Source organism: Streptosporangium sp. NPDC023963 (assembly GCF_040639135.1).
Lineage (GTDB): Bacteria > Actinomycetota > Actinomycetes > Streptosporangiales > Streptosporangiaceae > Streptosporangium.
On sequence record NZ_JBEZZK010000022.1, the window covers coordinates 1 to 49908 of the forward strand.

83 protein-coding genes and 1 tRNA gene (1 of these 84 only partly in view) are annotated in these 49908 nt (G+C 67.4%); 68 read left to right on the top strand and 16 right to left on the bottom strand.

The window, feature by feature from the left end; genetic code table 11:
- Positions 1-592 precede the first annotated feature (592 nt).
- Positions 593-925, top strand: coding sequence for a hypothetical protein (locus AB0F88_RS39585; protein ID WP_362696385.1), 333 nt, complete (start codon positions 593-595; stop codon positions 923-925).
- Positions 922-1374 (top strand): MerR family transcriptional regulator, encoded by a 453-nt coding sequence (locus tag AB0F88_RS39590; protein WP_362696387.1) that lies wholly within the window; start codon positions 922-924, stop codon positions 1372-1374. Before AB0F88_RS39585 ends, AB0F88_RS39590 begins: the two co-directional genes overlap by 4 nt.
- A gap of 167 nt (positions 1375-1541) precedes the next feature.
- Here the strand turns inward: AB0F88_RS39590 and AB0F88_RS39595 are convergent, their stop codons facing one another.
- Positions 1542-2714: a DUF418 domain-containing protein gene (locus tag AB0F88_RS39595; RefSeq protein ID WP_362696389.1), complete on the bottom strand. Its 1173-nt coding sequence runs from the start codon at positions 2712-2714 to the stop codon at positions 1542-1544.
- Positions 2715-2797: 83 nt separating this feature from the next.
- On the opposite strand from AB0F88_RS39595, the gene AB0F88_RS39600 reads away from it, so the two are divergent.
- Positions 2798-3421, top strand: coding sequence for a TetR-like C-terminal domain-containing protein (locus tag AB0F88_RS39600; protein ID WP_362696391.1), 624 nt, complete (start codon positions 2798-2800; stop codon positions 3419-3421).
- Between the two features lie 361 nt (positions 3422-3782).
- On the opposite strand, the gene AB0F88_RS39605 is transcribed toward AB0F88_RS39600, so the two are convergent.
- From AB0F88_RS39605 to AB0F88_RS39625, 5 genes are all read right to left on the bottom strand, one after another.
- Positions 3783-4307, bottom strand: coding sequence for a hypothetical protein (locus AB0F88_RS39605; protein ID WP_362696393.1), 525 nt, complete (start codon positions 4305-4307; stop codon positions 3783-3785).
- Between the two features lie 325 nt (positions 4308-4632).
- On the bottom strand, positions 4633-5280 hold the full coding sequence (locus tag AB0F88_RS39610; protein ID WP_362696395.1) for a methyltransferase domain-containing protein: 648 nt from the start codon (positions 5278-5280) through the stop codon (positions 4633-4635).
- A gap of 273 nt (positions 5281-5553) precedes the next feature.
- Positions 5554-6018: a tetratricopeptide repeat protein gene (locus AB0F88_RS39615; protein ID WP_362696397.1), complete on the bottom strand. Its 465-nt coding sequence runs from the start codon at positions 6016-6018 to the stop codon at positions 5554-5556.
- 473 nt (positions 6019-6491) lie between these two features.
- A complete protein-coding gene (locus tag AB0F88_RS39620; protein ID WP_362696399.1) occupies positions 6492-7388 on the bottom strand; it encodes a hypothetical protein in 897 nt (298 codons plus the stop codon).
- Positions 7389-7916: 528 nt separating this feature from the next.
- Positions 7917-8291 (bottom strand): VOC family protein, encoded by a 375-nt coding sequence (locus AB0F88_RS39625; RefSeq protein WP_362696401.1) that lies wholly within the window; start codon positions 8289-8291, stop codon positions 7917-7919.
- Between the two features lie 270 nt (positions 8292-8561).
- Here AB0F88_RS39625 and AB0F88_RS39630 point away from each other — a divergent pair, with 270 nt between their 5' ends.
- The 4 genes from AB0F88_RS39630 to AB0F88_RS39645 all read left to right on the top strand — a co-directional run bounded on the left by AB0F88_RS39630 (position 8562) and on the right by AB0F88_RS39645 (position 11220).
- The gene (locus AB0F88_RS39630) at positions 8562-9191 is read left to right on the top strand and encodes a pyridoxamine 5'-phosphate oxidase family protein (protein ID WP_362696403.1); all 630 of its coding nucleotides are present in this window, start codon (positions 8562-8564) and stop codon (positions 9189-9191) included.
- 41 nt (positions 9192-9232) lie between these two features.
- On the top strand, positions 9233-9403 hold the full coding sequence (locus AB0F88_RS39635; protein ID WP_362696405.1) for a hypothetical protein: 171 nt from the start codon (positions 9233-9235) through the stop codon (positions 9401-9403).
- Complete coding sequence (locus AB0F88_RS39640) at positions 9400-9972, top strand: hypothetical protein (protein ID WP_362696407.1); 573 nt, start codon at positions 9400-9402, stop codon at positions 9970-9972. The genes AB0F88_RS39635 and AB0F88_RS39640 overlap by 4 nt, the downstream gene beginning before the upstream one ends.
- A 189-nt stretch (positions 9973-10161) precedes the next feature.
- Positions 10162-11220: an LLM class flavin-dependent oxidoreductase gene (locus tag AB0F88_RS39645; protein WP_362696409.1), complete on the top strand. Its 1059-nt coding sequence runs from the start codon at positions 10162-10164 to the stop codon at positions 11218-11220.
- 42 nt (positions 11221-11262) lie between these two features.
- Here AB0F88_RS39645 and AB0F88_RS39650 read toward each other — a convergent pair whose 3' ends face one another.
- The 4 genes from AB0F88_RS39650 to AB0F88_RS39665 all read right to left on the bottom strand — a co-directional run bounded on the left by AB0F88_RS39650 (position 11263) and on the right by AB0F88_RS39665 (position 14889).
- Positions 11263-11907 (bottom strand): HAD-IA family hydrolase, encoded by a 645-nt coding sequence (locus AB0F88_RS39650; protein WP_362696411.1) that lies wholly within the window; start codon positions 11905-11907, stop codon positions 11263-11265.
- 449 nt (positions 11908-12356) lie between these two features.
- Entirely contained in the window at positions 12357-13649 is a 1293-nt protein-coding gene (locus AB0F88_RS39655) for a GAF domain-containing SpoIIE family protein phosphatase (protein WP_362696413.1), read from the bottom strand.
- A 345-nt stretch (positions 13650-13994) separates the two neighbouring features.
- Positions 13995-14243: a hypothetical protein gene (locus tag AB0F88_RS39660; RefSeq protein WP_362696414.1), complete on the bottom strand. Its 249-nt coding sequence runs from the start codon at positions 14241-14243 to the stop codon at positions 13995-13997.
- Positions 14244-14577: 334 nt separating this feature from the next.
- Positions 14578-14889 carry a hypothetical protein gene (locus AB0F88_RS39665; RefSeq protein ID WP_362696415.1) on the bottom strand — a complete coding sequence of 104 codons (312 nt, stop codon included), beginning with the start codon at positions 14887-14889 and terminating at the stop codon, positions 14578-14580.
- A 640-nt stretch (positions 14890-15529) separates the two neighbouring features.
- On the opposite strand from AB0F88_RS39665, the gene AB0F88_RS39670 reads away from it, so the two are divergent.
- A tRNA-Thr gene (locus AB0F88_RS39670) sits at positions 15530-15602 on the top strand.
- An 85-nt stretch (positions 15603-15687) separates the two neighbouring features.
- Here the strand turns inward: AB0F88_RS39670 and AB0F88_RS39675 are convergent.
- Positions 15688-17322, bottom strand: a complete 1635-nt coding sequence (locus tag AB0F88_RS39675; protein WP_362696417.1) for a hypothetical protein — start codon at positions 17320-17322, stop codon at positions 15688-15690.
- Between the two features lie 1475 nt (positions 17323-18797).
- The gene (locus tag AB0F88_RS39680) at positions 18798-19298 is read right to left on the bottom strand and encodes a hypothetical protein (protein ID WP_362696419.1); all 501 of its coding nucleotides are present in this window, start codon (positions 19296-19298) and stop codon (positions 18798-18800) included.
- Positions 19299-19464: 166 nt separating this feature from the next.
- Here AB0F88_RS39680 and AB0F88_RS39685 point away from each other — a divergent pair, with 166 nt between their 5' ends.
- The 16 genes from AB0F88_RS39685 to AB0F88_RS39760 all read left to right on the top strand — a co-directional run bounded on the left by AB0F88_RS39685 (position 19465) and on the right by AB0F88_RS39760 (position 26146).
- Positions 19465-19734 (top strand): helix-turn-helix transcriptional regulator, encoded by a 270-nt coding sequence (locus AB0F88_RS39685; RefSeq protein ID WP_362696421.1) that lies wholly within the window; start codon positions 19465-19467, stop codon positions 19732-19734.
- On the top strand, positions 19731-20078 hold the full coding sequence (locus AB0F88_RS39690; RefSeq protein WP_362696423.1) for a hypothetical protein: 348 nt from the start codon (positions 19731-19733) through the stop codon (positions 20076-20078). Before AB0F88_RS39685 ends, AB0F88_RS39690 begins: the two co-directional genes overlap by 4 nt.
- Positions 20075-20203, top strand: a complete 129-nt coding sequence (locus AB0F88_RS39695; protein ID WP_362696425.1) for a hypothetical protein — start codon at positions 20075-20077, stop codon at positions 20201-20203. Before AB0F88_RS39690 ends, AB0F88_RS39695 begins: the two co-directional genes overlap by 4 nt.
- Before the next feature lie 18 nt (positions 20204-20221).
- Positions 20222-20428, top strand: a complete 207-nt coding sequence (locus AB0F88_RS39700; protein WP_362696427.1) for a hypothetical protein — start codon at positions 20222-20224, stop codon at positions 20426-20428.
- A gap of 87 nt (positions 20429-20515) precedes the next feature.
- Complete coding sequence (locus AB0F88_RS39705; RefSeq protein WP_362696429.1) at positions 20516-20674, top strand: hypothetical protein; 159 nt, start codon at positions 20516-20518, stop codon at positions 20672-20674.
- Complete coding sequence (locus AB0F88_RS39710) at positions 20671-21090, top strand: hypothetical protein (protein WP_362696431.1); 420 nt, start codon at positions 20671-20673, stop codon at positions 21088-21090. The genes AB0F88_RS39705 and AB0F88_RS39710 overlap by 4 nt, the downstream gene beginning before the upstream one ends.
- Positions 21087-21587, top strand: coding sequence for a hypothetical protein (locus AB0F88_RS39715; protein WP_362696433.1), 501 nt, complete (start codon positions 21087-21089; stop codon positions 21585-21587). The genes AB0F88_RS39710 and AB0F88_RS39715 overlap by 4 nt, the downstream gene beginning before the upstream one ends.
- Positions 21584-21787 (top strand): BldC family transcriptional regulator, encoded by a 204-nt coding sequence (locus tag AB0F88_RS39720; RefSeq protein WP_362696435.1) that lies wholly within the window; start codon positions 21584-21586, stop codon positions 21785-21787. The genes AB0F88_RS39715 and AB0F88_RS39720 overlap by 4 nt, the downstream gene beginning before the upstream one ends.
- Positions 21780-21926 (top strand): hypothetical protein, encoded by a 147-nt coding sequence (locus tag AB0F88_RS39725; RefSeq protein ID WP_362696437.1) that lies wholly within the window; start codon positions 21780-21782, stop codon positions 21924-21926. The genes AB0F88_RS39720 and AB0F88_RS39725 overlap by 8 nt, the downstream gene beginning before the upstream one ends.
- Positions 21926-22675 carry a MerR family transcriptional regulator gene (locus tag AB0F88_RS39730; protein ID WP_362696439.1) on the top strand — a complete coding sequence of 250 codons (750 nt, stop codon included), beginning with the start codon at positions 21926-21928 and terminating at the stop codon, positions 22673-22675. The genes AB0F88_RS39725 and AB0F88_RS39730 overlap by 1 nt, the downstream gene beginning before the upstream one ends.
- The gene (locus AB0F88_RS39735; RefSeq protein WP_362696441.1) at positions 22675-23673 is read left to right on the top strand and encodes a Rad52/Rad22 family DNA repair protein; all 999 of its coding nucleotides are present in this window, start codon (positions 22675-22677) and stop codon (positions 23671-23673) included. Before AB0F88_RS39730 ends, AB0F88_RS39735 begins: the two co-directional genes overlap by 1 nt.
- Entirely contained in the window at positions 23657-24271 is a 615-nt protein-coding gene (locus AB0F88_RS39740; RefSeq protein WP_362696443.1) for a hypothetical protein, read from the top strand. Before AB0F88_RS39735 ends, AB0F88_RS39740 begins: the two co-directional genes overlap by 17 nt.
- Positions 24268-24705 carry a hypothetical protein gene (locus AB0F88_RS39745; protein WP_362696445.1) on the top strand — a complete coding sequence of 146 codons (438 nt, stop codon included), beginning with the start codon at positions 24268-24270 and terminating at the stop codon, positions 24703-24705. Before AB0F88_RS39740 ends, AB0F88_RS39745 begins: the two co-directional genes overlap by 4 nt.
- A gap of 107 nt (positions 24706-24812) precedes the next feature.
- A complete protein-coding gene (locus AB0F88_RS39750; RefSeq protein WP_362696732.1) occupies positions 24813-25241 on the top strand; it encodes an HNH endonuclease signature motif containing protein in 429 nt (142 codons plus the stop codon).
- A 115-nt stretch (positions 25242-25356) separates the two neighbouring features.
- A complete protein-coding gene (locus tag AB0F88_RS39755; protein WP_362696447.1) occupies positions 25357-25875 on the top strand; it encodes an XF1762 family protein in 519 nt (172 codons plus the stop codon).
- A gap of 142 nt (positions 25876-26017) precedes the next feature.
- On the top strand, positions 26018-26146 hold the full coding sequence (locus AB0F88_RS39760; protein WP_362696449.1) for a hypothetical protein: 129 nt from the start codon (positions 26018-26020) through the stop codon (positions 26144-26146).
- 106 nt (positions 26147-26252) lie between these two features.
- Here the strand turns inward: AB0F88_RS39760 and AB0F88_RS39765 are convergent, their stop codons facing one another.
- Together AB0F88_RS39765 and AB0F88_RS39770 are read right to left on the bottom strand one after the other, a co-directional pair.
- Complete coding sequence (locus AB0F88_RS39765) at positions 26253-26849, bottom strand: GIY-YIG nuclease family protein (RefSeq protein WP_362696451.1); 597 nt, start codon at positions 26847-26849, stop codon at positions 26253-26255.
- Positions 26842-27042 (bottom strand): hypothetical protein, encoded by a 201-nt coding sequence (locus AB0F88_RS39770; RefSeq protein WP_362696453.1) that lies wholly within the window; start codon positions 27040-27042, stop codon positions 26842-26844. Before AB0F88_RS39770 ends, AB0F88_RS39765 begins: the two co-directional genes overlap by 8 nt.
- 166 nt (positions 27043-27208) lie before the next feature.
- Between AB0F88_RS39770 and AB0F88_RS39775 the strand changes: the two genes are divergently transcribed.
- The 17 genes from AB0F88_RS39775 (at position 27209) to AB0F88_RS39855 (ending at position 35968) form a co-directional block, all read left to right on the top strand.
- The gene (locus AB0F88_RS39775; RefSeq protein ID WP_362696455.1) at positions 27209-27496 is read left to right on the top strand and encodes a hypothetical protein; all 288 of its coding nucleotides are present in this window, start codon (positions 27209-27211) and stop codon (positions 27494-27496) included.
- Positions 27493-27921: a hypothetical protein gene (locus AB0F88_RS39780; RefSeq protein WP_362696457.1), complete on the top strand. Its 429-nt coding sequence runs from the start codon at positions 27493-27495 to the stop codon at positions 27919-27921. Before AB0F88_RS39775 ends, AB0F88_RS39780 begins: the two co-directional genes overlap by 4 nt.
- A 13-nt stretch (positions 27922-27934) precedes the next feature.
- Entirely contained in the window at positions 27935-28330 is a 396-nt protein-coding gene (locus AB0F88_RS39785) for a hypothetical protein (RefSeq protein WP_362696459.1), read from the top strand.
- Positions 28331-28463: 133 nt separating this feature from the next.
- A complete protein-coding gene (locus tag AB0F88_RS39790) occupies positions 28464-28763 on the top strand; it encodes a hypothetical protein (RefSeq protein WP_362696461.1) in 300 nt (99 codons plus the stop codon).
- Positions 28763-29194, top strand: a complete 432-nt coding sequence (locus AB0F88_RS39795) for a hypothetical protein (RefSeq protein ID WP_362696463.1) — start codon at positions 28763-28765, stop codon at positions 29192-29194. The genes AB0F88_RS39790 and AB0F88_RS39795 overlap by 1 nt, the downstream gene beginning before the upstream one ends.
- A 94-nt stretch (positions 29195-29288) precedes the next feature.
- Positions 29289-29789: a hypothetical protein gene (locus AB0F88_RS39800; protein ID WP_362696465.1), complete on the top strand. Its 501-nt coding sequence runs from the start codon at positions 29289-29291 to the stop codon at positions 29787-29789.
- Between the two features lie 163 nt (positions 29790-29952).
- Positions 29953-30705 carry a hypothetical protein gene (locus tag AB0F88_RS39805; protein ID WP_362696467.1) on the top strand — a complete coding sequence of 251 codons (753 nt, stop codon included), beginning with the start codon at positions 29953-29955 and terminating at the stop codon, positions 30703-30705.
- A complete protein-coding gene (locus AB0F88_RS39810) occupies positions 30698-31054 on the top strand; it encodes a hypothetical protein (protein WP_362696468.1) in 357 nt (118 codons plus the stop codon). Before AB0F88_RS39805 ends, AB0F88_RS39810 begins: the two co-directional genes overlap by 8 nt.
- Complete coding sequence (locus AB0F88_RS39815) at positions 31051-31425, top strand: hypothetical protein (protein ID WP_362696470.1); 375 nt, start codon at positions 31051-31053, stop codon at positions 31423-31425. Before AB0F88_RS39810 ends, AB0F88_RS39815 begins: the two co-directional genes overlap by 4 nt.
- A 121-nt stretch (positions 31426-31546) precedes the next feature.
- On the top strand, positions 31547-31906 hold the full coding sequence (locus AB0F88_RS39820; protein WP_362696472.1) for a hypothetical protein: 360 nt from the start codon (positions 31547-31549) through the stop codon (positions 31904-31906).
- A gap of 5 nt (positions 31907-31911) precedes the next feature.
- The gene (locus tag AB0F88_RS39825; RefSeq protein ID WP_362696474.1) at positions 31912-32310 is read left to right on the top strand and encodes a hypothetical protein; all 399 of its coding nucleotides are present in this window, start codon (positions 31912-31914) and stop codon (positions 32308-32310) included.
- 52 nt (positions 32311-32362) lie between these two features.
- Complete coding sequence (locus tag AB0F88_RS39830) at positions 32363-32701, top strand: hypothetical protein (RefSeq protein ID WP_362696476.1); 339 nt, start codon at positions 32363-32365, stop codon at positions 32699-32701.
- A gap of 261 nt (positions 32702-32962) precedes the next feature.
- Positions 32963-33160: a hypothetical protein gene (locus AB0F88_RS39835; protein WP_362696478.1), complete on the top strand. Its 198-nt coding sequence runs from the start codon at positions 32963-32965 to the stop codon at positions 33158-33160.
- Entirely contained in the window at positions 33157-33654 is a 498-nt protein-coding gene (locus AB0F88_RS39840) for a WhiB family transcriptional regulator (protein ID WP_362696480.1), read from the top strand. Before AB0F88_RS39835 ends, AB0F88_RS39840 begins: the two co-directional genes overlap by 4 nt.
- Before the next feature lie 21 nt (positions 33655-33675).
- Positions 33676-34107: a hypothetical protein gene (locus AB0F88_RS39845; protein WP_362696482.1), complete on the top strand. Its 432-nt coding sequence runs from the start codon at positions 33676-33678 to the stop codon at positions 34105-34107.
- Complete coding sequence (locus AB0F88_RS39850; protein ID WP_362696484.1) at positions 34104-34844, top strand: hypothetical protein; 741 nt, start codon at positions 34104-34106, stop codon at positions 34842-34844. Before AB0F88_RS39845 ends, AB0F88_RS39850 begins: the two co-directional genes overlap by 4 nt.
- Positions 34845-35713: 869 nt before the next feature.
- Positions 35714-35968, top strand: coding sequence for a hypothetical protein (locus AB0F88_RS39855; protein WP_362696486.1), 255 nt, complete (start codon positions 35714-35716; stop codon positions 35966-35968).
- A gap of 5 nt (positions 35969-35973) precedes the next feature.
- Here AB0F88_RS39855 and AB0F88_RS39860 read toward each other — a convergent pair whose 3' ends face one another.
- Positions 35974-36171: a hypothetical protein gene (locus tag AB0F88_RS39860; RefSeq protein WP_362696488.1), complete on the bottom strand. Its 198-nt coding sequence runs from the start codon at positions 36169-36171 to the stop codon at positions 35974-35976.
- 225 nt (positions 36172-36396) lie between these two features.
- On the opposite strand from AB0F88_RS39860, the gene AB0F88_RS39865 reads away from it, so the two are divergent.
- The 13 genes from AB0F88_RS39865 (at position 36397) to AB0F88_RS39925 (ending at position 44055) form a co-directional block, all read left to right on the top strand.
- Positions 36397-37368, top strand: coding sequence for a hypothetical protein (locus AB0F88_RS39865; protein ID WP_362696490.1), 972 nt, complete (start codon positions 36397-36399; stop codon positions 37366-37368).
- A 2-nt stretch (positions 37369-37370) separates the two neighbouring features.
- Positions 37371-38072, top strand: a complete 702-nt coding sequence (locus AB0F88_RS39870) for an ATP-binding protein (protein WP_362696492.1) — start codon at positions 37371-37373, stop codon at positions 38070-38072.
- Entirely contained in the window at positions 38069-38845 is a 777-nt protein-coding gene (locus AB0F88_RS39875; protein WP_362696494.1) for a GIY-YIG nuclease family protein, read from the top strand. The genes AB0F88_RS39870 and AB0F88_RS39875 overlap by 4 nt, the downstream gene beginning before the upstream one ends.
- A gap of 28 nt (positions 38846-38873) precedes the next feature.
- The gene (locus AB0F88_RS39880) at positions 38874-39509 is read left to right on the top strand and encodes a hypothetical protein (RefSeq protein ID WP_362696496.1); all 636 of its coding nucleotides are present in this window, start codon (positions 38874-38876) and stop codon (positions 39507-39509) included.
- 227 nt (positions 39510-39736) lie between these two features.
- Positions 39737-40963, top strand: a complete 1227-nt coding sequence (locus AB0F88_RS39885; RefSeq protein WP_362696498.1) for a site-specific DNA-methyltransferase — start codon at positions 39737-39739, stop codon at positions 40961-40963.
- Positions 40960-41289 (top strand): hypothetical protein, encoded by a 330-nt coding sequence (locus AB0F88_RS39890; protein ID WP_362696500.1) that lies wholly within the window; start codon positions 40960-40962, stop codon positions 41287-41289. Before AB0F88_RS39885 ends, AB0F88_RS39890 begins: the two co-directional genes overlap by 4 nt.
- Positions 41290-41430: 141 nt before the next feature.
- Positions 41431-41745 (top strand): hypothetical protein, encoded by a 315-nt coding sequence (locus AB0F88_RS39895; RefSeq protein WP_362696502.1) that lies wholly within the window; start codon positions 41431-41433, stop codon positions 41743-41745.
- A 26-nt stretch (positions 41746-41771) separates the two neighbouring features.
- On the top strand, positions 41772-42131 hold the full coding sequence (locus AB0F88_RS39900; RefSeq protein ID WP_362696504.1) for a hypothetical protein: 360 nt from the start codon (positions 41772-41774) through the stop codon (positions 42129-42131).
- Between the two features lie 60 nt (positions 42132-42191).
- Entirely contained in the window at positions 42192-42596 is a 405-nt protein-coding gene (locus AB0F88_RS39905; RefSeq protein WP_362696506.1) for a hypothetical protein, read from the top strand.
- Positions 42593-42955 (top strand): hypothetical protein, encoded by a 363-nt coding sequence (locus tag AB0F88_RS39910; RefSeq protein WP_362696508.1) that lies wholly within the window; start codon positions 42593-42595, stop codon positions 42953-42955. The genes AB0F88_RS39905 and AB0F88_RS39910 overlap by 4 nt, the downstream gene beginning before the upstream one ends.
- A gap of 215 nt (positions 42956-43170) precedes the next feature.
- Positions 43171-43479, top strand: coding sequence for a hypothetical protein (locus AB0F88_RS39915; protein ID WP_362696510.1), 309 nt, complete (start codon positions 43171-43173; stop codon positions 43477-43479).
- Positions 43472-43825 (top strand): hypothetical protein, encoded by a 354-nt coding sequence (locus tag AB0F88_RS39920; RefSeq protein ID WP_362696512.1) that lies wholly within the window; start codon positions 43472-43474, stop codon positions 43823-43825. Before AB0F88_RS39915 ends, AB0F88_RS39920 begins: the two co-directional genes overlap by 8 nt.
- Positions 43822-44055: a DUF6011 domain-containing protein gene (locus AB0F88_RS39925; protein WP_362696514.1), complete on the top strand. Its 234-nt coding sequence runs from the start codon at positions 43822-43824 to the stop codon at positions 44053-44055. Before AB0F88_RS39920 ends, AB0F88_RS39925 begins: the two co-directional genes overlap by 4 nt.
- A 4-nt stretch (positions 44056-44059) precedes the next feature.
- Here the strand turns inward: AB0F88_RS39925 and AB0F88_RS39930 are convergent, their stop codons facing one another.
- Positions 44060-44338 carry a hypothetical protein gene (locus AB0F88_RS39930; RefSeq protein ID WP_362696516.1) on the bottom strand — a complete coding sequence of 93 codons (279 nt, stop codon included), beginning with the start codon at positions 44336-44338 and terminating at the stop codon, positions 44060-44062.
- 129 nt (positions 44339-44467) lie between these two features.
- On the opposite strand from AB0F88_RS39930, the gene AB0F88_RS39935 reads away from it, so the two are divergent.
- The 14 genes from AB0F88_RS39935 to AB0F88_RS40000 all read left to right on the top strand — a co-directional run.
- Entirely contained in the window at positions 44468-44704 is a 237-nt protein-coding gene (locus AB0F88_RS39935) for a hypothetical protein (RefSeq protein WP_362696517.1), read from the top strand.
- An 84-nt stretch (positions 44705-44788) separates the two neighbouring features.
- Positions 44789-44953, top strand: a complete 165-nt coding sequence (locus AB0F88_RS39940) for a hypothetical protein (protein ID WP_362696519.1) — start codon at positions 44789-44791, stop codon at positions 44951-44953.
- Positions 44954-44999: 46 nt separating this feature from the next.
- Positions 45000-45254 carry a hypothetical protein gene (locus AB0F88_RS39945; RefSeq protein WP_362696521.1) on the top strand — a complete coding sequence of 85 codons (255 nt, stop codon included), beginning with the start codon at positions 45000-45002 and terminating at the stop codon, positions 45252-45254.
- 28 nt (positions 45255-45282) lie between these two features.
- Positions 45283-45498 carry a hypothetical protein gene (locus tag AB0F88_RS39950; RefSeq protein WP_362696523.1) on the top strand — a complete coding sequence of 72 codons (216 nt, stop codon included), beginning with the start codon at positions 45283-45285 and terminating at the stop codon, positions 45496-45498.
- A gap of 26 nt (positions 45499-45524) precedes the next feature.
- A complete protein-coding gene (locus AB0F88_RS39955; RefSeq protein WP_362696525.1) occupies positions 45525-45983 on the top strand; it encodes a hypothetical protein in 459 nt (152 codons plus the stop codon).
- A 110-nt stretch (positions 45984-46093) separates the two neighbouring features.
- A complete protein-coding gene (locus AB0F88_RS39960) occupies positions 46094-46300 on the top strand; it encodes a hypothetical protein (RefSeq protein WP_362696527.1) in 207 nt (68 codons plus the stop codon).
- Positions 46301-46508: 208 nt separating this feature from the next.
- The gene (locus AB0F88_RS39965) at positions 46509-46766 is read left to right on the top strand and encodes a hypothetical protein (RefSeq protein WP_362696529.1); all 258 of its coding nucleotides are present in this window, start codon (positions 46509-46511) and stop codon (positions 46764-46766) included.
- A complete protein-coding gene (locus AB0F88_RS39970; protein WP_362696531.1) occupies positions 46766-46978 on the top strand; it encodes a hypothetical protein in 213 nt (70 codons plus the stop codon). Before AB0F88_RS39965 ends, AB0F88_RS39970 begins: the two co-directional genes overlap by 1 nt.
- A gap of 74 nt (positions 46979-47052) precedes the next feature.
- Positions 47053-47343: a hypothetical protein gene (locus tag AB0F88_RS39975; RefSeq protein ID WP_362696533.1), complete on the top strand. Its 291-nt coding sequence runs from the start codon at positions 47053-47055 to the stop codon at positions 47341-47343.
- A 16-nt stretch (positions 47344-47359) separates the two neighbouring features.
- A complete protein-coding gene (locus AB0F88_RS39980; protein ID WP_362696535.1) occupies positions 47360-47662 on the top strand; it encodes a hypothetical protein in 303 nt (100 codons plus the stop codon).
- Positions 47659-47892, top strand: coding sequence for a hypothetical protein (locus AB0F88_RS39985; RefSeq protein WP_362696537.1), 234 nt, complete (start codon positions 47659-47661; stop codon positions 47890-47892). The genes AB0F88_RS39980 and AB0F88_RS39985 overlap by 4 nt, the downstream gene beginning before the upstream one ends.
- 44 nt (positions 47893-47936) lie before the next feature.
- The gene (locus AB0F88_RS39990) at positions 47937-48251 is read left to right on the top strand and encodes a hypothetical protein (protein WP_362696539.1); all 315 of its coding nucleotides are present in this window, start codon (positions 47937-47939) and stop codon (positions 48249-48251) included.
- A gap of 350 nt (positions 48252-48601) precedes the next feature.
- On the top strand, positions 48602-49387 hold the full coding sequence (locus AB0F88_RS39995; RefSeq protein ID WP_362696541.1) for a hypothetical protein: 786 nt from the start codon (positions 48602-48604) through the stop codon (positions 49385-49387).
- 468 nt (positions 49388-49855) lie between these two features.
- Positions 49856-49908: the 5' end (the start) of an HNH endonuclease gene (locus AB0F88_RS40000; RefSeq protein WP_362696543.1), read on the top strand. 496 nt of this gene lie beyond the right edge of the window; only the first 53 of its 549 coding nucleotides appear in the window; the start codon lies at positions 49856-49858; its stop codon lies beyond the right edge, outside the window.

Genomic DNA, 49908 nt, shown 5'->3' on the forward strand with positions numbered 1-49908 from the left:
CGAACGCCGACACGCGCTCAAGAACGCCCAAGACCTCGACTATGCTGCCGCGTAGTCGCAAGCCCTGATGTGTCTATCGAACCGGGGCAACTCCAGAAGCTCCGCTGCCGCCCTCTTCGTGCAGGTCACTTGGCCAAAGCGATCCTTGTCCTTCAGAGACATGAAGCAGGATGAAAAACGTCTAATATACGTGTAATGATCATGAAATTCCTGTCAGCCAGACATAGTCCTGCCGCAGGTGGAAGGCAGTCCCTCCATCGCAACGGTCATGTCCCGTAAAACCATCGGATCAGCCTGTGCAGGTTCAAGTCCTGCACCTGCCGCACCAGTAGAAAAAGCCCTCTCACCGGCGGAAACACGGTGCGGGGGCTTCTTCGTTTCTGATCTGTGAGTCCCCGTGGCTCCCCGCCGTTTCCCGTGAGAGCCGGCACGCCCGTGGCACGTGATCAAGCTTCGGATCATGCGCGAACGCGCGTATTTCCGCCGGAGGCATGGTGTCAGGGGTTGCATCCTGTACCGGGGTACAGGCTTACCGTCGGACTGCAGGGATCGCTCGCATAAGGGACGGGCGGTCCTGGTACTTGGAGGGCTCATGGAATGGGCACCGGCCGAATGCACGCTTCCGACTGAGGAACGGCCGCTGCGGGTGGCGGAGTTCGATGAACTGTTCGCCTCCGCGCTGCGCGGACTGGAACGAGTAGGACCGACTCACCTGCGGCTCACGCTCGATGATGGAGCACACGTGGAGGAGACCGTGCGTGACCTGACGGCTCGGGAGACGGGCTGCTGCTCGTTCTTCATCTTCACCCTCACCCCCGGTCGTGAAGGGCTGGTCGTGGACATCGAGGTCCCCGCGGTTCATGCGAAGGTGCTCGATGGGCTGGCGGTCCGGGCGATCGAGGCGGTTTCCCAGGCCGCGTCATGAACGGGAAATGGCTACGCACCGGAGAGGTCGCCGAAGCGGCGGGGGTCAACGTTCAAACGCTGCGCTACTACCACCGGCGGGGCCTGCTGGAAGAACCGCAGCGCAGCAATGGGGGACACCGGTTGTATCCACCGGAGACCGTGACGGTCCTGCGTGTGATCAAGGTGGCGCAACGGCTGGGCTTCACGCTGGAGGAGGTGGCCGACCTGGTTGAGACGGCTGCGCATCGTCACGGCAAGTCGGACAGCGGTTTGCAGGCACGGGCGACAGCCAAGCTCGCCGAGGTGGAACAGAAGATCGCCGACCTTCAGACGATCCGTGACACGTTGGTTCAAGCGGTGGATGCCGGGTGTGATGATCTGGTGGCGTGTGCGGCGAGTTCGTGCTGCCCGCTGCCGTTCTCCGGCCTGGTGGACGGGGGCCGGCATGTCGACCCCACCTGGTCCTGACCGACACCGGGATCGAGGCGGTACGACTCCCCGAGGGACTTGCCGACGAGCCGCCCATCCCCGTCGAAGGCCGCTTCCAGGGCGTTGGAAGCGGCCTTCGGCATCGCTGGACGTCCGCCGGCCGGCCGTCGCGACCCGTCGGGCCGTGTACCCCGACGTACGGGGAGTCAGCGGCGCGAGTAGGTGAGGCGTCGCAGTGCGGCCTCGGCCGGTCCTCTTCGCCCACCGGGCGCCAGCAGCGCGGCGAGCACCACGGTGGCCAGCCAGGTCACCACGGCGATGCCGGACGCCGCGGCGTCGCCCACACGCGCGCCGAGCCCTCCGACGTACGGTGCGAACACCGCTACGAAGATCACCGACTGGAGGAGGTAGCAGGTCAGCGACCATTGGCCGCACGCGGCCAGAGCCCTGACGACAAGGCTGGAACGGCCGCGCCGCATCCGGCCGGTGGCGAGTCCGATGATGGCCGCGTACGCGAGCCCGCCGGCGATGCCGGTCACGCTGTGCAGTGCGTACGCCGACACGGCCACCATGTCGGACGGCGTCCAGACGCGGGTGTCGATCAGCATCAGCGGCACCGCGCCGACGACGGCCGGCCCGGTGCCCAGGACGGCGACCCGGGAGAGCAGGTCCCGGTGCGAGACGGGGTCTTCCAGCAGGCGGCGCCTCGCCGCCCAGATCCCGAACAGGAAGGCCGGCACCACGCCGGCGGCGAAGTACGTGGGCGTCATCCCGGCCCATCCGATGAGCCGCATCACGGTCGCCTCGATCGGGTCCGCCATGGCGGCGGGCGTGTCGCCCTTGGGCGCGGAGACGGTGAGCAGCCCGAAGCCGAACAGGATCACGACGTGCAGCACCAGCCCTGCGACGGCGGCCCGTAGCACGACCTTGTCCTCGCGCCGGATGAACCCGGCGAGCACGAGCCCGACCAGCCCGTACGCCCCGAGGATGTCACCGAAGAACAGCAGCAGCGCGTGGCAGAACCCGAACGCCAGCAGCCACAGGCTCCGCCGGCGCAGCACCTTGCGCACCTGTGGCCAGCTCCTGCCCGTGGCGAGTTGCCGGTTGGCGAGCTGTACCAGGCCGTAGCCGAACAGGGCGGCGAACATGGGCAGCGCGCGTCCGTCCACCAGCAGGATCTGCGTCCCGGCGACCAGCCGGTCCAGGGGGCCGCCGTCGAGCGCGTAGCCGCGGAAGCCCGCCTCGTGGCCTGACAGGTACATGTGCGCGTGCGCCAACGCGATGAGCAGCAGCATCAGCCCGCGTGCGAGATCGGGCGCGAGCGCGCGCCGGCTGATCGGGGTGGCCCCGTGAACGGGAGCCGGTGGGGCGATGGACATGGTTGTCCCCTTGAAATTAGATACATAGCTGTAGCTAATGCCTGAGGGTAAGCTACACCCGTGCAGCTAAGCAAGGGGGAGCGATGAGCGATCACAACCCCCGGACGCGCCGGCGCGGAGAAGAACTGCTGAAGGCCATCCATGACGCCGTGCTGGAAGAGGTGGTGGAGGTCGGCGCGGGGCGGCTGACCATGGACGGCATCGCCCGGCGCGCGGCCACGCCCCGCACGACCCTGTACCGCCGCTGGTCGGATCCGCTGGAGGTGCTCCTCGACGCGCTCTACCACCAGCACCCGGTCGAGGAGCCGACGGCGGGGGCCGACGACCTGCGCGGTGACCTCATCCGCGCCCTGCGCCTCATGGTGGACTGGGCCCTCAGCCCGGCGGGCCGCGCTGTCGCGGCCATCCTCACCGACCCGAAAAGCGCCGCACTGATGTCCGAGGCCCTGTTCGAGCGGGTCTTCGCCAACCGGGGCGGCACGTTCACCCGCACCGTGCTGCAGCACTACGCCGACCGGGGCCACTTCCCGGCCGAGCTACTCACCCCGGTCGTGACCGACATCGGCGAGGCCCTCGTCACCAAGCGCCTGATCGACGGGGCACCGCCCAGCGACGAGGACCTCGCGGCGATGGTCGACCAGGCGATCCTGCCCGCGATCGGGAGTCCCCCCGGCAGTCGGTCCGGCCCCGGTGGAGGATCGCGTTGACGATCTCCCGCATCTCGTAGCCGGCCGCGTGACCACAGGCGCGGACGATCACGAACGCCGACGGACGTGTCCGCACCCGAAGGGTTTTGAAGAGGTTGGGCCCGCCGGTCGAAGCTCTCGCCGCTGGGCCTGGTCTCCACGTCGGCTGGAGGTATTCGCTGATCACGGCGATGAGGATCGTGGCTGTCCGAGCGCCCACCTTTTGCTCTCAGCCTTTCGGAGGCCTCTTTAGCGATCTAGAGTGCTTGTCCGTGCTCGAATACCGGACGATCGGCTAGGTGAAGCGATCCTGGTCCGGTGGAGGCTCTGATGTGCGGACGGTGACGTGGGGAGTCGCCTTGGGAACCGCCCGAATGGACGATCACGCACCGAGCCGGACGGATCTGAACGGCCGGGTCCCGCCGAGCGGCAGGACGAACGGCTCCGGATGGTCCTGGACATCGTTCGGGGACCTACGGAGCGTCAGAAGGCAGGGCTGACATCCGCACCGAACGTCCCAGCCTTGACCGTGGCCGCCGTCCTGAAGCTCGACGATCATCGGCTGACGGCCGAAGGTGTCCAGGGACGGTGGCCGGTCAGGGGATGTCCATACGCTGACCTCGAGGATCCCGCGGCCGTCGCCCTCGATGGGAGTGATCTTCGCCTTCTTGTAATAGGCCCGGACCTCGTCTTCTGAGAGCTCCGTCTCCACAGTGAAACGAAGGCGGTAACGGCAGAGGTCCTTGTTCCGACCCTCCACCCCCACAGAACCGTCCACCTCACCGGTGTGGACTTCGGTCTGCGGCGGAGGAGGGTGGTTCAGGAAGCGGTCGGCCAGGCCGTCCAGCCGGTGATCGTGGATCCATCGCGGGATCCACAACACTGCCAGGAACAGCAGGAACGACACCACGATCGCCGTCGGACACCCCCATTTCCGGATCCTGTCGGTCGCCGATCGCGGCCGTACGACGTGGAGGTCATCCGACGGAGTGGTCGACACGGCCACCGACTTCCTGCGCTCTACATCGTTGGATGCTCATCTTTCCGTGCGTGCGGCTCGGTTGTAAGCCCTCCGCACCCCGTGGCCAGGTCCGTCGGCCCCGATTCCCAATCGTCCGGCCGGATCGGAGCTCGAACGGATGTGAGCCCTGATCGCGAGTCGAGGCCTGGAGCCCGAAGGCTTCCCGTACGGCAGGTCGGACGCGGTCATGTGCCCGGCCAGGCGGCCCTGCCTAGGCTTTGCGGGCGAGCAGTTGAACCTCCTGGAACTGCCGTCGGTCGGTGGGCTGAGGTTCGCGGACCATCCGGGCCACCTCGACCAGCCCGGACTCGCGCAGCATCGCGGCGAGATGATCAGGCCACCACCGATAGGCCGGTGCGACTGTGTGATCGAAGACCTGCGTCGGGTGAGACGGACCTTCGCTTGCCGAAAAGCCGATCAGAAGGTGGCCTCCAGGTGCCAGCACGCGATGGAACTCCGCCAGGATGGCGGGGAGTTCCTGAGGCGGAGTGTGGATGACGGACCACCGTGAGAGCACGCCGCCCAGCACGCCGTCGGCGATGTTCAACGCGGCCATCGAGCCCACGTCGAACCGCAGGGCCGGATAGGCCTGTCGAGCCAGCTCGATCATCGCGGGAGAGGCGTCGACGCCGAACGCCGCCAGCCCCAGCTCGTCCAGATGGGCGGTGATGTGGCCAGGCCCACACCCCAGGTCCGCGACCCGACCGTCCCCGCTCGCGCTGACGACCTCGGCGAAGGCACCCAGGATCGCGCGGTCCAGGGGGCTGTCACGCAGGCTGTCGCTGAACAGCTGCGCATAGGTGAGGGCGACAGCGTCGTAAGCCTCGCGGGTGGTACTGAGAACATCGTGTTCGGCCATGTTCGCGACAGTAGTTCCTGGCCCCGGGGCGAGCCGAGAGAATCATGATCTTTCCTCCCGCCCGTTCGACCGGGCCATCGCCGGTTCAGAGGAGTCGTGCGAGGTGAGGGCGTACTCGGCTCACGGTGTTCAGGGGGCTTCGGGCATGTCGGTGCGGCAGCTGACAGCCCGGGAAGCGCCCGAGACCCTGGGACTTTCGACCTGAGGACACCCGGGCGCGAAGCATCCACGAGGAAGATCAGCGGCTGGTGCGGGGAATTCGCCGGGGCACGGTCAGACGGCGTCGTCCAGCTGTTCGGTGAGCCGCTCCAGGCCGCCCTTGATGAGCTGCCCGTACTCGTCGTCGCCAAGCGCGCCGATCCCGGCTCGCGCCTGCTGGAGGTGCTCGCGGGCGCGGTCGAGATCGCCCAGCTTGCGATAGCAGTCGCTCAGGTTGAGGTGCAGCGACGGATACAAGCCGGCCACGGAAAGCGGCACCCCGGCCTGCGCCACCTGCTCATCGGTGACCAGATCGGCGGCGGCAAGCGCCCGCAGATCCCACATCAGCTCCTGGTGCACGTCGTCCTGCACGTCGGCCATCGAGTGGGCAAGGACGCAAACATGCAGCGGGTCGCCTTGCTCGCCGCCGATGTCGTCCCAGATCTGCGCGAACAACTCGCGAGCGGCTTCACGCTGTCCTTGGTGGTGATGCAACTCCACCCCCTGGCCGATCCGGGTCATCGTCGGGTCGGCGGTCATCGGCGGCTCCTTCACCGTTGCGGGCGATCGCGGTCAGCGTACTTGCTTCACGTATTTCAAGGATCTTCAAGATTTCGGCCGGCCGGTTCGCCTGGCAACCGCGGATGACCCACGATTCGACCGGCGGGCCCAGCCGCTGTCCGCAGGTCGTGCAAGATCGGTGTGCGTCTTTGCAGGCGAGTTCGCAGGAGTTCGAAGTGCTCAGCGCCGTCGCTGCCACCACGGCCACTCAGGCGAGGCACGCGGGTTCGCGTTCAGGGTTGGGGAGACGAGGACGAGACACGGGTTCGCGCAAGGCGCGACCGGCCGCCGGACGGCGCGCATCATCGAGATCACGCCGCTCGTGACGACGGGTTCCCGGTTGCGATCCGGCCCCGTTCGACTCCGTTCCGCGGGGAACGGCCGTGCGGCCGCCGCTCGACACCTGCAGGAACAATCCGGCGACTCACGGCCGGGTATCCGAGGAAGGGTCGCTACGGGATTTCCGGGGCGATGTCGATCACGCTTACCGAGCGGACCTTCGGATTCCCGACCATGCGCTTCACCCTCTCTGGCGTGTTGATGACGGTGAAGCCGTATATCAGCCCTTCTTCCGCTCGGTCCCGAAGCTCCGACAGATCAAGGCCGAGCTGTTCCAGGGCAGGCTCGTCCTCGGACTTCAGCAGCGACACCCACCGCCTGAATTCCTCCACCCTGGAAGTGCTCTTCGGGCCCGCGAAGGCATTGAATCCACCGATGGTGCCAGGGTAGACGTAGGGCCAGCCGAAGGACTTGTCGTCCAGGCCGGGGGAGAGAAGCAGGGTCTCGCCGAGTCCGATGATGTGCATGTCATCGACCTCCGCTTCGTCCAGCGGATGCTTCAAGGTGACGACCGCATGGACGCGGTGCCTGCGCCAGTCCATTTCCTTCAGCGTGTTGAGCGTCAGGCGGTTCTCCGCCTTCGGGTCCTGACTCCCGGGCGAGGTTATCGTCTCCGTCAGGCGCCATGGCCTGGGTCTTGGAAAACGGATCTCCCCCGAGGGGTGCTGTCGGAACTCCGCGGACAGGGCAGGGACTTCGCCTGTCCACATGCCGGACATGCGAGGTCCCAGGAAGACCTCCAGGGAACCGTCGAACGGCGGGATCTTGTCGTCGTGGTCAGGGTGCGGCCTGCATTCATCGTCGGGGACGAGGTTGAATCTCATGCTGTAGTCGGGGTTCGCGACGGCGAATCCCATCAGGACGACCCGACTGAATCGAGCGCAGTCCATCATTTCCCTGCCCGGCTCGTCCTTCAATACTTTGAATGTCGCTCCACCCAGCAGGATCATGACGGCGAGGGCCGCTGCCGACGTGCGCGCCGGACCCCATCGATCGACAAGTCGTTTCATTCGAGTGATCCTTGCATTCAAGGATGTGCCAGGGCCTCGATGCACGTCCGCACACCTTCGTCAACCGGTGGCGGTCGTCGGTGATATTTGATGCGTCGATTCCGTCACAGGATTGCTTCTGCGGTCGCTGGGCCGTCCCGAGGCGTCCACGCCCGAGGTGAGTCGATGCAGATGGGGCCGTTGAACCGGCTGGACACCTGGATCGGCAGGATGCCCGATCCCGGCGCGACGCCGTCGGAGGGCGCGGTTCCGGCTTCTTCCCGGCCGCGAAATGCGAAGGTCGAAAGTAGTCAGCGATCACCAAGGTTCACGAGAATGAAGTAGTACCGTTGCGTGATTTTTCGAACATCCGTAATCGGACGCAGGTCCGCTCCGCGATCCGGCGGCGCGAGATCACCCCGATGCGGGGTACCTCCCTTTCCGCCGGGGTACGGGGCTCGTCGCACGGACCTGACGGGGAAGTCGCACGGACCTGACGGGGCTCGTCGCACCGATCTGACGGGGAAGTCGCACGGACCTGACGGGGAACTAGCCGCTCAGGCGTCGGCGCAGCAGGCAGAACTCGTTGTCCTCCGGGTCGGCCAGGACGTACCAGGATTCCTCACCCGTCTGCCCGACATCGGCGTGCCGGGCGCCGATGCTCAGCAGGCGGTCGAGCTCGGCGGCCTGATCGCGATCGGTTGGATTCACGTCGATGTGCAGCGGAAGCCGGCCCGCACTGGGGGTGTCGGTCGGGTTGAACACGATGGTCGGCCGTAGCCCGCCGAAGCCCTCCTTCGGGCCGATCTCAACGCTCCCGTCGACACGATCGAGCACCACGTAGCCGAGCACCTCGCACCAGAAGGCCGCAAGGCGCTCTGGTTCACGGCTGTCGAGCACCAACTCACTGATCCGGCACGCCATACGGTCACCGGTACCCGCCGTGGCTCCCACCATGTACGCGTCGAGTCGACAGCCGGCACACCATGACGAGCCTGTCCGGTGATGCGCTCGATCCAAGAGCGCGGTCGATGGAGGACCTCGCGCAGACCGGGGTCCTCGCGCAGACCGGGGTCATCGGCGAGGTCCGGAGGTGTCCACGACTCGCGCGAGGCCCGCCGGCCCACGTGCGGCGCTCGCCAACGTGGACGGCACCGAAATAGACTTTCCGCGCTTTCTGCATAAAGGAGGAACATGGCGGCCGAGGGCTGGGAATCGATCGACTCCGCCGACGAGTTGCGGGAGCTGCTCGGCACTCCCAAGCCGGCTGTGATCGCCAAGGAGCGCAAGACCCTGCACGAGCTGGACCGGGCCTGGCTGGCCGCCTCGCCGTTCTGCCTCGTCGCGACCTCGGACACCGACGGCGCCTGTGACGTCTCACCCAAAGGCGACCCGCCCGGGTTCACCCTGGTCCTGGACGACTCGACGATCGCGATCCCCGAACGGCCGGGCAATCGCAGGGCGGACGGATTCCACAACATCCTGCGCAACCCGCACGTCGGCCTGATCTACTTCGTCCCCGGCCGCGGTGACACCCTGCGCGTCAACGGCAGGGCGCGCCTGGTGCGCGAGGCACCCTTCTTCGACCGGATGGTGGTCAAGGGGCACCGGCCGCGGCTCGCGATCGTGGTCGAGATCGAGCAGATCTTCCACCACTGCGCCAAGGCGTTCCTCCGCTCGGAGCTGTGGCGCCCGGAGAGCTGGAACCCGCAGGCCCTGCCCTCGCGGGCGCGCATCGCCCAGGCGCTGGAGCGGCCGGACGACCCGATCGAGGAACTGGAGCGCTACTACGGCCCCTCCTACGCGGAGGGGATGTACGGCTGAGCGGGCAGGACCGGCCCGGCCCGGCCGAAGAGGCTCCCCTGGTGAACCTGGCCGACCTGGCCGACCTGGCCATCGCCGGCCACCGGCGCAGGCGGCGTGCCACCCTGACGCTGGTCACCCGCACCGGCACGACCTACCGGATGCCGCAGGCACTCCCCGGACCACCCAGGGGCGGAACGCACCCGTCGCGATCAGCCGGGACGGGCGCATGATCGCCTACTACAGCCGCCAGGCCCAGGCGCACGTGGTCCGCGACCTGGTGAGCGGCTCCGAGGTGACCTCCTCCGTCACGGTGAAGGAGGAGCGGATCGGCGTGGGCTCCATGCTCGTGGTCTCCGACGACGGCCGCCACGTGCTCTTCGATCCGCGGGAGGGGAGCAAGGAGCCCGGACCGCTGATCGACATGCGGACCGGCGGGACGGTGCCGGTGCACGGCAAGTTCGAGACGATCAGCATCAAGGACGGCGTCGCCGCGCTGGTCCGGTACGTCAAGACCGACCTGTGGCTGATGCCCGTCACCGGCGGAGGCTCGCCGGTGCGCTTCGACGGCGTGTTCATCATGTTCGGCGAGCTCGCCCCGGACGGCCGTACGGTGGCCGCCTTCGACTTCGAGAGGAAGGGTCACATGAAGAACACCCTCACCCTTCTCGACGCCAGGACCGGGAAGATCCTGCGGAGGGTCGCCATCCGCGGCCTGCCGGAGAAGGGCGGCGTCTCCAATTCGAGGGAACCGCGGCCGAGGTCGCCAGGCGAGGCCCGGACGGACCCTGGCGCTACCTGATCGACAATCCCTTCGGCACGGCACAGCGGGCCTTTCCCGAGGCGGCGTCCTGAAGGCGCCCGCGAGGCGACCGGAATTCTCACCGGGTCGCCATGGTTTCCGTCTACTGCCCGCGCCGTTGAGAAGCGGCCGAGGAGCGGCCGGGAAGTCGTTGAGCGGCCGGGAAGTCGTTGGGAAAGAGGGGAAAAGATGTCCGCATCGCTGGAGTTCGCGATCGACACGTTCGGGGACGTCACCGTCGACGCGGACGGAAACCGGCTGTCGTACGCGCAGGTGATCCGTAACGTCGTCGAGGAGGCCGTGCTCGCCGACAGCGTGGGGATCGACGCGATCGGCATCGGGGAGCACCACCGGGACGACTTCGCCGTCTCGGCGCCGGAGATCGTGCTGGCGACGATCGCCGGCCGCACCGAACGCATCCGCCTCGGCACCGCGGTGACCGTGCTCAGCTCGGACGACCCGGTGCGCGTGTTCGAGAGGTTCGCCACCCTGGACGCGGTGTCCCAGGGCCGCGCGGAGATCATTCTCGGCCGGGGCTCGTTCACGGAGTCGTTCCCGCTGTTCGGTTTCGACCTGGGGCAGTACGAGGAGCTGTTCGAGGAGAAACTCGACCTGATCTCCCACCTCCTGGAGGAGGGCCCGGTCACCTGGCAGGGCCGCCTCCGTCCCGGGCTGAAGGACCAGCACGTGTATCCGAAGACGGAGTCCGGCCGGCTGCGCACCTGGATCGGCGTCGGCGGCAGTCCCGAGTCCGTGGTGCGCGCGGCGCGCTACCGGATGCCGCTCATGCTCGCGATCATCGGCGGTTCGCCGGAGCGTTTCGCGCCGTACGTCGACCTTTACCACCGCGCTCTCGACCAGTTCGAGTTTCAGCGGCTGCCGGTCGGCGTGCACTCGCCGGGTCACATCGCCGAGACCGACAGCCAGGCCCGCGACGAGCTCTGGCCGCACTATCGCGCGATGCACGACCGCATCGGCCGCGAGCGTGGCTGGGGCCCCACGACCCGCGGCCGCTTCGAGTCGGAGGCCGACGAGGGCTCGCTCTACGTCGGGTCGCCCGAGACGGTGGCCGCGAAGATCGCGAAAACCGTCGGCGCGCTCGGCGTCGACCGCTTCGAGCTCAAGTACAGCTCCGGGACGCTCGCGCACGAGAAGCTGATGAACACGATCCGCCTCTACGGAGAGGAGGTCGTGCCGCGGGTGAGGGAGCTGCTGGCCCAGACGCCGGCCGCGACGCCGGCCGGTTGATCGGAGCGGGGAGAAAGCCGGCGACGAGGTCGCCGGCCGTGATCAGGTAAGCCCCTCCCTCGCGTACGTGGCCGCCGCGTCGAGGAGGGGCGAGAGGGCGTCGCGGAGGTCTTCGACCCGGCGGTGGTGGAAGGCGGTCATCCCCGCCTCGCGGGCCGCCGCGACGTTGGCGAGGGTGTCGTCGACGAACAGGCAGCGCTGGACCGAGGTCCCGGTTCGTTCGGCGGCGATGAGGAAGACGCGCGGATCGGGCTTCGCGACGCCGATGCGGGCGGTGTTCACCACGATGTCGGCGAGGCCGTCCAGCCCCTGCCCGGCGAGGTCCTGCTCCAGCCGTGTGGTCGCGTTGGAGACCAGGGCCACGGTCGCGACCTCGCGAGCCCGGGTGAGCAGGGCCGCGACTTCCTGATCGACCCGTGGAACGACGTCGGACCAGGCGGTGACGACGGCGCGGGCGCGGTCGGCCGATCCGCAGGTGCCGGCGAGATTCGCGGCCACCGCGGAGCGCCACTGCTCGTCGGTGATCTCTCCGGTGATCGCGGAGTGCAGCAGGGACGGCGCGAAGGCCGTCGCCGCGAGGGTGCCCGCGGGGAGTCCGTGCGCGCGGTCGAGCTCGTCGGAGGCGGGCCAGTGGCGAAGCACGCCGTCGATGTCGCAGAGCACGGCGTCATAGGGGAGAACGGTCATGATCGGAACTCCTCGGTGGTCGTTCGGCGGCTCACGTCGGCGGCCCCGCCGGTACGCGGTGGTGCACTCCGCCCGGTCCGGTACGGCTGTCTTCGGCTGTCCCGGTACGGCTCGATCCGTCCGGTCCGGTCAGGTACGGCTCGCTCCGTCCGGTCCGGTCCGGCTGGTTCAGGTTGGCCCGGCGCGGCGAGCCGGGCGGCACGGGTGGTGAGGTGGTGGCGCTCCGGAGCACTCGTCGTGAGGCTCGCCGCCTCGCGGTAGTCGTCGGCCGGGCTATCCAGTGGTCACAGCTCCTCGTCCTGCGTCTGCGCGCCGGACTGCGTCAACATCATGTACTTCATGTCTTCGCTCCCCGTGTTCGAGCGCCCGCGTCGACGCTCTCACCCACAGGTAGAAGCAGGCGACCGCGCTCTCGACATTCTGCCGGGCATCCGGCGAGAAAGGTCCGGTCACGGAGCCGGAACGCGAAGTGCCAGGATGGCCATGTCGTCGGTCATGTGTCCTTGACTGTGGGCGCTGGTGGCCTCCCCGATCCGCCGCACGATGTCGCCGGCGTCGAGGTCCCGGCACTCCGCCAGCAGGGTGATCAGGCGTTCGTCGCCGAACAGGTCCTGCCGCCTCGGCGGATGCGCCTCGGTGACGCCGTCGCTGTACAGCACCAGCGTGTCGCCGGGCCGCAGATCGAAACGGATGTTCCCGAGTCTCGTCTCCTCCATGACGCCCAGCACGACGCCGGGCGTTCTCAGGGACTCCACGCTTCCGTCGGCCCGTCGCAGCAGGGCGGAGGGGTGCCCGGCCGTGGACAGCATTCCCGTGAAACCTTCCCCGTCCGGGCGGAAGATCGCGCACACCACCGTCAGGAACCGCCCGTCCCTGACCCGCTGCGCCAGCAGAGCCCGGTTCAGCTGCTCCAGCACCCTGCTGGGCGAGACGTGGCGGGGCGCGTCGGCCCGCAGCGTGTACCGGGCCAGGGCGGTGATCTGCGCGGCCTCCACCCCGTGCCCGCACACGTCGCCCAGGACCGCGCACCAGCGCGACCCGCTCGCCGAGAACAGGTCGTAGAAGTCACCGGTGACGTCCACCTCGCCCGTGGCCGGAATGTAGGTGGCGGCGGCCTGCAGGCCGGGAACCGTCGGCATCATCGGCGGCAGCAGGCTGTCCTGGAGGGTCCGGACCAGTCTCTCGGACACCTCGCCCGCGGCCCGCAGCTCCAGCACGTGCCGCTCGGAACGGGCCAGCGCGGCCCGGAGCCGGATCTCACCCGACACGGCGCGCGCCAGGATGGCCAGCGTCTGCGCGTCGGTGTCGGACCACGCGCGCGACACCGAGTCCACCACGCAGAGCCCGCCCAGGACCTCGCCGTCCGGGCCGTGGATGGGATACCCGGCCCATGCGCCGATCCCCAGCCGCTCCACCGCCGGCAGGTCGCACACGCGGGGGTCGGCGGCGGCGTCGCCCACGAGCAACGGCTCGTTCGTCGCGACCAGGATGTGGCAGGGGCTGTCGGCCACCGCGTTCTGCCGCTCGGACATGGACGGCTCGCCCATTCCGATCGCGCTCTTCCAGAACGACCGCCGGTCGTCGATCAGGGTCACGAACGCCCGCCGCGTTCCGGTCACCCGCGCGGCCAGGCGGGCGAGGTCGTCGAACGACGGCTCGGGTTCGGAGTCGAGCAGGCCGGTGGCCCACACCGCCGACAGGCGTTTGGGATCGAACACCGCCGCCGGGATCTCAACGCCCATGTGCGCGACCGCTTCCTTCCGGGTACGTCATCCACGATCACGCCGCTCATACCCGGAGCCACCGGAATCAGCCCGGGGCAGGTGATTGTGCCTCACAGAGCAGTACAAACACTACGGATCAGACTCTAGGCCAGCGCGTCCCTGAGACGGCGATCCCCGCCCTGTCCCCGGGCTACCCGGTCCGTCCCCGGCCGCGTGAGCCCGCCGGGACGCACGGTTCCGCCGAGGATCACGTGATGTTCCGCCGGGGATCACGTGATCGCGCCGTGGACTCGTACGGCCGCGGCACGGATCACGGGGCTCCGCCGGGGGATCTCGCCGTCGCGGCGTGGCGGGCGGGCGTGATCACAGGCCCATCTCGCGGGTCAGCAGCAGGTGCGCCTGTTCGATGTCCTCGGAGGTGAAGCCGGGAATGCTCCGGTCAAGCTGCTGGAGCAGAGCCATCAGGGCCTGTTTCTGCGCCATGTGCTGGACGGGAAGCTGGTCGAGATCCACGCTCAGGAGCCAGTCGAACAGCACCACCGCGTCGGCGGTCCACAGGCTCAGCGCGGTCATGTCCGAGGCCGCCATCCTCAGGCCGGGCGTTCCGCTCATGCGAGCAACTTACCCCCATGCATATATGCGAAATAACCCACTTTGTCATCCGGATGCAGGGATCTTATGGCGCGGCCGAAACGGGGGCCGACCAGTGGTCGAAAACAGTCGAAAATCGATGGAAAGGGATGCTGAATGACATTCACCTGTCGATGTGGCACGGTCGGTGACCGGGCCGTCCCCGTGAATCGGGGACGGGGCCGCGAGGGCGCAGGCAGGCCGCCGCGAGGGCGCAGGCAAGCCGCCGCCAGGGCGCAGGCAGGGCGCGGCCGGCGGGGGCGGGGCACTCGTGACGGGGTGGCCGGGTCGCGTGGCGGGGGTCCGGGGAGCACCCTCACCCGTCGAGCGCGGCCCACAGGATCTCGAACTCCTCGGAGGTCAGGGCGTTCAGGCCGAAGTCGCCGGGGTAGATCGGGCCCTCGGCCAGGAAGCCGTGCTCGTCCTCGATGTGCCGCCACGAGTATCTGCGGGCGAGGCCGTCCGAACCCAGCTCGGCGTGCCTCACGGGCCAGTACTCCCCGCCGCTGTCGAGGACGGTCTCGAACAACCACACGTGGCCGTCGCCGTCCACTCCGTGCCAGTACAGGTGCGGCCGGTCGCTCTCGTCGAGCGCCCGGATCGTGTCCCTGCGACGATCCTGCAGCATCATGCTCCTCGGTGTTCGGTAAAAGGCTCGGTGTTCCTCAAAAGGCATGCTGTCGCCAAAAAAGGCTAAAGGGCGCATAACCTGCTTTTTGTTGTGGTGCTCGTTCTCGGTACCGCTCCAGGCGGAGATCTACGGTCGTACGGGGACCCGGGCGCCTCCCGGTGGCGGGCTGCGGCGGGCTGCGGCGGCCAGGCTCGTCGCGGCGGGCGGGCACGTGGTCCCCGCCGATCGTTTCATCGATGACCTGTGGCGGGGGCGGCCGCCGCCCGGAGCGCCGGCCGCCCTCCCGGCCTACGTCGGCCTACGTCGGTCTATGCGGCGACCCTCCGGCCGGGTGCCCGGCTCCGGACGGCTGCCGCGTACGTCCGCCACGGGCCCGTACCTCCTGGCGACCGGCGATCGGGAGGAGGGGCCGCTTCTCCTCATCCTGGGCGGGGCCTGACGGGGCCCGTCGTGAGGGACGGTGCGAGGAGGGGCGGCGCGGGGGCCGGCGGGGGTTCGGCGGGGGTCCGGCGCGGGGGACGGCGTGGGTGCCTCGAGGGGGACGTGTGGTGGTCCGGGTGGACCTCAATTGATTTCGCATCCCGCTGCGGAGCCGTGTATGGTTACACCTGTCCGCAAGCGAGAGCGACACGGACAGGCCCCTTTAGCTCAGTCGGCAGAGCGTCTCCATGGTAAGGAGAAGGTCTACGGTTCGATTCCGTAAAGGGGCTCACAGTCTGACCAGCAGAAACGCCCGACCCGCAAGCTTGCGGAGTCGGGCGTTTTTCGTTGTGCGCGATATTTGCGAGACGGACCCTACCCGGCCTGCGCAGACGGGAACTGAAGGACCTCGGCGCGGCTGGCGACCGGTGAGATCGGCTTACGGCGGCCGTCACGGAACGGAGCCAGCAACTCGTCCAGAATCGTTACCGGCGAGTGGAGCCCGAACCACGCGCGCTTCGCCAGCGCCTCCTGCCACAGCCTCTCCAGTTCCCCCTTCAGCCACGGACGCGACTCATCTGACACGTGGGTATAGGAACGGCGCATCCCCCGCATCTCCGGCGAGGCATGCCCCATCCGGTCATCACGCAGACGCAGCGGCGTGTTCAGGTCCCCCAGCCATGTGCTGTGGGTGTGGCGGGCCAGCTCATGAGGTGTCAGCCCGAACCGCACCGGCAGCCAAGAAGCGACCGCCGTGTCCTCGGTGATCCGAGAGCGGACGAACCGGTCGAGGATCTGCTCGCGCGTCATACGGTGTGCCTCCTCCACCTCCACCCCCTGCTCGATGGCGAAGGCCACCAGATCCGCCCTAGACGAGGCGGCGTTCACCCCGAGCCCCAGGGGCCGCCCCTGGTATCCGCGGATCGGTGGGCGCTCGTACGGCTCCCCAGGGACGGCAGATGGCCACGGCGGTAGCGGTGCGCCGGGCCACAGACTGTCCACCTCGACGAGCACCGGCCGGCCATCACGAACGCGGCTGCCCTTCGAGTTGGGGTATCGGCCATCAGCCGCTGGGTCAAAGAACCGGCGGGCGTAGTTGGAGTTGCGCTGATGCGCCCCCTTTGGCCCCAGGAACACGAACGCCCCTCCCCCCTGGCAGGGCTGATCCTCCTGGTTCTCCATCGTCTCGGGCTCACAAGCACACCGCTGATCGGGGTGCGCGGCGATCTGCCGGGTGAGCAACTGCTGGAGGAACGGCGGCAGGTCGATGGTGCGGTGGGAGTCATCCTTGGGCGGCATTAGGTAAAACCGCCCGCCCGCCTCCAGCAGTTGCCAGTCGATGCGGATCGACCCGAGCTTGACGTAGTTACGCTGCAGCCCCATGGCCTCGCCCCAGCGCAGTCCACTCCAGGCAAAAAGCACGCCGAGGATGAAGTCGTCGTTGCGGCCGGACATGATGGCCAGGCGCTCGGCCAGCACGACTGCCTCCAGCGGCGTGGCCGCCGACTTCTCCTTGCCACGGCCCGCTGTGCCGGCGCCGGAACGCCGGCCGCGGTGACGCTGGCGAAGCGCCGGGTTGCTGGGGATCAGCCCTTCGGTGACCGCATCACCGAGCAGGGTGGCCAGCCGGGTACGGGCGCCGCTGGGCACCCCGTCTCGGCTGTATCCGGCTTTAACCATCCGCTGCTCCCAGGCATTCACCGCGCTGGCGGTGATGTCCGCGAGCTTCCACTCACCCCACTCAGGCAGGACATGGGCACGAAACAGGTAGGCGTAGTTGCCTCTGCTGCGTAGTCCAAGGTCAAGACTCTCCCACCAGGTGGCGAACCAGTCGTTGACCGTGACCTCCTCCGAAGGAGCCTCGGCGATCAACCCGAGCCGTTCTTTGACCTCCTGCTCCTCTCCCCACCGTTCGGCCTCGCGTTCGCTGGCGAACCGCCGACCTGTGTTGGGGTTGCGGGACTTACTGCCCCACGTGCCGTCGGCCCGCTTGTAGCGGACGTTGATCACTTTGTTGCGGAGGTATGCGTGAGCCATTGGGGTCCTCGGGGGTGAGGGGTCTTAGGTGGCTCTAGCCGAGCACACACACGTCGAGCAGCGGGTCCAAATCGACACGGACGACACAGTTACCGCCAGCTGCGGGAGGGGGCGGCGGTGGCGGCGTTGTGGGCGAAGGTGGGGGTTCCTGCGTGGCGGATGGCTGCTGCGTCGGGGGTGGCGCAGCCCGTGTTGAGGTGGACGCTTGCGGGCTCGGCTGGTCCCGGGTGCGCTCGGTTCTGGTGGGTGTCGGTTCTTGGGTTTCGGGCCGAGGGGGAGACGTCGGCTGCGAACTCGGTCGGGACGTCGGCCGAGACGATGGCCGGGAGGACGGGCGGGAACTCGGCCGCGACGACGGACGAGCCTCAGGAGGAGGCGGGCCGCTCGTCGCCTCGGGCGGCGAGAACGGCTGGTCTGCAGCGGGAGTCCGCGAACGAGCCTGTCGGGGGGTAGGCGGGCGGGAGCTGGGGGCGACGCGCGTCTGCGTGGCCTGCGCGGTGACGGTGTGAGTGGCGGCTGGCATCGTGACCACACGAAGAGCAGCGGGAGGCTCGGTTAGTTTCGGCTCGTCCCATGACACAGAAATGGGACTAATGGCAACTACCGAGGCTGCTGTTGCGGTTGTGGCAACAATGACGGTCGCCTTCGTGTGCTCTTTGAGCTCCTTCACGAGGCGATAGGCCGCTGCAGCTGCGACGCCAGGGATCAATGGGATGAGCACGTGGGGGCGAAGCTTCTTAAGCGCAGCCAATGCCAAGGTTCGGCGTTCATCCAGGTTAACGACAATCAGGGGCGCTTCGTCGTCTCGTTGAACACTAACTGCCGCCACTTCAGGCTCAAGCTGTTTCCGCCGGTAGGAACGCACGTTGTCATTGCTCACGCGGCGTGCTCCTTAGCGAGATCGCGGAGGCAGCGCCATACGGCTGCCTCGCGCTCAGGGTCTGGGCGGCCGATTGGATTTATCACCGCCCGCAGTCGCCGGCCTTCGACGTATGTGACGACCAATCGCTGTGTTCCCGCAGGTGAGCGGAGAGCCTCCACGATTTCAGCGGGGGGCGTATCGCTGTGGTGCTGAGACTCTTGCTGCCTGAATGTAGACGAACTTTGGGCAGCGGTAATCATCTTGATGAGCGCCCGCTCGGCGCGGGGCGGCTTGCCCCGGCCAGCGACGCGTAGAGCGGCTTGGCGGAGTCGCTGGAGCGTTCCTTCGGTTGCGTCGGTGTGATTTTCGGGCTTTGCGTGGTGGGACGACGGCACGTAACCTCCCAGTTTGTCGCGGAGAGCGTGGCTTCAATCCCTCGCCGGTCAGGTGTCGGGCTTATAGGTGACGCCCGAAACCCCTGGGTGGTCCATACCTAGTTGAACCTTGTAACTGTTTTGTTACGCCGAGTGTGGCATTGATGAGCAATTAGCCCCTTTACTCACAAAGCGCCCAACATGTCCACCTTTTAGGCAGGTCTTCTTTCCTGATTGTCGCCATCATCCCGCCTTGCGATGCGATCAAGTTTGCCGTTGAACTCCTCAAGCCGCCGGTCGAGTGACAGCTCGATAGATCGCTGAGTAGCCCGGAGGAGATTGAAGAGCATCCTCTCGCTGTCGGTCTGTGGCACGAACGTGTCCAGATCGATCTCATCCTCATCTCCCTCGTCCGCTGCGGGCGCCTTCGCCTCGGCCGCAACGGGGGGTTGGGAGACGGCGGGCTCGCCGAGGGGGGTTGGTTCTCTGCCTTGGAGGATCGCGCGAACGCTGCCTGGTTCCCACTCCAGGGCGCGCTCGAGGTTGGCGATGGTGCGTGGGCTGTAGCGGGTACTTCGAGCGCCCTCGATCGCTTGGACGCGATCTATCGAGAGTGGGCCTTGGGTGGCCACGTACATCTGTGTCCAGTCTTTGTCCGCCCGCCGGCGCCGGACCGCGTCGCCGACCCGGATCCAGTCATCACGGGTGTTCATAGCGCCCATCATGCCTGAGGTTTTCAGGCGTATCTAGGCGTACCTAGGCGTGAGTTTGACTGAAGTCACAAACCCCTGTCACGGAGTAACGCACGACCACACCTGTTTCAGGTGCGATCCAGGATTCAGGCTTGTTTTCACGCCTGATCACGCCTAGGGTCTTCCCATGGCACCAAGAACCACCGTTCGAGAGCACAACGGCCCGGCGATGAGGGCCATCCGCAAGCGCAGCGAGCTGTCCGTGCGGGAGCTGTGTGACCTGCTGCGCGAACGAGAGGGCGTGGAGGTTCACCCGAACCACATTCGCAACCTTGAGACGAACGCTCGGGGAGCAAGCCCGCAGCTCATCGGTGCGATTGCCCGCGTCCTGTGTGTGCCGAAGGTCGCGATCCTGACTGCCCCTGAGGCCATCGAACGGGAGATGGAGTCAGCATGAGCGCCTCGCCGCCGCGGCTCTACAACGCCGAAGAGACCAGCCCGCAGGTGCGCAAGTCCGCGGGCTGGCTGCTCCGGAAAGCCCGCGTGAAGGCCATCCCGCACACCCGGATCGGCGCCAACGTCTTCTGGACCGACGAGCAGATCGCCCGCATCATCCGCGACGGCGCTGTGGAGCCCAAGCCCCGGGCCGAAAAGACGCCTCGGAAACTGGCCGCCGTCGCCTCGCCGCCCGCCCCCGCGCCGCGGGCTGGCCGGAAGCGAGTGCCCGCGGCGACTAAGACCGACATCCCCCGAGCTGACCGCAGCGTCAGCCGCCTCTACCGGCAGGAGAACGCGTCATGAACCCCGAGCTTGTGGAGTTCCGCCGCCGGGTCGCTTTCGCCTGGGGCTACACCTCCCTAACGCGGGAGATCGACGACGCCCTGGAGTTCGCCGCTGAGTGCGCGGCTCCCACCCTCACCCCCTGACTGATCAAGGAGATTCCCATGCTCACGTTCGAGCAGCGCAACACCCGCTACCTGACCCAGACCGGCCGGAACGAGCTCACCCCGAAGCAGAGGCGCCGCGCCTTGAAGAAGGAAATGAGCCAGTCGGAGGAGAACGCGGCCCGCCGTGAGGGCTGGGCGATCATCCGGCGGAACCAGGCGGAGCGCCGCAAGGCCCGCCGCGCGGGGCTGACCCCCGCTTCCTGACATAGCGCGGGCCCCGAGCCGACTGCAACGGCTGGAGCCCGCTGACCCACCCGCTCACAGAGACATCACAGAGAGAGCAGGCAAGTCATGACCCACAGTAAGCCCAACATCGTGGATGACGCCGCCGCCTGGCAGCGCATGAATGAGCGGTTCCCCGGGACGACGCGTGAGGCGCTCGACCGGATCGAGCTCGGCGACCGCGTGGCCCGCGCGCTGGATGACACGCTGAACGGCGGACACCCGTGAGCGCCCCCGCCGTGGAGCGGCTCACCTCGGCTGGAGCGCTGACGCTCGCCGCCAACCTGATCAACCGCCGTGGCCTGTGCCGCGACGACTACGAAGACGAGACCGGCGCCGTGTGCCCCGCTGGCGCGGTCGCCCTGGTGCTGGGCGCTGAAGACGCCGGCGAGTGGTCGAAGCCCGGCGAGTGGTTCCTGGAGTCCGGCGCCTACGACGTCGGGTTCGCCGCTCTGTACGCGCTGGTGGCGTCCATCGGCCGGTGGGACATGGGTCGCCCCGCTGAGGAGCCGTGGGACGGGGAGTCGCTGGCGAACCACGTTGCGTTCTGGCTGGCCGACGTGCGCCCGTCGGTGGAGCAGGTCGTCCACCAGATGCGTGCCGCTGCCCTCTCCCTTCCTGAGCAGACCGAGGTGAACGCGTGAGCGACCGCGAAATGCCCCCCGTCCAGGCCGCCCTTTGGGCGGGCGCCCTCGCCGTCATCAACGGGCTGCCGAAAGAGACGGGCGGCACGTCCCGCGAAATCGGCGACTTCACAGAGGACGGCGCCAGGACCACCACGAAGACCACCTACAAGGTGCACCAGCCGGACGGCACGACCAAGGTGTACACCCTGACCCTCGCCGTCGAGCAGTCGGTAGACGAGCACGACGAGCGTTGGGGGCCGGGCGGTCGCGCGGACCAGGAGCTGATCGGCTCCGGTGCTCGGGTCGTCGTGGACGCCAACCTGTACACGATCGGCAGCGCTAAAGCCGGAGGCTTCCGAGGGTTCAGCGGTCGCCGCTTCGACATCGAGTTCTTCGACGGGCGCACGGTCACCACCCGAAATCTGTGGGATCACGGCGTGATCCCGCCGAAGTGGCGGGAGCGCTACCCGGACAACGCCCGGTTCGTGCAGCCCGAGGGCGGTGAGGGTGCATGAGCGTCGCTGATGACCGCCTGCTCACCCCTGGCGAGGTCGCCCTGCTCTTTCGGGTGGATCCCAAGACTGTGACCCGCTGGGCGGCTGCGGGCAAGTTGACGTCCATCCGTACCCCGGGAGGTCACCGCCGGTTCCGCGAGTCGGAAGTGGATGTGCTGCTTCGTGGCGACTCCCCGCAGGGAGGTGAGAGCCGTGGCTGAGCCCCTCACTCTTGAGCAGCTCGCCGTCATCAAGTCCTTGGCGTACACGACTTCCGAGGGACGCGAGTTCGTCTTCGTCCACGAGATCACCGCAGCGCTCGGCGCTCAGTCGGACGAGCGCCCGCAGGGAGGCCGCTGATGGGTGCTCTCGTTGCTCTCCCCGACACGATCACCTGGCCGAAGGGCAAGACGCTTCTGGCGTCTGGTGAGGTCGCGGTCCTGCTGGGTGTGGAACGGGATCGGCTGACTCACTGGCGGCACCTCGGCCTGATCGACGTGTCCGTGACGACTGTCGGCGGCCACGCCCGGTTCAGCTGTGACGACGTGCAGACGTTCCTTCGGCAGGCGACCCGCGTAGGCCGCCTAGGGGTCGGGGACATCGTCGCCTGCTCCGACTGGAACGGCGGCGAACCAGTGCGGGTGCTGCACGTCGCTGGCACCCACAGGGGTGAGGTGTCCGTGCGCTGGCAGGACGTCTCCGCTCACGCACCCGCCGTGGCCGTCACAACAGGCCATGGCCGGATCGTTCGCCGCCTCCACCGGGAAGCGACGCCGTCTCCACCCGCAGGCGCTGCGGGCGGCCTGTGGATCACTGAGGCTGGCGTGTCCCGCCACCGGCATGACCCCTCCCGGGAGGGGCGAGCAATCTGCGGTCGCCGCATCCGGTACGAGGCGACAGCGGCGCACGCCCGGTACGAGCTGTGCGGCCAGTGCGAGCTGCTTCACCGTCTTGCGTCCTCGGAGCTGGCCACCCGCACGGGTGACGTCCTGGCCGAGCACGACACCAGCGACAAGCCGCTCCCCACCCCTCGTGACCCGCGGAACCCCGCAGAAGACGAGATGACCGACGACGACGAAGCCGAGTACGAGAAGGAGCGCACAACCTGATGGGCTTCACCCGAGCGCAGGTCGACCAGCTCCTCCAGCCGATCAACCCCAGCCGCGTCCTCAAAGACGGCAAAAACAACAGCCACGTCTCCCAGCAGGATGTCACTGCGCACCTGACGAGGATCTTCGGATTCGGCAGCTTCGATATCGACATCGAAGGCCCCGACTTGGTGTTCGAGCAGCAGCGGACAAACGACCAGGGAAAGCCTACGGGCCGGTGGGATGTCTGCTACCGGGCGAAGGTCACCCTGACAGTCCGGGACCCGGACGGCAACGTGGTGTGCCGCCTCCAAGGCAGTGCGACCGATACGGCCGAGAACCAGAAGCGCGGCGATGCCCATGACCTGGCGCTGAAGTCAGCGGAGTCCACGGCGAAGAAGCGGGCCGCCACCAACCTGGGCGACCAGTTCGGGTTGTCCCTCTACAACAAGGGCCAGATCAAGGCGCTGGTCCGGGGAACTCTCGTGATGCCGGAAGGCGAGAAGGCAAGCGGGGATGTTCAGGAGGGCATCGAGCAGCAGGTGTCGCTCGGCAACGACGAGATCGAACGGGATCTCGACGGGAGCCCGCCGCCGGCCGCGCCCAAGCAGACGGATGCCCCCGCCACAGCGCCGACGATCCCGGCCCAGGTTGCCCGCGAACCGCAGGCTGCGCGGTGGCCCGATGCCAGCAACGACGCCGAGGCGCTGGTGTCGAAGGCGTTGCTGGCGAAGTTGGCCGGCCAGTTCAGGGCGCTCGGCGTGACCGACAGCGACGAGGGCCTCATGACGATCGCGCTGCTGATCGACGTCAAGGTCAACGCGACCCGCGAGTTGACCAACGCTCAGGCGCAGACCCTCACCGAGGCTCTGGAACCGCTCACGCAGGCCGACGACCCCGCCGCGGCGTTGACCGCCGCGCTTCACGAGGCGATGGCCAAGACCGCGGCTGAAAGCGACGACGTCATCGATGGCGAGATCGTCAACGACCCCGAGGAGATCAATGAGCACGCCGCGTGATGCAGCGTTCCGTGTCGCTGTCCTGGACGCCCTGTCCAAGCGGGTGTACGCCGCGCTGGCCGAGGCCCGCAAGGAAGCCGAGCCGCTGTTCGCCGCAGCCCGCCTGGAGGGCACCAAGCAGATCGAGGTGGCTCTCCCCTCCGGGGCGCAGGTCGGCACCGTGTCCATCAAGGTCGGCGCCGACACGGTGACCATGGACGAGACCGCGCTCATGGAGTGGGTGGAGAACAACGCCCCTACCGAGATCGAAACGACCGTCTCGCCCGCGGCGCTGACCCGCCCCGATGTCGTGGCGTACGTGCGGCGCTTCCACCCGACGCTGATGGGCAAGCAGGTTCGGCCGGCGTACAAGACGGTGATCGTCAAGCAGCTCAGCGACGACGGCGAGTTCGTCGACACCGCGACCGGCGAGCTGGTGAAGGTCGCCGACAAGGTGCGGGGCGAGCCGACCGGCGCGTTCGTGTTGACGTTCGAGCGGGCAAAGGACGGCAGGCCCAACGGCCGCGACCAGATCGCCGCGGCGTGGGCCAGCGGAGAACTGTCCCTCGCGGACCTCCTGACCGTCGCGATCGAGGCTGCCTCGGACGGTGAGGCGTGAGCGAAGCTATCCAGCGGGCAAAGTCCGGCGGCTTGGTGATCGTGAACCCGCGTGTCCCTCTCACCCCCGCTGAGACCAATGAGCTGCTCCAGCTCTTGAACAACGAGTTGGAGATCTCCGGGGAAGCGGTCCGCAGCGGGCGTACCGAGGCGTCGAGGTTGAAGAAGGCGTACGAGGACGCCAAGACGGAACTGCTCATGTCTTCGGAGCGTCCGCGTGTTGGCCGGACCGCGGACGCGGTCACGGTGGCCGAGCGGGACGCCTGGATTGCCCTCCAGACGGACGAGAAGTATTCGGCGCTGTATGACGCCGAGGTACTGCTTGAGAACGCCATCGGCTACGCGTGGCAGGTCAACCGGCAGGTGAGCCTGGCCCAGTCGCTGAACAACAACGCAACGACTGGCCTTACCTCCTTCACTGGCGGTGGCCGATGAAGACCCGCGTGCAGTCCTGCTGCAGCAGGGAGACGTTCGCGAACGAGGCTGAGGCTCGCCGGCGCCTGGATCGGATCGTGTCGCTCGGGGTGTCTCGTGTTCTGCCGATGGGGGTGGAGCGGTGCCGTAACGGGTGGCACCTGAAGTTCCCGACCTCGGACACGGGGCCGTCGACGAAGCTCCGCGCATTGGTGGAGGCCAGGGATGGGAACCGGTGTGTGAAGTGTGGGAAGCCCACCCCGCGGGATGAGGACTCGCTTCATCATCGGCTTCCTCGGGGGCGTGGTGGAGGCAACACCGCCGAAAATTTGATCTTGCTTTGTGGTACCGGGACAAGCGGAGATCACGGCTGGGTTGAGCAGCATCGCACTGCCTCTTACCGGCTCGGCTACCTCGTCGAGTCTGGTATCGACCCCGCGGACAAGCCCGTCGCAGTTGCTGGCCTCGGCTGGCGGTACCCGACTTCGGATGGTCGGTGGATCACTCCTGAGGAGTACGGCGCCAACCCGGCAGAACTGGGCGAGGCGGCGTCATGAACGAGTGCCTTGACCCGCGGGACGACGGCGAGCGGTGCGGCGCATGCTCTGTGGATCTCGCTCTGCAAGCTGCGGACCCCAGGTACGGGTCTCCGTCGGATCTGGACGTGAGCGCGTGAGCCAGGACCTGGACATCGTGCCTGTGACGTTCGATTACGCCTGCGGATTCGTGGAGATGTGGCACCGCCACCTTGATCCGCCGGTCGGACACATGTGGTCCACCGGAGTCGTCACCGAGGACGACGTGATCCGAGGGGTGTCCATCGTTGGCCGTCCTGTAGCTCAGGGCTTCCAGGACGGTCGAACTCTTGAGGTGCTGAGAGTCGCGACCGATGGCACGTTCAACGCCTGCTCGAAGCTGTACACCGCGGCGTGGCACGCCGCGAAATGGCGCGGATTCCGGCGGCTGGTCACCTACACACACGCCATGGTCTACGGCCCTGTGTGCGCCGACGCGTGCAGGCACGCCTCGTGCAGAGCCGTCCTCATGGGCGAAACCGGGGCGTCGCTACGTGGCGCGGGGTGGCGGATCGTCGCTCAACGCCCACCCCGGCGGGGCTGGAACACGCCCTCACGCCCTCGTGATCCCGGACGGTCCGATGGCATCCCTCGCACCTTGTGGGAGGCCGTGTGAGCGACAACCCGGCCCTGTGGATCGCACTAGTCCTGCTGTTCCTTCTGATCCTCCTGCCCCTGCTCTGACCTCTCGGTGTCGGCTCTGGGCCCCTCGGGGGTGCTCAGAGCCGACACCCCCACCAACCCGAAGGAGACGTCTCGTGGCTGATCTGCCCGTGTTCCTGGAGCCCGAAGAGCCCATCGCGCAGCCCAACGCCAAGGAGGAGGCCGACGGCCTGTTCGTCCTCCCGGAACGCACCGACCCCACCCAGGCCCCGCCGCACCCCTGACCCCCTCTCCCGGTCCCGCCCTCCCAGAGAAGGGCGGGACCGGACCACCCCGGGCTGCTGTACGGGAGCCAGCAGACCAACCACGTGAGAGAGGAGGAGACAGGTGTCAGCCAAGAACGCGGCGGCGGATCTCCGCGAGCAGCACGTCGATGTCCACCTCGGAGAGGTCCACCGTCGTCCCCTCGATGGCGGCTTTGGTGTCGGACATGACCCCAGCGAGGCGGAGCGCTTCGCCCCGGTCGAGGCCGAGCGCGTCGGCGATGGTCAGCACGGTCCCGGCTTGAGGCGGGCGGGGCTGGGCCTTCCACGAGGCAATCGTGTTCCTGGAGACGCCAGTTCGCTTGTGCAGCCAGTTCTGGCTACGGCCCTGCTCGCTCAGGGTCTTGAGCACGAGGGCGTGGAGTGGCGCAGCGGGGGCGGGGCCATGGGGGCGCTGAATGTTGATCTTTCGGCGCGGGCGGACGTACTCCGGGGAGTGAGTGACGTTGTAGAGCGGACTCTCGTCGATGATCGCGTTTCGTTCGGCTTTCGCTGCCGCGACGCGGTTGTCGTGCCACTCGACAGCCTTGCGGGCGACATTCGGCCACCAGTGCTTGTTGCCCGCGTGGGTGGTCCAACGGGTGTCGAGGTCGTCGGTGATGCCGACGTACAGAAGCCGCTCGTCTTCGTCGTAGAAGCGGTACAGGGCCGTGTGGTTACTCATCGGCGGCCTTCAGCTTCGCCTGCTGCGTGCGGTACAGGCGGCGCCGCTTGGCGATGTACTCCTGCAGCGCTTCCTTCACGACGGCGGTGTTGCTCGTGCCGTCCTCGCCCGCGATCCATTCGACCTGCTCCCAGATCTCGTCTCCGAGGCGGACGTTGCGGACCGGAGTCTCGCCTGTCTTGGGTCGCGGCATGGCTGATCTCCCGAGCGTGTGAGTACACGGGATCATATGCGGCCTCCTTTCTCGTCTACGTTTCTGTAAGACAGTAACATGCCTGAATCACTTGTGAACACGGCTAAGTGTCGGTATATCTGTAATACGAAAACGACGCGTAGTCGTCCCACAGATAGGAGTCCTCGTGTCTGACCAGACCACGACGATGAAGGTCCGAGTCCGCGACCGGTCCGCCGAAGCGCCCTGGGGCGTCGGCCTGACCAACCCGATCGTGCGCACCGTGGAGATCTCCGCGAACTGCCCCGTCTGCGACGGCCCTCGCGGAGTCCCCCACAACCTCAACCAGGTCGACGACGGCGCGCGCTACTCGGTGGACGTGTGGACCAACCCGTGCGGCCACACCGACCCCTACACCGCCGTCATCAAGGAAGCCGCTGCTCTCCGCCCGAAGACGGACGGGGAGGCGTCGTGAGCCCCGCTGAGGTCCTTCGCGCCGCCGCATCCAAGGTGCGGGCGACCGCGAAGAAGGCCGCCCCGTGGCCGTGGAACCTCGATGGTCCGTGGTGGTGGGACGTCGCCGGTGGCACGGCTGAGGCGACGACGGTCATCAGCACCCCGGCGCGTGATGCCGTCGTGGTGGTTCCGCCGCCCCGAGGTCAGGTCCCGGCTGACGGCAGGGCTGAAGGCAGTGCGGCGTGGATCGCTCTGATGTCGCCCGCGCTCGCCGAACTGCTCGCCGCCTGGCTCGAAGCGACAGCCGACGAGATTGACCGCCTCGCTGGCGATCTCACTGAGGCGGAGCTGGCCAAGTACGACCCCATGACTCCCACGTGGATGCCCGCCCTGGCTGTCGCCCGCCACGTCCTCGACACCTTCCCGCTTCCCCCTTCCTCCTGAACGGAGACCGCGCATGTCTGAGAAGACCATCGGCCTTGACCTGAACCGGGTCAACCTCACCCCGCCGCCCGTCCGCGAGTTCGCCGAGCAGGTCGAGACGCCGAGCGTGGACGCCTACCTCGACGAGACCCGCCCGGCGCAGGCCCAGTACCGGGTCACGTACGAGCGGGTCGGCCGCCGCCGGGACGTTCCGCCGCTCGTCGTCATCGTGGCGGGGGCCGACGACCTCGCCGAGAAGGTGTACGACGACGTCCGGCCGTACCTCATGTCCCAGGACGTCGATGTCTCGGTGGACCTGGATGGCATGGAGGGCTTCATCTTCTGCGGGTTCAACTCCGGCGGCCGGTTCACCATCGAGGCACTCACCCCCGCTCCGGCTGCTCTTCCCCTTGGGGAGGAGGCGAAGTGACGGGCCTGTCGCTGGATAAGCGCACGTCAGCCCAACTCAGTGGAGTCCGAACTCGAATTTGGTCATCGTGACGACCTGCGAGCGGCGCACCGCGATCCTCCCCACCCCCTGAACCGCTGAAAGGACTTCCCTCATGTCTGAGACCACCGGTGTTGAGCGGGAACCGCTCCACATCCCCGCCGCTATCGAGCAGGTGACCCGCTGGCTGGTCGCCGCTGACTCCCAGGTGCTCGCTGTCCGCGACACGCAGGAGGAGGCGTTCCGCCTGTGTGAGGACGCTGAGCGCCCCCAGCACCCCGAGGGTGTCGAGTTCCGCTGGTTCCTCCTGGACGAGATCGAGCAGGACGGGCCGTGGGACATGTGGATGTTCGACGGCGACGAGCACGCCACGGGCTACACCGTCACCCCTATCACCATCGGCGGAGGTGCCTGATGGCGGACGATTACCAGCGCCTCGTCGAGGGCTATAGCTGGTTCGGGTTCCTCGCCTTCGACAACCTCGACCTGGTCGCCGACCGCATCCGGGCGATGATCGGCGGCGGGCAGCCGTACACGTGGGTTGCCGCCAACGAGATGTTCGGCCTCCGCCCTGAGGTCCGTACCGGGCAGGTCGCGACCACCGTCCGAGCAGAACGGCGCACCCACGACGGAAACGTTGAGTGCGGCTACCTGAACGTGGCCGACACCTACGGCGTGTGGGGGCTGAACACCGACGTCGCCACCCAGCACGAGGCGGCGGCGAAAGACGGGCGCGGGCGCACGTACCTGGTGTTCGAATGCGGCCAGTTGATGGCGGAGCACTTCGCGCCCGCCGGCCACCGCCTGTGCTGGGTGATCGCCCCCGAAGGCGCTTCCCCTGCTTGACGTCGGAGCGGTCCCGGATCTCCCCGTTAGAGCCGAGGAGATCCGGGACCGCTCACCAATCCAACCACCACCCCGAACCATGGAGATCACCGCAATGGGCAAGACCCAGACCCCCGTTCAGACCCCCGTCCAGAACCTCGTCGCCGAAGCGCCCGAGCGCCTCGTCTACAGCCCCGCCATCGTCGCCATGTTCCGCACCGCAGCTGAGCCGGAGCTGAACAAGGCCGACATCGCCATCGCCGAGCGTGAAGCGGCCATCGCGAAGCTGCAGGGCGAGATCGCCGCATGGCAGGAACACGCCGCCGGTATCCGCCAGGCGCTCCGTGACGTCGAGACGAACTCCAAGCCCGTCCCGCCTATCGCCCCCGCCAAGTGCGGCGCCTGCGGAGCTCTCATCGTGTACGGCGACATCGGCTGGGTTCACGCCGGCCGCGAGTTGAAGGACGGCGGGCACCTGTGCAACCCGGACCGGGCGGACTCTCCGATGGCGAAGCCCGCGGCGCCGGGGGAGTTGTCGGCGGACCCGGAAGCGCTGATCGCGAATTTCAAGGCCGCGCACGACGAGTTCAACGGCGCGGAGGGTGGTCGTCGCTGATGGGTGCTTTAGAGCTGGTGTGCCGCGTGTTCGCCCCGCACACGGGTCGTCGTGGACGTCGCCGCATTCGCCCTGTCCGAGCCGTGCACCCGGTGATGCCGCCTCCGGTCACGGACCCCGCCCCGACCTCCACCACCCACCCGTACCCGCAGGAGCCCACACCATGAGCAGCCCCCGTGACACCAGCAAGTTCAACACCACCGACGCTCTCCTCTTCTTCGCAGAGGCGATGGGGACGGGCGGGACCTCTGGCGCGATTGAGCGGCAGGAGAAGCAGGCTCAGGTGGAGTTGCTCAACTCCACCGTCATCCCGACCGAGATCCACGGCGGAACCGAGGCAGACCTGACCGCGCTCGGCTTCAAGCTCGGCGCCGCGGTCGAGGGGGATCCGCTGTTCCGCCACGCAGAACTGCCCGCCGGATGGACGCGAGAGGGCTCTGACCACGCGATGTGGTCCTACCTCCTCGACGAGCAGGGCCGCCGTCGCTGCTCTGTCTTCTTCAAAGGAGCGTTCTACGACCGCAAGGCGGACATGGGCATCGAGACGGTGTACAGCTACGTCGGCCACTGCCTGTCCGAGAAGACCGCCCCGGTCCTCGACGACGTGTGGGCGACCCCCAAGGCCGTGAGGGCCGCCGCTGCCGGACAGCTCGCGCGGAGCGCCAAGTCCCTGGAGATGTACGCGCACCGGACCGACGACTACGGCCGGGAGCGTACCGCGGAGTTGAAGGCGGAGATCGCCGCCTGCAACGAGCTGTACGCCTCTCTGTCTGTCTCCTCTGGAGAGGCGGAGAGCCTCGCCGAGCCGCTTGTCGATCCCGATTGCCGAGACGGAAAGTGCCACTCCTGTGTGGGCGGTCCGTGCGAGCACTCCTGCCACCAGGGCGACTCTGGAGAGGCGGAGACCCGTGGCTGAGCACTCTGCCCTCGACGACCTCACCGTCAGCCTCCGAGCCGAGTTCGGCCCTCCGGTAGAGGAGAAGATCGCGCTGACCGTGGCCCCGGAGGACATGTCTGCCCGGCAGCTGTTCCGCTCGGTGGAGATCCTTCGCACCGCCCTGGTCGAGGCCCGCCAGGACGCGCACACCGCCCGCATCGACTACGAGCTCGCCCGCACCCGAGCAGACAACGCTGAGGCCAAGCTCCGCGCTGTCGCCAATGTCCGGGCATGGGTCGACGAAACCGATCGCCGTTTCGTCTACGTCTCTGACCTCGCTACCGCGTTGGGGCCTCCCTCTCCCACCACACAGGAGGGGGAGCAGTGACGGTCCAGAAGCTGCGGCCGATCATCATCGTCGCTCTCACCGCCCACGTGGCGCTGTTCTTCCTCGCAGCGTTCATGGGCGTGTGGGGTGTCGCAGTGGCGATGTTCCTCACCGCCGCCGTGAACGTCGCCGCCGGGGTCGCGGTCGGCGTGTACGCCGGCCAGTCCCGAGCGGCGTCGGAACTGATCCGCGCCCACGGCGAACTGGCCACCGCGAGGGCTGAGGTTGCCGCGCAGACCGCGACGAACACCGACCTGAGGGAAGCCCGCGACCGGGCGCTGGAACGCGCTAAGGACGCCTCTCAGCGCGCGGAAAGCCACCTCGCGAGCCTGCGTGAGGTCGAGGCCCGCATAGCGGAGGCAACGCCTTGAGCGGCCTCCTCCCCGGACTGGTGGTGCTGGTAGGTGCGGCCGTCGTCGCCTACCAGCTCCACCACTACGCCCCTGACCCGCTAGAGCCCACCATCACCTGCACACCAGAGGAGGAGAGGACGTGACCTCCGACGAAGCCGAGTGGGTGCGGGCCAACGTGTGGCCGGAGTGGCTGTACTGGGGCGGCCGACTGCCGGATCTCCGGTGTCCGTGCGAATGGGTGCCGCTCTGCGAGCGCGGCGACCACGAGGCATGCCGCCGGATGGCGCACCTACCGCACTGGGAGACGCTCGCGAAGACGAAGCCCGGGAGGGTGGCGCACCTGCCGGCCAGCTTCGAGCATCCGCTACTGCTCCACGGCGGGACGGTCTGCACGACTGCGGCCATGGTGTGGCTGGCCGATCGGGCGTGCCACGTCCTGTGCTCCTGCCCGGACGGCTGCCACGAAGCGCAACTCGACCTGTTCGGGGGTGCGGCATGACGCCGATGACGGAAGAGTCCGGGGCCTGGGTACGTGAGCACGTCTGGCCCGCGACCATGCGTAAAGCCCGCGACGAACACCCCGACACCCACTGCCCCTGCCAGTGGGGCGCACCTCTCAACTGCGCAGGCGACCCGTCATGCCACCGCATCCAGCCGCTCGCCTCCTGCGAGACCTACATCACCAACCGCCGCTGGCAGGTGCAGAGCTTCACCGCCGACTACGAGCACCCCACCGCCAGCGCGGCCAGCACCCGCCGTCGCCGCGACGCGATGGTGTGGCTCGCCGACCGTCGATGCCGATGGGTCTGCCCGAACCGCCACGTTTCGGCTGCTCCGGAGCCCGAAACCGTACCGCGGACCTACGAACTGGTGTCGCTGTTCGACGTCGCGGAGGTCGCGTGATGCCCCACCCCTGTACCGGACCACACCCCGAACACCCCGAAGGAGAGCAATCGTGACCGGTGTTCGTCCTCGCGCTGATTGCCGCTCCTGCGGCTTCGAGTACGCGCTCACCCACGACGAGCTGATCCACCGCCACCTCACGGACGGTTCCATCTGCCTTGGTTCGGGCCGCCCGCCCGCGGGTGAGGAGCCGTGCGGGTTCTGGTGTGGCCGCATGGTGGGGCGGGTGTCGTGGCCGGCGGATCTCGCGTCGGCGGACCTGTCGCAGGGGCACGCGTCAACGTACGTGTGCGCCGACCCTGAGCACCACGCTGAGGCTGCGGCGTGGGTGCAGCGGAAGACCGGCCATGCGGGCGTGTTCGTCGGCAGGGCGGAGCTGACCCGTGCCTGAGACCACGCTGACAGACGACCTCGACCGCCTCGCCCGCCACGTCGAGTGTCTGGAACGCGCCGCGGCCGACTCCTCCGCACCCACGCAAGCGCGGTACCGGGTGTCGGCGATGGCTGCTCTTGCCCGGACAGCTTTGGAGACCGCCGGACAGGGCCGGACGTCACCGGACGCTGCCGGATCCTCCCGGACGGTTCCGGATGGGACCGGACAGTTCCGGATCGTTCCGGAACGCCTCCGAACAGAACCGAACGGAGACGGGTCGTGACTAGCTGGAACATCTCCTCTCTCAGCCTGCAGATCGGCACCTGCACCACATGCGGCAAGAAGTCGTACGGGACCCGCAGGGCGGCGAAGCGAGCTGGTCGAGCCCTGCACCCGGATGCGTGCATGCGCGCCTACCAGTGCGGCACCTTCTGGCATCTGACGAGCTCTCCCCGCAAGCAGGAAGGCAACCGATGACGGCAACGCAGGGGATAGGCCGAGTCGCTCGCCGAACCGTGCACCATGCCTCGCTCGCTTGGCGAGATGACGCCGAATGCCGAGACAAGCCTCTCGGCCTGTTCTTCGGCCCAGACGGTGAGCGGCAAGCGGACCGTGATGTTCGGGAGGAGAAAGCCAAGCGGGTGTGTCGCCCCTGTGGGGTGCGTACCGCGTGTCTGGCGTACGCGATGGCCACCGGCCAGCCCGCAGGCGTATGGGGCGGGGAGACGACGGAAGAGCGCCGCGGGGAACGCCGCCGCCAAACCCGCAAAGCCGCGCCGCCGCCCGTGCCCGCATCGCAGGGCTTCACCAAGCGTGAAGCGGACCTGTACACGGCGAGCGTCCACCTCATGGACCGCAAGGGGCGCCTCTTGGCGGACGCGGCTGCGGAGCTCCGTGTGGATGCGCGGGAGTTGCGGTCCATTCGCCGGCGCGGGCGCCAGTTGAGCCGCCCTGCTTCCAGTACTGCCTGATCGAGACCGAGGAATAGAGACATGGCAAGAAGAAGACTTCCGCAGGACTACACCGCGGGTGAGTTCGACGCGGTGGTGGCGCAGATCCAGGGGAACCCGAGGCTACGGGCCGACCTGGAGACGATCGCGGGCTACTCCCTTGAGGGGAGGCCGCCGCGAGAGCTGTTCGACGCGTTCCGGGCGATGGAAGGCGCTACGGATGTGATGGCGGCCGTCGTCCGGTACGGGCAAGGCGTCCAAGCGGTCCGTAGGACTCGGGTTGAGATGGAGTTCGACCCCGAGGTGGATCTGACACCGCAGCAGGCGGAGCACGTCGCAGAGCTCCAGGCGAAGCTCGACGCCGAGCGGCGAGAGAAAGCGGAACTGAAAGCGGCGCTGAAGGTCGCCCAGTCGCCGCGGCACCTCGTACAGCTCCCCGCCGACCACATCACCCGCAAGGCGGTCGGCGAATGAGCGCGGTCGACATCTTTGGGACTTCCACGAGTGTGGCCCGGTACCGGGTGCAGATGCAGGTCCTCGACAAGATCGTGGGCGGGGTGCCGTCCTCACCGTCGGTCATCAAGGGCTGGCTGAAGTCCCGGATGGACATCGGTGACCGCGACCTTCAAGAGCTGGTGGACAAGACCCTCGCCGAACGATTTCCCAACGGGCAGCCGTCCGCGGACGCCCTCGCTGAGGCGCTCATGGACTCCGAGGCCGCCCCGAACATCAACGGATTCAAACGCATTCCCGGCTCCGGTGAGCTGGCGTATGAGACGCGCTGCATGAAAGCCGCGATCAAGGAATGGGCCAATTCTGCGTACCCCGGAACGGACTGGGACGACAAGTTCACCAGGAAACCCGCCGTCGGCCGGCCGCTACCGAAGGGCTTCCGCAAAGGGCTGATGTCGACGTCATCTGAGCGGGTGTTCATCACTAAGCCCTACATCGGCTTGGGGGTGACTGAGCCCACGGGGGTGGAGGAGCGCATCAAGCACGTCATGACCGCGCAAGGCCCTCGCTCTTCGATCAACCGGGTCGAGTACGTCGAATGCCCGCTGCTGGAGTTCGAGCTGAAAGTCCACGACGACTTCCTGAGCAACGAAGCATGGGGCCGCATCTGGGAACGCGGCGAAGACATCGGCATCGGTTCCGACCGCGGCCGGAGTGACGGCAAGTTCGAGCTGCTCGCGTTCGACCGGATGCCCTGATGTCAGGCAGGCAACACCTTCGGGGAGGTCAGCGGTTGACGCTGGCCTTTCCTGCGACGCCGTCGACCACTGATACGGCTAGCCAATGCAAGACGACAAGCCTACCCGCGCCAGGCCCAGCCATGCCGACATGCCCTGCCACTCCCACCCCAGCCAAGCCAAGCCAAGCCAAGCCAAGCCAAGCCAAGCCAAGCCAAGCCAAGCCGACGAGCCTACGCCTACCCGATCCCCGCCGAGCCTTACCGACATGTCTTGCCACCCCCAGCCTGCCCGAGCCGACAAGCCGATCCACTGCCTTCCTGTACGCATCGACGGGCCCAGTCACGCCTGCTCCATCCAAGCCGACAGGTCAAGCCGTATCCGGCCAAGTCAAGCCACTCCGACCTGCCAACCCGAGCCAACCCGATTCCCGCCGACACGCCAACCCGAGCCGCGGCACACCATGCCCCTTCGTTCCGACAAGCCTCGCCCGCCCGATTCCGGCCCCTTCCGACTTCTCGACCCCTGCCATCCCATGCCGTGCCGACCCAACATGCCTTCCCGGCCCACACCCAGCCAAGCCGACATCTCTACCCCGCCCGCGCCGACCCAAGTCGACTTCTCAACTCCTGCCGTCTCGTCGCGCACCGACATGCCTAGTCAGCCCTTTCCCGATCCGACAGGCCATCCCTTGCCACACCGAACCCCGCCGACTTGCCCATTCCGCTCCATCCGCGCCGACCCTATGCCGACCACTCTCCCCAGCCCGGAGCAAGCCTTGCCTTCCCCGACCCGACTAGTCAGCCCTGATCTCGCCAGCCCGGCCCTGACCTGACGTCCCCCTGGGGTGGGCTTCACCGCCCACCCCACCCACCGAAGGAGGTGAACGCGTGATCCACGAACTTCCCGAAAGCGCCGCTGCACGTCTCCAGGCCCGCGCCGACGCACTACGAGAGGACCGGCCCGGCTACACAGATCCGCTTGTCGACGTCCTCTGGCGGGAGTGCCGGCACGCGGAGGATCACGGGTTCATCTACGACGACCCGCGGGCTATCGCAGTGATCGCGTTGGAACACATCGCTGGCGACCTCGCCCAGGGCGGCGCGCGGCAAGCATCCGCTGGCGTCGAGGGGGTGGAGGGGTGAACGGCTCAGTCAGAAGCAGGAGAGCCGGAGGAGTCGCCGGCGTCCGGGCGGCGGGGGAGCTTGGCTCCGCGCTCGCGCACGAACCAGCGGATGAACTCACGGACGATGGCCGCCCGGTTGCGCTCCCCGACGAGCTGGCCGAACTTCTCCCACAACTCGTCATCGACCCTGATGGGGCGATGTGGCGTGTGGGTCTCCTTCATGCGGCCAATGGTAGCCCGTGTGTATCCAAGATTCTGACGTCGCGGTTTGCCGTGGATATCCATGGTGACTATCATCGTGGATATCCACGCTTGGATCAAGTCGCCTCGTGGATATGGGGTTCTACGCCCACGCCAGGAGGTCTATTCGACGTGCTCAAACGAAGACAGACGCCGCTCTCGCCCAACCCGTAAGAGCGCCATCGGCACCAAGAGAGAGCCGCCCACGTGAACGACGAAACCCTCAACGGCCTGACTGACGGCACGTTCCGTGCTCGATGGCTGCGTGAGGTCTTCCGGACCCCCCACATCACCGAGTCGGTGAAACTGCTGTTGATCTCAATGGCAGTCGAAGAGATGGACGCGACTGGCCGCGTCTCGGTGCCCCGCGAGGATCTCGCAGTGCGCATCGGGCGGGGGAAGGCGCGGGTCTCCGAGAGGGTTCAGGAGGCGGTGAATCAGGGGCTCCTGATTCGCGTCTCGGCGGGGAAGAAGGGGAGTACCGCGGTCTATGCCGCCGCCGTTAATGGGTCCGCCTGTTCGGACCTCATTGGGACGTCTGAGGATCCGGAAAAGGGTCCGGCTACGCGGACCGAAAGTGAACACTTTGGGTCCGGACTGCAGGACGCTGAGCCGGAATCAAAGGGTCCGGCTATCCGGACCGAAATAATGTTTGGGTCCGGACTGCAGGACGCTAAGAACGACGATGAGGTCCGGACAGGCGGACCCAATGACCAGAAAAAGGGTCCGCCTACACGAGCCGCCAAGGTAGAGGAGGGTGTGGGAGGGGTTGAACTTCCCAACGACTCCGCTGACGAAGACTTCTTGAAGATGGAAGACGCGGCTGCGCCGCGAGCCCCCAAGTCGTCGAAACGAGCCAAGCGGCCCGCGACTCCCAAGATTCCCCTCTCTCCCGACTTCGCACCAGACGCCGGAATGCTGGCCTGGGCCCGGGACAAGTGCCCCCTCGTCGATATCGGCACCCAGACCGAACTGTTCATCCGCCACTTCACCGACCCTGAAAAACCGCAGGTCAAGAGGCCTGGCTGGGTTCGGTCGTGGGAGACCTGGATGCTCCGCCAGCAGGGCTGGGCCAAGGACCGGCCGAGCAACGTTCATCAGCTCCGCCCCACCGGCACCGGCGGTCACCAGCCGTACCGCAATCCCCAAGACCCGTCCGTCTACTTCGAGGACATGTGACCATGACCGATCCCAAGCCCCTGCGTGCCGACATCGCGGAGATCTTCCGCCGTAAGGGCGTTGACCCCGAAGCGATCGCCGAGACGCCCGTGGTCGACGACGACCCGTTCGGCAAGGCCGAGCAGACCCGCCTCGCCCTGGAGTACGCCGACAAGCACATCCCCGCCCGGTACGCCGACGCGATGGCCGACGACTCGGCGGTGGTCGACTGGGTTCGCAGGATCATGGACCAGTGCGTCGCTGACTCCGTGATGCGAGTCACCCACTGGGTTCACTCTGGCCCGTCGCTGCTGATCCTCGGCCCGACCGGCGTCGGCAAGACCCACCAGGCGTTCGGCGCGCTTCGACTCCTCGCGACCACCGGAATCCGCGCGAAGTGGCAGGCCGTCACCGCCGCCGATCTGTACGCCCGCCTTCGGCCGCGACACGGCGTCGACTCCGAAACCGAGTTCCGTCTCCTCGCTGACGCCCAGATGCTCCTCGTCGACGACCTCGGCGCCGCGAAGACGTCCGAGTGGGTCGAAGAGGTCAACTACCGGCTCGTGAACTGGCGATATGAGCGGGTCTTGCCGACGCTGTTCACCAGCAACGTGCCGCCCAGGCAGCTGTCCGACGCGCTCGGCGAGCGGGTCGCTTCCCGCCTGATCGAGATGACCGACCGGGTTGTCCTCCAGGGCGCGGACCGCCGCCGGGTGGGTGTGTGACCGTGATCGACAACTCCCCCCACGCGCTGTACCGGTTCTACGACGCCACCGGCGTACTCCTCTACGTGGGCATCACCGCTGACCCCGGCGTCCGCTTCAAGAAGCACCGCGGCGACAAGGAGTGGTGGACCGAGGTCGCGAACATCCGGATCGAGAAGCTGCCCACCCGTGCCGCGGTCCTGGACGCGGAGAGGCGGGCCATCCGAGAGGAGCGTCCGCTGTGGAACGTCGCCCACAACGACGCCGCTCAGGCAGTTCGCACTCCTCGCGGCGACTTCCGAGACCAGCGTGGACGCCTCCTGTCCAGCGCAGACCCGGCATGGTGCCGTCTGGCCACAAGCCACCCGCAACTCCTCGCAGTTGAGCAGTACCTCCGCCACATCGGCGACCAGTACCTCGACATCTACGGCTACCTCCAGGACTCCAAATTCGCTGACACCGAATACATCTGCGGGCACGCGCTTTGGTACGGCGTCGGCAACGCGCTGGACCTCCTCGGAGGAGTACGCCTGTCCAGCAAAGCGATCACCGAAGCGGTAGCCGGCCTCTGCGCAGGCGTCCCCCTGATCGACGACCCCGACGAAGTGAGCCTGTGGCCGGAGAGCGTCTTCACCGGTCCGCTCGGCTTCATCCACGTGCTGATCGGCAAGGGGTGGGACGCGCCCGCGGAGCTGTGCTCTCCCGAGGCTGGACACGTGGTCTACCAGCGAATGCTCGCACTCATGCCGAACTGCGACGGCCCTTGCATCTGCAAGCCACAGCCCTGGCGCTAGCCGCTACCTCCGACCCCAAGGACTCCAAGTGACCAAGATCCTGACCACTCACAACGCCGAGATCACCACGGCCACCGTCCAGGTGAAGACCCTCACTATCTCCGGCAAGCAGGTCACCCAGTCTGTCTTTCGGCAGTTGTTCGAGGAGCCACTCATCGCCCACGAAGGCGCCCTCAACGGCACGCCATGGGGCGTCGTCAACTACCACCCCGACAAGTGCGGAGACCGGCCTGAGCACTGGCACATCGTGTGGCAGCGCGGCAACGACCTGTTGCGCTCGGCCGTCGACATCGAAGTGAACTGGCCCTACACGTCGAAAGCCGCTAACGAATTCATGACCGCTGTGGCATGGGAGACCCAGCAGGAAGGCGGCACGAAGTTCTTTGGCGGCAAACCGCCGAAGACGACGACCACTGAGTTCGAAGTGCACTGGCGTTGTGGTGGCTTGCCGATCATCTCCCACATCGATTGGTACGTGGGAAGGGTGCTGAACCAATCAAACCCTGCGTGGAACCGCACCCCCCTCCAGCCCCCCACAAAGGCGGCGGCTGAATGGATGTCGACACTGGCCGAAGAAGTGGCCAAAGAGGCTGCACGACAGGAACGACACCGCAAGTTGCGTGCACCTCTCGCTGAACTCCCTCACCTGTTCATCGCGGTGTAGGCCGTGAACGACGAACTCCAGGCCCGTCTCGCCTCTCTCGAAGCTGAGCGTCTGCGCCCAACCCCGCCGAAACCGCCGTCCACCCCGTCAGCTCTGGCCGAGGTGGTGTTCCGGGAGATCGAGGAGGTTCTGGGCGCTGACGTGGACGGGGTGCTCGGTGTGGAGCCTGTGCTGTCTCGTCCTGGACCTCCGGACCCGCCCCAAGATCGTGAAGCTGAGGAGAAAGCATGACCGCCCTGATCGTCCGCGGCGACGCCCGCCAGCTTCCACTGCCCGACGCGTCCGTGGATCTCATCGTCACCAGCCCGCCCTACTTCGGCCTCAGGTCGTACCAAGACGGAGGCGAGCACTACGCCGGGCAGATCGGCGACGAGCTCACCCCACGGGAGTACATCGACAACCTGCTCGACTGCACCCGGGAGTGGATGAGGGTCCTCAAGCCGGAGGGGTCGTTGTGGCTGAACCTGGGCGACAAGTACGCACAGAACCCTGGCCAGTTCGGACCACAAGGCGCGTCCGGGCAGCGCGCTAACAGGGCGCAGGCCGCGAGCTACGTAGACGCGCCAGCGCGCCAGACGATCGAGTACGGCGTGCGCGCCAAGTCGTTGACCGGTTTGCCGTGGCGGTACGCGCTCGGCTGCATCGACGACCTCGGCCTGATCTTGCGCGCTGAGGTGATCTGGTCCAAGACGAACGGGCTGCCCGAGAGCGTCACCGACCGGGTGCGGCGAAGTCATGAGCAGTGGTTCCACTTCACCAAAGAGCCCCGGTACTTCTCGGCGGTTGACGAGATCCGTCAGCCGCACGCAGACACCTCGGCTCATGCCATGTCTCGGCGCCAGCGCACCGACAAGCGGCTCATCGCGGCCAACGCTGGAATGAGCAGCACAGCCAACCCGCTCGGCGCGCTGCCCGGTTCGGTGTGGGAGATCGCCACACAGCCGCTCCGTGTACCCGACTACCTGGCCGTTGATCACTTCGCCGCGTTCCCGATGGAGTGGCCACGTCGCATCATCGCTGGCTGGTCCCCAACCGGCATCTGTCTCGCCTGCGATCAGCCCCGCACACCCATCGTCCAGGGGTCCGGGACCGGCAGCGACAACAACCCCGACCGCGAGTTCCGTAACCACGTAGGTGCCACCGGTCAGAAGTTCTACGCCCACCGCGCGGCCAATCCGCGACTGCTCCTCGGTTACGCCTGCGCCTGTCCCGAACCGACAGCACCCACCCGGCCAGCCGTCGTCCTTGACCCGTTCGGCGGCACTGGCACCACGGCGCTCGTCGCCGCGGCGCTCGGACGCCGCGGCGTCACCGTCGACCGGTCCGCGGACTACTGCCGTATCGCCGCCTGGCGCACCGCAGACCCGGGAGAGCGTGCCCGCGCTCTTGGCCTGCCTAAGCCGCCTCCGCAGGTTGCAGGACAGGCCGACCTGTTTGGCGAGGTAGTCGCATGATCCGCCGTATCCGCACTCTGGTCCGCGACCGCCTGGAGTGGCGTCGGGCCCGCCGCGACTACCGAGCTCTGTGCGACGACGGCCGCGCCGCGACCCTCCAGTTCAGCGTGGGCATCCACCCCGAGGACTACGAGTGGACCGGCATCGACGGGATCACCGCTCTCAAGACCACTGTGCCGCTCACGCCGCGCGGCAAGCGGTTCATGGCGTCCGTCATCGGCGACATCGAGCGGTCGTGTATCCGTGCGGTCCTCGACGCCAACCGGGAAGCCGCGTCTGCCTCTCCTGTCTCAGACGCCCCGGGAGAGCCCCCAGCGACGCCGTAGAGCGACGCGCACGTCTCGCGGGTCCACGGCTTCCACCCGAATTCGTCCGGGCTTCTACGGCCCTCTGAGCCGCACACCAGTTCGCAGGTTGGGGCTCCAACCGAAAACAAGATCGACAAGCAGCCACGAAAGGAAGATCAGATGACCGTTCAGGCGACCACCAGCCTCCGCGACCAGATCCGTAAGGCCGTCCTGCACGCCGAGTGCGAGCAACCCCAAAAGTGCCCCGACTGCATCACCGACTCAGTGCTCTCGGTCGTGGCCGCCGACGTGGCCCGCTCCGCCCGCGCCGCCCAGGACTGCGGGAAGGCCACCGCGAGTCTCATCGACCTGTTCCACGCCGCTCTACGCGCCCACCGGGAGCTCGGATCCGACGCGGCGGTGAGGGTCCTTCTCGACCATGGCGCCGACGTTCCGGAGTTCCTCGACGGCCTCGACCTGCCCGCCCCCGCGTAGCACCTGACCCCCGAAAGGAACCCCTGATGGACCTGCCCGACGACTGCTACCTGACCTACGTCATCGCCCACGAGGCGTGGTACGCGAAGGTCCCCGGTGTGATCGACGTCCCGCGACTGAGCGTCGTGGCCAGATCCCGAGGCGGAGGCTGCGCCTGGGAGTTCATCGCTGAGGAGGCCGACCTCGGCCCGCGGCGCCCCTCGATCCGTCTGCGCATCTTCAACGAAGCGTTTGCCGCGTTCGAGCAGATCCCAGAGTTCTTCAAGGCGATCAGCGAGGCGAAACCGACCACGCTCGCTGGGCTCGTGAAGATCCTCAACGACCTCGGCGCGGTGGATGACACCGAGCGCGTCGAGCCTGAGCGCATCCGCGCCACTTCCGCCTGACCCCTGTCCTGTCCGGTGTCTTGCCGGACAGGCACACAACCCGAAAGGACAAGATCACCAATGAGTGAAGCTCGCCGTTTTCAGCTCGTCAGAGACCGCGACGTCACCGGAGTGTCCGGCGTCGGCATCGTCGCCGACGGCGTTCTCTGGCCCGACAACACCGTGTCGATCCGCTGGCGAGGAGACCGCCCCTCAATCGTCCACTGGAGCCACATTGACGACGCACTCCACGTCCATGGACACGGAGGCGCTACCCGCTTCGAGTGGCTCGACAACGGCACCACCATGACCCTCATCAAGCCCGACCTTGACCAGCTCCGCGAAGAGGGCTGGGTCCAGAACGGGCGGGTTGTCTTGATGTCCATGCTCAACGCCGACGATCTGTCGCCCGAGGAAGCACGCGAGTTCGCAGCCCAGTACGCCGCTGCCGCAGACCTCGCCGAGCAGGACGGGAAGACGCTGTGATCCGCCGCTACCAGACCCGCCCCGCAGAGGTGTCCGCTGTTCAGTGGGACGGCAACAACCTCACGGAACTGCATGACTTCGCGGGGAACCGCTTCGAGTACCGGCCCGATCCGAACGCTGAAGACGTCGCGTTCGTGCAGGTCACTCCCACGTCGTGGGTGAGTCTCGGCGAAGACCGCTGGGTCGTCCGAGACCGCGACGGAGCCCTGCGTGTGTGTTCGCCGGCCGAGTTCGCTGCCGACTACGAACCGGTCGGGGAGGCGCCCGATCCTCCGGCGGTTGAGCGCCTGACCGCTGGCTGGCCGCTCCTCCAACCGTCGCGCCGAAACACCCCGAGGAGGCTCCCCGATGTCCGCTGACTTCCACCCCTGCGCCGCCGACCACTGCGACACCAAGATCCCCAACCGCCTACTGATGTGCGCAGACGACTGGGCACTCGTGCCCCGCGCTGTGCAACGGCAGGTTCTGAGCGCCTACCGGAACCGGTCTCGCACCGGGTGGGGCCCGTATGCCACCGCCATCACCGCTGCTCGTGAGGCTGTCGTCCACGCTCTCGGAGGCCGGGAGACGCGGAATGTCTGAGATCCCTGAGCCTGAGGTTCGCGTCACCCGCTACGAGGTGTCCTGTCTCCCACTGGGCCATCCCGAGTACAAGAACTTCAAGGTCATCGTGGAACGTCACCGGGACGGGCGATGGTCGGCCAGCGACGGCCTGCTCGCGTTGACCTCTGGCGGCGCCTGGGTGATCGATCCGAGCTGTGTCGCCCATCGCCACAGCGAGGAGTTCGCGCTGCAGTTGGCCCGCGCTGCCGCACCTCACGTCACCTGCAACGGTCACACGGTTGCTGATGCTCTCCGAGACCGGGAGACGCCCGATGCCTGACGACCTCCGCCAGCGCTACGCGCGCTTGGAAAACGAGCAGGGCCAGCTGTGGGACATCGTCGATCAGGTCCACCTCGGCCCGGTATCGCCCGACAAGGACCTCGTCGAGGCCGTCGCTGACACGATCAAGCAGGTGGGTGACGTGTGGCAGGCACGCGCCGAGGAGGCTGGGGAGGCGCTGGAGAGCGCTCAGGAAGCGCTCACCCGCGTCGTTGCTCTCGCCCGCTCCCTGGCCGCCACGGACCCCGCGACGGCTGACTTGATCGCCGAGACGATCGTGAACATGCCGGGGAAGTGCGCGCCCGGCGCCGCTCTCGCGCTCCTCGACCCGCCGGAGCCCCGGTGACCCTCTTCACCGAAGGCGAGGAAGCCCCGGACGTTCCTGTCCGGGGCCGGTGCCGGGAATGCCGCCGCCCCCTGTACGACCCCCGGTGGATCGCGTTGGGGTGGGGCGAGGACTGCGCGAGACGCCTTGGCCTCCTGCCCGCGTCGTCTCCTCGGGTGAGGTTGGGCGGGGTGCGGGCCGGCGGATCCGTCGAGGGACAGGAAGACCTACTCGCCGAGGAGGAGACGTGAAGGGCTACTCGGCGAGCTTCTTGGCAGGCTGGTCTTTCCCGGTGCGCTTGATCCACGCCGCGACCTCTGGCCAGTCCCACGCGTCCAGCCCAGACACGGTCGTGATGGGCGCAGGCATGGGCTCATCACGCGCTCGCCGAGCGGGGCGACCAGCGGCTTCCCACTGCTTGCGGCGGAAGTTCCAGTTGTTGACGGTCTCTCGGCGCAGCTCAGCACCGAGCTCGTCGCGGGCGCGCGCCACGATCTCGTGTGATCCGACGACGTCTTGGCGGGGGTCCTTCATGAGCCGAGTGTATAGGTCGAATCTCGGCGGGAGTAGGGATCCGATCCCGATGAATGTAGTAAATCAGTTGCAGCAAGCGTGACTATTCCGCTACGGTCATATCAATAGCAGCGACCAAGGGAGAACGACATGACCGCCCCCCGCACCCTCCTCGCCGACATCATCGCCTCCGCCCGCCCCAACCAGCTCATCACCGACCTCGCCGCTGACGCGCAGGCCGCCCGCCCCGCCGAGGTCGACCGCGACGCCCTCCTCGCCGAGTCCAACCGCATCGCCCGCATCGCCGACGCCCTCGCCGCCAAGGGCGAGTCCGAGACCGCCGTCCACCTGTACCAGGACGCGATCGCCCTCCTCACCGCTGCCTGATCGGGTGGTCTGTCTGAGGCTCCGTTCGGGGCGGAGCAGCGGGCAGACCACCCGACCAGACCGACCCCCTGAACGGAGATCGCCTTGAATGCCACCGTCGCCGAGACGCCGACGCCGCCCTTGGGAACGTGCCCCGCCTCGTGGTTCCGCGTCGGCTTGGCCGGCACCTGGGACCTCTCGTGCAGCCTCGACGCCGACCACAACGGCCCCCACCGCGACGTCAACGCCTCCAGCGAGTGGTCGGACTAAGCCCTGACAGACAGACCCCCGCCCGCCTGAACGAACCGGAGAACCGATGACCGCCCTCCCGCTCGCCGCCTCCCTCACCGACCTGCTCGACGCAGTCGAGACCGACCCGTCCTGGTCCCTGTGCCCGTTCAGCAGGGAGGAGCGCAGGACGTACGTGCACGCCACCGCCACCATGGTCGAGTTCTTCGAGAAGGTCGCTCTGCGGGTGGACATCCCCGCCGCGGACTACGCCGGCCCCGCGACGGTGGACAGGATGCGTCTGGACGCCATCCGCACGATCAACTCGGCCCGCACCACCTGATCCGCCCCCACGACTGAGGAGAACCGACATGGACCCCACGCAGTTCGCTATCCAGGCAGTCCGGCACGACGAGCGCCAGAAGGTCGCCGCCCGCCTCAGAGAGATCGGCGGTCTGAAGGTTGCCAACGTTCTCGCCCAGCGCGATTTCATCGCCCGGCATGACCTGTCCTTCCCCTTCGACCTCAGCGACGTGATTCTCGCCGTCGCCGCTGAAGTCGAGAGCTGGCCCATCCCCGAGAACTGACCCGCCCTACCCCCAGAGGAGAAGTGATGACGCTCTTGGCCGAACAGGCGACTTACCGGTTGTGCGAGCGCGGCGGACTCGGAGGCGATGGCGGATCGCTGCCGTTCCTTCACGTGGAGCAGGAGATGGCGTTCCTCAAGGTGCTACGCGTGGCCGACGTGCTGTCGGGGAACCTCGGCGCCAGCATCGACGTGTTGAGCAACGACACCTACATGGTCACCTACTGCGGCGGGTCGCCCTACTGGTGGTTGCCGGGCACGCATGGCGGCGGCATGCACCAGATCTCCTCGCGCGGCTGGTGCTGGGACTGCCTCAAGCAAGACAACGGCTATGTCCATCACCTGCCCCGCGATGTCGAGGTGGCTGTCTTGACGTGCGAGGCCACCTACGACCCGGTGTTCCGTAAGCGGCTGGAGGAGGCGGGACAGACGGCTGAGGAGTACGCCGAGATGACGGCAGGGAACGCCTTGCCGCTGGAGTACTGATCCGATTTCCCCCCGACCCCCGGCTCTCTCTTCCGGTGTTCCTGGTCGGACAGCCTCAGACGCAAGAGAGAGCACTCGACCACCACCCCCAACCGATCAAGGAGAACGATATGAGCGACGAAGAGACGATCAAGCTGAACGTCAGCCTGGGCCTGAGCTACAACGCCAGCAGCTCCCGCCGCGAGGTCATCGACACGGGGATCACAGTCGAGGAGTGGGAGGAGATGTCCCCCGAAGAGCAGGAGAAGGCAGGCGACGAAGCCTACGAGGACTGGCAGAACAACTACCTCGACGGTTCGTGGGACGTAGCCGACTGACCTGCTCAGCCCTTCTCCCAGTTCGGCTGGGCTCGCGTTCGTGGCGCGGGAAGGGCACCAACACCACCCCCACCGATCTTGAACGGAGCCCCCATGCGTTTCCCCCGGACGCCCCGCCAGTTCGCCCGCGCTTTCGCCGCCGGCCTGGTCGTGGTGGCGCTCGTCACCGTCCTGACCACCCGCCCCTGAACCCCGAGGAGACCTGACCATGTCCCGCATCGTCTGGACCACAACCAACTACGGCACCGAGAACGGTCATGTCGGCTCCCGCTCGCTGTTCGCCATTGAGGACAACTCGACGAGCGGGAAGCCGTCCTTCCGGCTCCACACGGACCTGCCAGTCTCCGGGGTCCGCTCCTGGAGGTCCACCAGCTCGGAGAGGCTTCAGGCGCATGCGGAGACGGTGCTCGCCGACTTCGTCGCGAGTCTGGGCGCCGTGTTCCCCACCGACACCGAGGAGGCCTGATGCCCTATCACGTTGGCCAGGAAGTCCGCGTTTTCGACGTCAACGGTTCACCGGAAGACGGCTGGCCTGGCAAGGTCATCATGGCTGGCCGCCGCTACGCCACGGTCACCTACCGGGGGCGGACCGCCCAGTTCATAGCGGCCACCGGCCGAATCAACGACATCCGCGACCACCAGTGGATCGTCGTCCCCGATCCGCCCACCGAGCCTTGACACCGTTGTCGGCCCGCCTCCTACGGGCCGACCCGCCAAACTGGATCCAACCTCTACGCAGAAGGACTGACCCGATGAGCCCCACGCACAAGGTGTTCACCGTCGCTGTCGCCGCTCACGAGGCCGACGCCCCGGAGTGGCGGGTACGGCACGCAGCCGACACCATCGCCGTCGTGTACGCCTACTTCACCTCCGACGCTGACGGCACACCCATCCGGGCAGCGGACGGCACGTTCGAAGTCCACGCCCCGTCCCGCACCACCCTGGACACGCTGCGCCAGATGCTCGTCGACCACGAGGGGTTCACCATCGTCAGCGAAGACGAAGCGCCAGGACATGGTGTCCTGGCCGCCCGCGAGATCTGAGAAGAGAACCGCCCTGATGCTGACCGTCGACCAGCTCGACACAGCTCCCGCAGACTTGACGCCCGCCGAGGTCATCGCCTGGTCCCGCTGCAGCGGCCTCCGCTACGGACGTGAAACCCCGTGTGAGGTGTGCCGGCGCCATGCTGAGCAGAACGTTGCCGCTCTCGCCGAGCACGGCATGGTCATCGTTCCCGCCCCGCCCGTGGATACCCTGCAGCGTCTCCGGGAGTACGCCTCCCACCGCCGAGGCTGCCGCTCCTGGGTCGCCCAGGCATGCGACTGTGGACTCGCCGACCTCGACACCCCGGAGGCGCAGTGAAGCCCCGCCCGTCCCTGCTGGACCGCGCCCGCTGGTGGTGGATGTTTCGCGACGTCACCGCTTCCGACGTGTCCCTGACCGGATCGGGTGGGCGCGTCTTCGTCGAGCTCCACACCCGAGCGCGATGGAAGCGCTGCATCGTGGTGGAGGTCACCCCGGACGAGGCACGCGGGCTCTCCGACCAGATCCGCGACATGCTCGACGAACCCGACCCCCAGGAGGACCGTTGACCGCCCACCACTGCTCTCCACCCGTAGGACCTGGAACTCCGGACGTGTGGACGTGCCTCGACTGCGGGCAGGTGTGGGAGCGCCGCGAGGGCGACTACAGCAGGTGGCGGGATCCCGGTAAGGACAGCGTCCGAGCCCTGTGCCCGCACTGCCGTCAGGAAGGTTTCTGGCCGTGGCCACCCGCAGGCGACAACACGGACGAGAATCACTTCACCCCGCCGCGAGGCCACACCGTGAAATACCTCGACGCCCACTGGACGACCCGAACCGACACCTGCCCGGTCCTCACCGAGGCGTCCCTCCTGTACGACCCCAGACCACCATGGGCGCCGCTGAACACCACCGAGGAGGACCGTTGAGCAAGGACCTGACCGCCCGTCTCCGCGCGGGCTGAGACAATAGCGATCATTGTGGTCGAGTCTCCGCTGTCTCTCGTCGTCTCTCACCCGCGCCTACCTGGCATTGAGCTCCACCGCGGTCCGCGCTCGGGCGCGTCGTACCTGATCGTGATGGCAGTCCCGCTCGCACCGGCGGACTTGGTCGACGTCGGCGACTGGCTCGTCCACCTCGGCCGGGAAGAACTGGAACGCGCCGAGCGCTAGAAAACGGAAAGCGGCCCCCCGCCCACCGGAGGACCGCCCGCCAACCCCACCAGACCCGACCATCACGTGAGTCTTCCCGTAAGCGTACGACCCCGGGGAGGCCACCAATGTCCGACCGCGTCTGTATCGGCCGCTGCAATGCAGGCCAGCGCCGAAGGGCCGAAGAGCACGCCCGCGCTCTCGCCGCCTGGCAGGCCGAGACGAACGCCTGGATCCACGCCACCGACCAGGACACCCGCGGCCCCGAACCGGCACAGCCCGTCGAGCCGACGCTCCGCTGGAACGCTGGCACACCCATCTGGTGCCTCTCCGACTCCGCAGCGATCCGCTCCGCTCTCGCTGACCTCGACGAACAGATGGCGTTGCGTTTCCTCGCGGGCGATGGCCACGGGTCGATCAACCTCAACGAGCGGGTGTCGTCATCGCCGGAACCAAACTCTCCGTCGCCGGCCCACGATGACTGCGACGAGCTGATCCGCTGGCTCCGCGAGTGGGAGAACGAGTACCGGTCCTCGCGCGGCTGGCCCACGTCGCCGCACCGCGGAGAAGCAGCCCCCGCCCTCACCTCGTCTGTCGCCTGGTTCCTCACCCACCTGGACGACATCCTCACCCGCCCTGACTTCTCCGAAGGCTTCGGAACCGGTGTCCTGTACTGGCACAACCGCCTGTCCTCCGCGGCGAAGACCCGCCCACGCCGCATGTCGAAGCAGCTACGCTGCCCTCAGTGCCATCTCGCGACCTTGTCTCAGATCGAGGGCGAAGACCGCATCGAGTGCCGTAACCGCGACTGCGGAGCATCCCGCGGCGGGCCCATGGTCATGACCGTCGAAGAGTACGAGGGCCGCGCCCACGAGACCATCGAGGCCGCCAAGGTTCGCCGGCGCGCGTCGTGAGCGAGTCCTGCCCTACTTGTCGAGGCCGAGGCTCCCTGCCCGATGTGAAGATCTGCGCTCTCCCAGACTGCGGACGCGAGTTCCGGTGGCAGGACGACGGACGGGGGAGAGAGCACCCGCGGGAAGACTCGATCTACTGCTCGACGTCCTGCCAGAACGTTGCCGCCAAGCGCGCCCACCGGCAGAGAACCAAAGATGTCAGGTCATCGCTCGCGACGATCGCCTGACATTTCTCGGTCCGGCGGAAACTCGGGTGTGACGCGTCACGGTTCCCGATAGCGTGAGAAGCGCTTCAGGTGCGAATGGCGACCGGCTACTTCTTTTGGTGAAACTACGCCGGATGCCGATTCTGATCTCTGAAGCTCACAACTGAATGTTTTCCTTCCCCGGTGCGCAGGCAGCGGATACTTCAATGGGAACGATTGGTCGCAGGTTCAAGTCCTGCCCACCCGGCTATACAATTAAACAGTGGGATCCTTTATCTGCAAGCGCAGCGAGTGCGCAGCGGTTTTCGAGAGCAA

What these genes read in the sequence shown, in the direction of transcription:
- AB0F88_RS39860 (WP_362696488.1), bottom strand. Translation starts at nt 36,171, where the DNA reads ATGAAGGAGACCCACACGCCACATCGCCCCATCAGGGTCGATGACGAG.
- AB0F88_RS39805 (WP_362696467.1), top strand. Translation starts at nt 29,953, where the DNA reads ATGAGCAGCCCCCGTGACACCAGCAAGTTCAACACCACCGACGCTCTC.
- AB0F88_RS39645 (WP_362696409.1), top strand. Translation starts at nt 10,162, where the DNA reads ATGTCCGCATCGCTGGAGTTCGCGATCGACACGTTCGGGGACGTCACC.
- AB0F88_RS39905 (WP_362696506.1), top strand. Translation starts at nt 42,192, where the DNA reads ATGAGTGAAGCTCGCCGTTTTCAGCTCGTCAGAGACCGCGACGTCACC.
- AB0F88_RS39790 (WP_362696461.1), top strand. Translation starts at nt 28,464, where the DNA reads ATGTCTGAGACCACCGGTGTTGAGCGGGAACCGCTCCACATCCCCGCC.
- AB0F88_RS39705 (WP_362696429.1), top strand. Translation starts at nt 20,516, where the DNA reads ATGACCCACAGTAAGCCCAACATCGTGGATGACGCCGCCGCCTGGCAG.
- AB0F88_RS39950 (WP_362696523.1), top strand. Translation starts at nt 45,283, where the DNA reads ATGGACCCCACGCAGTTCGCTATCCAGGCAGTCCGGCACGACGAGCGC.
- AB0F88_RS39970 (WP_362696531.1), top strand. Translation starts at nt 46,766, where the DNA reads ATGCCCTATCACGTTGGCCAGGAAGTCCGCGTTTTCGACGTCAACGGT.
- AB0F88_RS39980 (WP_362696535.1), top strand. Translation starts at nt 47,360, where the DNA reads ATGCTGACCGTCGACCAGCTCGACACAGCTCCCGCAGACTTGACGCCC.
- AB0F88_RS39870 (WP_362696492.1), top strand. Translation starts at nt 37,371, where the DNA reads ATGACCGATCCCAAGCCCCTGCGTGCCGACATCGCGGAGATCTTCCGC.
- AB0F88_RS39600 (WP_362696391.1), top strand. Translation starts at nt 2,798, where the DNA reads ATGAGCGATCACAACCCCCGGACGCGCCGGCGCGGAGAAGAACTGCTG.
- AB0F88_RS39840 (WP_362696480.1), top strand. Translation starts at nt 33,157, where the DNA reads ATGACGGCAACGCAGGGGATAGGCCGAGTCGCTCGCCGAACCGTGCAC.
- AB0F88_RS39625 (WP_362696401.1), bottom strand. Translation starts at nt 8,291, where the DNA reads ATGGCGTGCCGGATCAGTGAGTTGGTGCTCGACAGCCGTGAACCAGAG.
- AB0F88_RS39825 (WP_362696474.1), top strand. Translation starts at nt 31,912, where the DNA reads ATGACGGAAGAGTCCGGGGCCTGGGTACGTGAGCACGTCTGGCCCGCG.
- AB0F88_RS39900 (WP_362696504.1), top strand. Translation starts at nt 41,772, where the DNA reads ATGGACCTGCCCGACGACTGCTACCTGACCTACGTCATCGCCCACGAG.
- AB0F88_RS39785 (WP_362696459.1), top strand. Translation starts at nt 27,935, where the DNA reads ATGTCTGAGAAGACCATCGGCCTTGACCTGAACCGGGTCAACCTCACC.
- AB0F88_RS39885 (WP_362696498.1), top strand. Translation starts at nt 39,737, where the DNA reads ATGACCGCCCTGATCGTCCGCGGCGACGCCCGCCAGCTTCCACTGCCC.
- AB0F88_RS39590 (WP_362696387.1), top strand. Translation starts at nt 922, where the DNA reads ATGAACGGGAAATGGCTACGCACCGGAGAGGTCGCCGAAGCGGCGGGG.
- AB0F88_RS39770 (WP_362696453.1), bottom strand. Translation starts at nt 27,042, where the DNA reads ATGCCGCGACCCAAGACAGGCGAGACTCCGGTCCGCAACGTCCGCCTC.
- AB0F88_RS39610 (WP_362696395.1), bottom strand. Translation starts at nt 5,280, where the DNA reads ATGGCCGAACACGATGTTCTCAGTACCACCCGCGAGGCTTACGACGCT.
- AB0F88_RS39750 (WP_362696732.1), top strand. Translation starts at nt 24,813, where the DNA reads ATGGGGGTGGAGCGGTGCCGTAACGGGTGGCACCTGAAGTTCCCGACC.
- AB0F88_RS39680 (WP_362696419.1), bottom strand. Translation starts at nt 19,298, where the DNA reads ATGAACACCCGTGATGACTGGATCCGGGTCGGCGACGCGGTCCGGCGC.
- AB0F88_RS39915 (WP_362696510.1), top strand. Translation starts at nt 43,171, where the DNA reads ATGTCTGAGATCCCTGAGCCTGAGGTTCGCGTCACCCGCTACGAGGTG.
- AB0F88_RS39995 (WP_362696541.1), top strand. Translation starts at nt 48,602, where the DNA reads ATGTCCGACCGCGTCTGTATCGGCCGCTGCAATGCAGGCCAGCGCCGA.
- AB0F88_RS39920 (WP_362696512.1), top strand. Translation starts at nt 43,472, where the DNA reads ATGCCTGACGACCTCCGCCAGCGCTACGCGCGCTTGGAAAACGAGCAG.
- AB0F88_RS39695 (WP_362696425.1), top strand. Translation starts at nt 20,075, where the DNA reads ATGAACCCCGAGCTTGTGGAGTTCCGCCGCCGGGTCGCTTTCGCCTGG.
- AB0F88_RS39955 (WP_362696525.1), top strand. Translation starts at nt 45,525, where the DNA reads ATGACGCTCTTGGCCGAACAGGCGACTTACCGGTTGTGCGAGCGCGGC.
- AB0F88_RS39895 (WP_362696502.1), top strand. Translation starts at nt 41,431, where the DNA reads ATGACCGTTCAGGCGACCACCAGCCTCCGCGACCAGATCCGTAAGGCC.
- AB0F88_RS39890 (WP_362696500.1), top strand. Translation starts at nt 40,960, where the DNA reads ATGATCCGCCGTATCCGCACTCTGGTCCGCGACCGCCTGGAGTGGCGT.
- AB0F88_RS39660 (WP_362696414.1), bottom strand. Translation starts at nt 14,243, where the DNA reads ATGAGCGGAACGCCCGGCCTGAGGATGGCGGCCTCGGACATGACCGCG.
- AB0F88_RS39690 (WP_362696423.1), top strand. Translation starts at nt 19,731, where the DNA reads ATGAGCGCCTCGCCGCCGCGGCTCTACAACGCCGAAGAGACCAGCCCG.
- AB0F88_RS39800 (WP_362696465.1), top strand. Translation starts at nt 29,289, where the DNA reads ATGGGCAAGACCCAGACCCCCGTTCAGACCCCCGTCCAGAACCTCGTC.
- AB0F88_RS39965 (WP_362696529.1), top strand. Translation starts at nt 46,509, where the DNA reads ATGTCCCGCATCGTCTGGACCACAACCAACTACGGCACCGAGAACGGT.
- AB0F88_RS39640 (WP_362696407.1), top strand. Translation starts at nt 9,400, where the DNA reads ATGATCGCCTACTACAGCCGCCAGGCCCAGGCGCACGTGGTCCGCGAC.
- AB0F88_RS39720 (WP_362696435.1), top strand. Translation starts at nt 21,584, where the DNA reads ATGAGCGTCGCTGATGACCGCCTGCTCACCCCTGGCGAGGTCGCCCTG.
- AB0F88_RS39765 (WP_362696451.1), bottom strand. Translation starts at nt 26,849, where the DNA reads ATGAGTAACCACACGGCCCTGTACCGCTTCTACGACGAAGACGAGCGG.
- AB0F88_RS39585 (WP_362696385.1), top strand. Translation starts at nt 593, where the DNA reads ATGGAATGGGCACCGGCCGAATGCACGCTTCCGACTGAGGAACGGCCG.
- AB0F88_RS39935 (WP_362696517.1), top strand. Translation starts at nt 44,468, where the DNA reads ATGACCGCCCCCCGCACCCTCCTCGCCGACATCATCGCCTCCGCCCGC.
- AB0F88_RS39975 (WP_362696533.1), top strand. Translation starts at nt 47,053, where the DNA reads ATGAGCCCCACGCACAAGGTGTTCACCGTCGCTGTCGCCGCTCACGAG.
- AB0F88_RS39655 (WP_362696413.1), bottom strand. Translation starts at nt 13,649, where the DNA reads ATGGGCGTTGAGATCCCGGCGGCGGTGTTCGATCCCAAACGCCTGTCG.
- AB0F88_RS39700 (WP_362696427.1), top strand. Translation starts at nt 20,222, where the DNA reads ATGCTCACGTTCGAGCAGCGCAACACCCGCTACCTGACCCAGACCGGC.
- AB0F88_RS39730 (WP_362696439.1), top strand. Translation starts at nt 21,926, where the DNA reads ATGGGTGCTCTCGTTGCTCTCCCCGACACGATCACCTGGCCGAAGGGC.
- AB0F88_RS39630 (WP_362696403.1), top strand. Translation starts at nt 8,562, where the DNA reads ATGGCGGCCGAGGGCTGGGAATCGATCGACTCCGCCGACGAGTTGCGG.
- AB0F88_RS39930 (WP_362696516.1), bottom strand. Translation starts at nt 44,338, where the DNA reads ATGAAGGACCCCCGCCAAGACGTCGTCGGATCACACGAGATCGTGGCG.
- AB0F88_RS39845 (WP_362696482.1), top strand. Translation starts at nt 33,676, where the DNA reads ATGGCAAGAAGAAGACTTCCGCAGGACTACACCGCGGGTGAGTTCGAC.
- AB0F88_RS39795 (WP_362696463.1), top strand. Translation starts at nt 28,763, where the DNA reads ATGGCGGACGATTACCAGCGCCTCGTCGAGGGCTATAGCTGGTTCGGG.
- AB0F88_RS39945 (WP_362696521.1), top strand. Translation starts at nt 45,000, where the DNA reads ATGACCGCCCTCCCGCTCGCCGCCTCCCTCACCGACCTGCTCGACGCA.
- AB0F88_RS39665 (WP_362696415.1), bottom strand. Translation starts at nt 14,889, where the DNA reads ATGCTGCAGGATCGTCGCAGGGACACGATCCGGGCGCTCGACGAGAGC.
- AB0F88_RS39735 (WP_362696441.1), top strand. Translation starts at nt 22,675, where the DNA reads ATGGGCTTCACCCGAGCGCAGGTCGACCAGCTCCTCCAGCCGATCAAC.
- AB0F88_RS39595 (WP_362696389.1), bottom strand. Translation starts at nt 2,714, where the DNA reads ATGTCCATCGCCCCACCGGCTCCCGTTCACGGGGCCACCCCGATCAGC.
- AB0F88_RS39960 (WP_362696527.1), top strand. Translation starts at nt 46,094, where the DNA reads ATGAGCGACGAAGAGACGATCAAGCTGAACGTCAGCCTGGGCCTGAGC.
- AB0F88_RS39615 (WP_362696397.1), bottom strand. Translation starts at nt 6,018, where the DNA reads ATGACCGCCGACCCGACGATGACCCGGATCGGCCAGGGGGTGGAGTTG.
- AB0F88_RS39740 (WP_362696443.1), top strand. Translation starts at nt 23,657, where the DNA reads ATGAGCACGCCGCGTGATGCAGCGTTCCGTGTCGCTGTCCTGGACGCC.
- AB0F88_RS39620 (WP_362696399.1), bottom strand. Translation starts at nt 7,388, where the DNA reads ATGAAACGACTTGTCGATCGATGGGGTCCGGCGCGCACGTCGGCAGCG.
- AB0F88_RS39685 (WP_362696421.1), top strand. Translation starts at nt 19,465, where the DNA reads ATGGCACCAAGAACCACCGTTCGAGAGCACAACGGCCCGGCGATGAGG.
- AB0F88_RS39850 (WP_362696484.1), top strand. Translation starts at nt 34,104, where the DNA reads ATGAGCGCGGTCGACATCTTTGGGACTTCCACGAGTGTGGCCCGGTAC.
- AB0F88_RS39650 (WP_362696411.1), bottom strand. Translation starts at nt 11,907, where the DNA reads ATGACCGTTCTCCCCTATGACGCCGTGCTCTGCGACATCGACGGCGTG.